The sequence below is a fragment of the Bacteroides salyersiae WAL 10018 = DSM 18765 = JCM 12988 genome, from assembly GCF_000381365.1.
GTDB lineage: Bacteria > Bacteroidota > Bacteroidia > Bacteroidales > Bacteroidaceae > Bacteroides > Bacteroides salyersiae.
Genome location: NZ_KB905467.1, coordinates 930,149 through 985,661 on the forward strand (window position 1 = coordinate 930,149; position 55,513 = coordinate 985,661).

The 55,513-nt window shown below is 41.5% G+C and carries 45 protein-coding genes, 1 pseudogene and 2 CRISPR repeat arrays; of the genes and pseudogenes, 37 read left to right on the plus strand and 9 right to left on the minus strand.

Features of this window, described 5'->3' with window-relative positions; translation table 11 throughout:
- Positions 1-151: 151 nt before the first annotated feature.
- Both HMPREF1532_RS15160 and HMPREF1532_RS15165 read left to right on the plus strand, forming a co-directional pair.
- Complete coding sequence (locus HMPREF1532_RS15160; RefSeq protein WP_005931341.1) at positions 152-1,150, plus strand: MBL fold metallo-hydrolase; 999 nt, start codon at positions 152-154, stop codon at positions 1,148-1,150.
- Positions 1,151-1,274: 124 nt separating this feature from the next.
- On the plus strand, positions 1,275-1,781 hold the full coding sequence (locus tag HMPREF1532_RS15165) for a flavin reductase family protein (protein WP_025819187.1): 507 nt from the start codon (positions 1,275-1,277) through the stop codon (positions 1,779-1,781).
- Positions 1,782-2,330: 549 nt separating this feature from the next.
- Here the strand turns inward: HMPREF1532_RS15165 and dpp5 are convergent.
- From dpp5 to HMPREF1532_RS15185, 4 genes are all read right to left on the minus strand, one after another.
- Complete coding sequence (gene dpp5, locus HMPREF1532_RS15170) at positions 2,331-4,418, minus strand: dipeptidyl-peptidase Dpp5 (protein ID WP_005931346.1); 2,088 nt, start codon at positions 4,416-4,418, stop codon at positions 2,331-2,333.
- Between the two features lie 1,013 nt (positions 4,419-5,431).
- On the minus strand, positions 5,432-6,763 hold the full coding sequence (locus HMPREF1532_RS15175; protein WP_005931349.1) for an MATE family efflux transporter: 1,332 nt from the start codon (positions 6,761-6,763) through the stop codon (positions 5,432-5,434).
- A 119-nt stretch (positions 6,764-6,882) separates the two neighbouring features.
- Entirely contained in the window at positions 6,883-8,739 is a 1,857-nt protein-coding gene (yidC, locus tag HMPREF1532_RS15180) for a membrane protein insertase YidC (RefSeq protein WP_005931352.1), read from the minus strand.
- A 24-nt stretch (positions 8,740-8,763) separates the two neighbouring features.
- Positions 8,764-10,368, minus strand: coding sequence for a CTP synthase (locus tag HMPREF1532_RS15185; protein ID WP_005931355.1), 1,605 nt, complete (start codon positions 10,366-10,368; stop codon positions 8,764-8,766).
- Positions 10,369-10,494: 126 nt separating this feature from the next.
- Here HMPREF1532_RS15185 and HMPREF1532_RS15190 point away from each other — a divergent pair, with 126 nt between their 5' ends.
- From HMPREF1532_RS15190 to HMPREF1532_RS15235, 10 genes and pseudogenes are all read left to right on the plus strand, one after another.
- Positions 10,495-12,192 carry a DUF3078 domain-containing protein gene (locus HMPREF1532_RS15190; RefSeq protein WP_005931358.1) on the plus strand — a complete coding sequence of 566 codons (1,698 nt, stop codon included), beginning with the start codon at positions 10,495-10,497 and terminating at the stop codon, positions 12,190-12,192.
- A 181-nt stretch (positions 12,193-12,373) separates the two neighbouring features.
- Positions 12,374-12,793 carry a SoxR reducing system RseC family protein gene (locus HMPREF1532_RS15195; protein ID WP_005931360.1) on the plus strand — a complete coding sequence of 140 codons (420 nt, stop codon included), beginning with the start codon at positions 12,374-12,376 and terminating at the stop codon, positions 12,791-12,793.
- Between the two features lie 7 nt (positions 12,794-12,800).
- On the plus strand, positions 12,801-13,700 hold the full coding sequence (locus tag HMPREF1532_RS15200) for a Fe-S cluster domain-containing protein (protein WP_005931362.1): 900 nt from the start codon (positions 12,801-12,803) through the stop codon (positions 13,698-13,700).
- 37 nt (positions 13,701-13,737) lie between these two features.
- On the plus strand, positions 13,738-15,075 hold the full coding sequence (gene rsxC, locus HMPREF1532_RS15205) for an electron transport complex subunit RsxC (RefSeq protein WP_005931365.1): 1,338 nt from the start codon (positions 13,738-13,740) through the stop codon (positions 15,073-15,075).
- Between the two features lie 6 nt (positions 15,076-15,081).
- The gene (locus tag HMPREF1532_RS15210) at positions 15,082-16,077 is read left to right on the plus strand and encodes an RnfABCDGE type electron transport complex subunit D (RefSeq protein ID WP_005931368.1); all 996 of its coding nucleotides are present in this window, start codon (positions 15,082-15,084) and stop codon (positions 16,075-16,077) included.
- Entirely contained in the window at positions 16,074-16,712 is a 639-nt protein-coding gene (locus HMPREF1532_RS15215; protein WP_025819185.1) for an RnfABCDGE type electron transport complex subunit G, read from the plus strand. Before HMPREF1532_RS15210 ends, HMPREF1532_RS15215 begins: the two co-directional genes overlap by 4 nt.
- A gap of 17 nt (positions 16,713-16,729) precedes the next feature.
- Positions 16,730-17,314: an RnfABCDGE type electron transport complex subunit E gene (locus HMPREF1532_RS15220; protein ID WP_025819184.1), complete on the plus strand. Its 585-nt coding sequence runs from the start codon at positions 16,730-16,732 to the stop codon at positions 17,312-17,314.
- A 65-nt stretch (positions 17,315-17,379) separates the two neighbouring features.
- Positions 17,380-17,952: an electron transport complex subunit RsxA gene (rsxA, locus tag HMPREF1532_RS15225; RefSeq protein WP_005931377.1), complete on the plus strand. Its 573-nt coding sequence runs from the start codon at positions 17,380-17,382 to the stop codon at positions 17,950-17,952.
- A 224-nt stretch (positions 17,953-18,176) separates the two neighbouring features.
- On the plus strand, positions 18,177-19,211 hold the full coding sequence (gene galE / locus HMPREF1532_RS15230; RefSeq protein ID WP_005931380.1) for a UDP-glucose 4-epimerase GalE: 1,035 nt from the start codon (positions 18,177-18,179) through the stop codon (positions 19,209-19,211).
- Positions 19,212-19,634: 423 nt separating this feature from the next.
- Positions 19,635-20,158 (plus strand): annotated as a pseudogene (locus tag HMPREF1532_RS15235) (chromate transporter).
- A gap of 444 nt (positions 20,159-20,602) precedes the next feature.
- Here the strand turns inward: HMPREF1532_RS15235 and ispE are convergent.
- Entirely contained in the window at positions 20,603-21,454 is an 852-nt protein-coding gene (gene ispE, locus HMPREF1532_RS15240; protein WP_005931389.1) for a 4-(cytidine 5'-diphospho)-2-C-methyl-D-erythritol kinase, read from the minus strand.
- A gap of 250 nt (positions 21,455-21,704) precedes the next feature.
- On the opposite strand from ispE, the gene dnaB reads away from it, so the two are divergent.
- From dnaB to HMPREF1532_RS15260, 4 genes are all read left to right on the plus strand, one after another.
- A complete protein-coding gene (gene dnaB, locus HMPREF1532_RS15245; RefSeq protein WP_005931392.1) occupies positions 21,705-23,264 on the plus strand; it encodes a replicative DNA helicase in 1,560 nt (519 codons plus the stop codon).
- A 404-nt stretch (positions 23,265-23,668) separates the two neighbouring features.
- Entirely contained in the window at positions 23,669-26,131 is a 2,463-nt protein-coding gene (pheT, locus tag HMPREF1532_RS15250; protein ID WP_005931395.1) for a phenylalanine--tRNA ligase subunit beta, read from the plus strand.
- A gap of 33 nt (positions 26,132-26,164) precedes the next feature.
- On the plus strand, positions 26,165-26,899 hold the full coding sequence (locus HMPREF1532_RS15255) for a YebC/PmpR family DNA-binding transcriptional regulator (RefSeq protein ID WP_005931398.1): 735 nt from the start codon (positions 26,165-26,167) through the stop codon (positions 26,897-26,899).
- On the plus strand, positions 26,896-27,141 hold the full coding sequence (locus HMPREF1532_RS15260) for a TIGR03905 family TSCPD domain-containing protein (protein WP_005931400.1): 246 nt from the start codon (positions 26,896-26,898) through the stop codon (positions 27,139-27,141). The genes HMPREF1532_RS15255 and HMPREF1532_RS15260 overlap by 4 nt, the downstream gene beginning before the upstream one ends.
- Before the next feature lie 91 nt (positions 27,142-27,232).
- On the opposite strand, the gene HMPREF1532_RS15265 is transcribed toward HMPREF1532_RS15260, so the two are convergent.
- Positions 27,233-27,625: a hypothetical protein gene (locus HMPREF1532_RS15265; protein ID WP_005931403.1), complete on the minus strand. Its 393-nt coding sequence runs from the start codon at positions 27,623-27,625 to the stop codon at positions 27,233-27,235.
- A 195-nt stretch (positions 27,626-27,820) separates the two neighbouring features.
- On the opposite strand from HMPREF1532_RS15265, the gene HMPREF1532_RS15270 reads away from it, so the two are divergent.
- From HMPREF1532_RS15270 to HMPREF1532_RS15280, 3 genes are all read left to right on the plus strand, one after another.
- Positions 27,821-29,074 carry an Nramp family divalent metal transporter gene (locus HMPREF1532_RS15270; protein ID WP_005931407.1) on the plus strand — a complete coding sequence of 418 codons (1,254 nt, stop codon included), beginning with the start codon at positions 27,821-27,823 and terminating at the stop codon, positions 29,072-29,074.
- Between the two features lie 72 nt (positions 29,075-29,146).
- A complete protein-coding gene (locus HMPREF1532_RS15275; RefSeq protein ID WP_005931409.1) occupies positions 29,147-29,992 on the plus strand; it encodes a methylated-DNA--[protein]-cysteine S-methyltransferase in 846 nt (281 codons plus the stop codon).
- Positions 29,993-30,025: 33 nt separating this feature from the next.
- Positions 30,026-30,790: an exodeoxyribonuclease III gene (locus HMPREF1532_RS15280; protein ID WP_005931411.1), complete on the plus strand. Its 765-nt coding sequence runs from the start codon at positions 30,026-30,028 to the stop codon at positions 30,788-30,790.
- Positions 30,791-30,795: 5 nt separating this feature from the next.
- Here the strand turns inward: HMPREF1532_RS15280 and HMPREF1532_RS15285 are convergent, their stop codons facing one another.
- Entirely contained in the window at positions 30,796-31,203 is a 408-nt protein-coding gene (locus HMPREF1532_RS15285; RefSeq protein WP_005931414.1) for a secondary thiamine-phosphate synthase enzyme YjbQ, read from the minus strand.
- Between the two features lie 76 nt (positions 31,204-31,279).
- Between HMPREF1532_RS15285 and HMPREF1532_RS15290 the strand changes: the two genes are divergently transcribed.
- From HMPREF1532_RS15290 to HMPREF1532_RS15335, 10 genes are all read left to right on the plus strand, one after another.
- Positions 31,280-31,744: a C-GCAxxG-C-C family protein gene (locus HMPREF1532_RS15290; protein ID WP_005931419.1), complete on the plus strand. Its 465-nt coding sequence runs from the start codon at positions 31,280-31,282 to the stop codon at positions 31,742-31,744.
- Between the two features lie 150 nt (positions 31,745-31,894).
- Positions 31,895-32,095 (plus strand): winged helix-turn-helix domain-containing protein, encoded by a 201-nt coding sequence (locus HMPREF1532_RS15295; protein WP_005931421.1) that lies wholly within the window; start codon positions 31,895-31,897, stop codon positions 32,093-32,095.
- Positions 32,096-32,387: 292 nt separating this feature from the next.
- Complete coding sequence (lepA, locus tag HMPREF1532_RS15300; RefSeq protein ID WP_005931422.1) at positions 32,388-34,169, plus strand: translation elongation factor 4; 1,782 nt, start codon at positions 32,388-32,390, stop codon at positions 34,167-34,169.
- Positions 34,170-34,302: 133 nt separating this feature from the next.
- Positions 34,303-35,484: a cation:proton antiporter gene (locus HMPREF1532_RS15305; protein ID WP_005931424.1), complete on the plus strand. Its 1,182-nt coding sequence runs from the start codon at positions 34,303-34,305 to the stop codon at positions 35,482-35,484.
- A 47-nt stretch (positions 35,485-35,531) separates the two neighbouring features.
- On the plus strand, positions 35,532-36,845 hold the full coding sequence (nhaA, locus tag HMPREF1532_RS15310; RefSeq protein ID WP_005931426.1) for a Na+/H+ antiporter NhaA: 1,314 nt from the start codon (positions 35,532-35,534) through the stop codon (positions 36,843-36,845).
- An 87-nt stretch (positions 36,846-36,932) separates the two neighbouring features.
- On the plus strand, positions 36,933-38,975 hold the full coding sequence (locus tag HMPREF1532_RS15315) for a DUF3352 domain-containing protein (RefSeq protein WP_005931428.1): 2,043 nt from the start codon (positions 36,933-36,935) through the stop codon (positions 38,973-38,975).
- Positions 38,976-39,268: 293 nt separating this feature from the next.
- Positions 39,269-40,489: an IS256 family transposase gene (locus tag HMPREF1532_RS15320; protein ID WP_240043655.1), complete on the plus strand. Its 1,221-nt coding sequence runs from the start codon at positions 39,269-39,271 to the stop codon at positions 40,487-40,489.
- A gap of 206 nt (positions 40,490-40,695) precedes the next feature.
- A CRISPR array of direct repeats spans positions 40,696-40,980; the repeat unit is 27 nt; unit sequence TTAATTGTACCGTTATGGAATTGAAAC.
- 251 nt (positions 40,981-41,231) lie between these two features.
- Positions 41,232-42,383 (plus strand): COG1470 family protein, encoded by a 1,152-nt coding sequence (locus tag HMPREF1532_RS15325; protein ID WP_005931430.1) that lies wholly within the window; start codon positions 41,232-41,234, stop codon positions 42,381-42,383.
- Positions 42,384-42,386: 3 nt separating this feature from the next.
- On the plus strand, positions 42,387-43,121 hold the full coding sequence (locus HMPREF1532_RS15330; RefSeq protein ID WP_005931432.1) for an ABC transporter ATP-binding protein: 735 nt from the start codon (positions 42,387-42,389) through the stop codon (positions 43,119-43,121).
- Position 43,122: 1 nt separating this feature from the next.
- A complete protein-coding gene (locus tag HMPREF1532_RS15335; RefSeq protein WP_005931433.1) occupies positions 43,123-44,079 on the plus strand; it encodes an ABC transporter permease in 957 nt (318 codons plus the stop codon).
- Between the two features lie 98 nt (positions 44,080-44,177).
- On the opposite strand, the gene HMPREF1532_RS15340 is transcribed toward HMPREF1532_RS15335, so the two are convergent.
- Both HMPREF1532_RS15340 and map read right to left on the minus strand, forming a co-directional pair.
- Positions 44,178-45,404 (minus strand): DNA recombination protein RmuC, encoded by a 1,227-nt coding sequence (locus tag HMPREF1532_RS15340; RefSeq protein ID WP_005931435.1) that lies wholly within the window; start codon positions 45,402-45,404, stop codon positions 44,178-44,180.
- Positions 45,405-45,407: 3 nt separating this feature from the next.
- Positions 45,408-46,262 carry a type I methionyl aminopeptidase gene (gene map, locus HMPREF1532_RS15345; protein WP_005931437.1) on the minus strand — a complete coding sequence of 285 codons (855 nt, stop codon included), beginning with the start codon at positions 46,260-46,262 and terminating at the stop codon, positions 45,408-45,410.
- A 618-nt stretch (positions 46,263-46,880) separates the two neighbouring features.
- Between map and cas6 the strand changes: the two genes are divergently transcribed.
- From cas6 to cas2, 8 genes are all read left to right on the plus strand, one after another.
- On the plus strand, positions 46,881-47,558 hold the full coding sequence (gene cas6, locus HMPREF1532_RS15350) for a CRISPR-associated endoribonuclease Cas6 (RefSeq protein ID WP_005931441.1): 678 nt from the start codon (positions 46,881-46,883) through the stop codon (positions 47,556-47,558).
- 21 nt (positions 47,559-47,579) lie between these two features.
- Complete coding sequence (locus tag HMPREF1532_RS15355) at positions 47,580-48,137, plus strand: hypothetical protein (protein WP_005931442.1); 558 nt, start codon at positions 47,580-47,582, stop codon at positions 48,135-48,137.
- Positions 48,130-50,292, plus strand: a complete 2,163-nt coding sequence (locus tag HMPREF1532_RS15360; RefSeq protein WP_005931444.1) for a CRISPR-associated helicase/endonuclease Cas3 — start codon at positions 48,130-48,132, stop codon at positions 50,290-50,292. The genes HMPREF1532_RS15355 and HMPREF1532_RS15360 overlap by 8 nt, the downstream gene beginning before the upstream one ends.
- 3 nt (positions 50,293-50,295) lie before the next feature.
- Positions 50,296-51,621: a hypothetical protein gene (locus tag HMPREF1532_RS15365; protein ID WP_005931446.1), complete on the plus strand. Its 1,326-nt coding sequence runs from the start codon at positions 50,296-50,298 to the stop codon at positions 51,619-51,621.
- 10 nt (positions 51,622-51,631) lie between these two features.
- A complete protein-coding gene (locus tag HMPREF1532_RS15370) occupies positions 51,632-52,693 on the plus strand; it encodes a hypothetical protein (RefSeq protein ID WP_005931449.1) in 1,062 nt (353 codons plus the stop codon).
- A 61-nt stretch (positions 52,694-52,754) separates the two neighbouring features.
- A complete protein-coding gene (gene cas4 / locus HMPREF1532_RS15375; RefSeq protein WP_005931452.1) occupies positions 52,755-53,267 on the plus strand; it encodes a CRISPR-associated protein Cas4 in 513 nt (170 codons plus the stop codon).
- A complete protein-coding gene (gene cas1b / locus HMPREF1532_RS15380; protein ID WP_005931454.1) occupies positions 53,264-54,283 on the plus strand; it encodes a type I-B CRISPR-associated endonuclease Cas1b in 1,020 nt (339 codons plus the stop codon). Before cas4 ends, cas1b begins: the two co-directional genes overlap by 4 nt.
- 4 nt (positions 54,284-54,287) lie before the next feature.
- A complete protein-coding gene (gene cas2 / locus HMPREF1532_RS15385) occupies positions 54,288-54,551 on the plus strand; it encodes a CRISPR-associated endonuclease Cas2 (RefSeq protein WP_005931456.1) in 264 nt (87 codons plus the stop codon).
- 213 nt (positions 54,552-54,764) lie between these two features.
- Positions 54,765-55,508: direct repeats of the CRISPR family, unit length 30 nt; unit sequence GTATTAATTGTACCGTTGTGGAATTGAAAC.
- Positions 55,509-55,513 lie beyond the last annotated feature (5 nt).

The following is a 55,513-nucleotide window of genomic DNA, read 5'->3' on the forward strand; positions in this document are numbered from 1 at the left end:
CTACTTAACTACTTGCTACTTAACTACTTGCTACTTAACTACTTACTACTTAACTACTTGGCTACTTACTACTTAACTACTTTTATCACTTCCCTTCTGCATAAATCGATATTTTTATTTATGTTTGTAATATATTATTTGGTTTAGAAAGATGGGTGAACATATATGTTTCAGGCGAAATGAGCGCTTGGCGACTATAAACCCCTATTGGAGGGGAAATCCAATGGTAAAAGGACGATTTTTCAACCGTCAGCATCGTTTCCGGCCTGGAATGGGTAGTGTGTTGAAGTGGCGTTTGTCTCCTAATCCGCAACGAAAAGAAAAACGTACTGTAAAGTGGGAACCGAAGGTCAATTATCTTCGTTCGTTGGATGCGGTGAACGGCAATTCATTGATATGGTTGGGACATAATTCATTTTTTATGCAGTTGTCGGGTAAAAGGATTATGTTCGATCCGGTATTTGGCAATATTCCATTTGTGCGTCGGAGAAGTCAGTTTCCTGCCAATCCAAATATTTTTACGGGAATCGATTATTTGCTGATTAGTCACGATCACTTCGATCATTTGGATAAACAGAGTGTCGGGCGGTTGTTGGAGAACAATCCGCACATGAAGTTGTTCTGTGGCTTAGGTACCGGTGAATTGGTAAAGAGTTGGTTTCCGGAGATAGAGATGCTGGAAGCCGGATGGTATCAGCAGGTAGAAGACGGGCACTTGAAAATAACCTTCCTACCTGCACAGCATTGGAGTAAACGTTCGGTGCGCGATGGGGGACAACGCTTGTGGGGGGCGTTTATGCTTCAAGGTGATGGTATTTCTATTTATTATAGTGGTGATACGGGCTATTCCAATCATTTTGCGGAGATACCCGAATTGTTCAGTTCTCCTGATTATGCGTTGGTAGGTATCGGTGCCTATAAGCCCCGGTGGTTCATGCGTCCCAATCATATTTCTCCTCATGAAGCGTTGACGGCTTCGCAGGAGATGCATGCCGGGTTGACTATTCCGATGCATTATGGTACATTTGATCTATCGGATGAACCGCTCCACGATCCTCCTCAAGTTTTTGCTGCTGAGGCAAGGAAAAGGAATATTAAAGTAGCTATTCCTACGCTGGGAGATATCGTGAAACTGAAAAAGCAAAAGTAGGAAGTTCAGTTTGTTACCGTTGTGTATGCGAAGGATGTATTTTTCTTTGTATAGTGATAAAGATGTGTATCAGAAAAAATGGTGTACCAAAGAAGATAGTGTATAAACATAGAAAGAGATGATCATGAAAAAAGTAGAAGTTAAAGAACTCTCAGAGAATTTTTTTGAAGCAATAGGAAAAGAATGGATGTTAGTTACGGCCGGAAACAAGGAAGCATTCAATACAATGACTGCCAGTTGGGGTGGTATCGGCTGGCTTTGGAATAAGCCTGTGGCTTTTGTTTTTGTTCGTCCCGAACGGTATACTTATGAATTTATTGAAAAGGGCGATTTCCTTACGCTTTCTTTTTTGGGAGAAGAGAATAAGAAGATTCATGCTGTTTGTGGTTCCAAGTCCGGCAGGGAGGTGGATAAAGTGAAGGAAACCGGATTGAAACCGTTGTTTACAGCACAAGGGAATGTACTTTTTGAACAAGCCCGTTTGAGTTTGGAGTGCAGGAAGCTTTATGCCGGGGAGATTGGTCCTGAAAACTTTTTAGATAAGAATTTGATTGAGAAATGGTATGGAGGTTCGCACGGTGGATTTCATAAAATGTATGTAGTTGAAATAGAAAATGTGTGGATGCGCTGATTTGCTGCCATATGGATTTGTTGATTCGTTGATAATGATTGCATATCTTAAGACAGTGTCTATACGATTGTGCAAATAGATGAGGCTGACGACTCGATCAGCCCCATCAACTCAGAAGAAAGAAAAACCTCAATCACCTAAAACCTATTTTATTTTTCTGTTTTTCCTTTCCATTTCTGTAGTCCATTGTCCAATACGTAGACTTGAATTTTTTTTCTGCATATTCGGCAAAAGTACGTACATCGAAGAATTTCACTCCTTTTTTTTGAATTTTCTGGGCGAATTTTTTATTGGGTAAAGCCGTGTGTTTTTGTCATCATAATTACTCCATATTTTTGAAGCTCCCTCTCTACAGAGGTGTCTCATTGTTTGATTATATTAACTTTTTTCTAATAAAACAATTTTCTAATGGAAAATATTGACGCGATAATATTTATTTGCTAAGAAATAAAAGATTCTGTATGAATTTAAGAAAAATGTACAAATATATAGCAAAAAGCTCCTTTGGCGATCCAAAGGAGCTTTTTCATTTTCAATCGGCTTACCGGTTTATTTCAGCCATTTATCCAACCATTCGAAGAAGGTACGTTGCCACAGAATACCATTCTGCGGTTTCAGTACCCAATGGTTTTCGTCCGGATAGATTAACAGTTCCGCAGGAACTCCGCGCATTACCGCAGCATCGAAAGCAGCCATTGCCTGATTGGCAAGGATGCGATAGTCTTTCTCTCCATGGATACACAGAATGGGAGTGTCCCATTTGTCTACGAACAGATGTGGAGAGTTGGCGAAGGTGCGTTGCGCTGTTGCGTTCTGCTTTTCCCAATAAGCGCCGCCCATGTCCCAATTGGCAAACCATTTCTCTTCTGTTTCGAGGTATTGCATTTCCATGTTGAAGATACCGTCGTGAGCAATGAATGCTTTGAAGCGTTTGTCGTGATGTCCCGCAAGCCAGTAGACGGAGAATCCTCCGAAGCTGGCACCTACGCAGCCCAGACGTTCCTTATCCACGAAAGGCTCTTTAGCCATTTCATCGATTGCAGTGAAGTAGTCTTTCATGCACTGGCCGCCATAGTCGCCACTGATGGCTTCGTTCCATTCGTTACCGAATCCCGGAAGGCCGCGACGGTTCGGGGCTACAATGATATAATCGTTGGCAGCCATGATTTGGAAGTTCCAGCGGTAACTCCAGAATTGGCTGACGGGGCTTTGTGGGCCACCTTCGCAGAAAAGTAGCGTGGGATATTTCTTGTTCGGGTCGAATTTGGGAGGATAAATTACCCAAGTCAGCATCTGTTTGCCGTCGGTGGTTTTCATCCAGCGCCCTTCCACTTTTCCCATTTCGAGTTGGTCGTATATCTGCTTGTTCTCCTGTGTCAGCTGAGTAGTCTTTCCATCCAGACTGATGGCATAAATTTCATCACCCATACTGATAGAATGGCGTTTGGCGATCAGCTTGTCTCCGAAAAGGGCAGGAACACCATAGTCGTACATGCCTTCGGTAATGGCTCTGACAGAATTGTCGGTAAGGTTGAGGGCATATATTTGTACCTCTCCGTGCCATACACCTGTGAAATAGATCGTTTTCGCATCGGCACTCCAGATAAAAGCATCCACATTCGATTCGAATCCTTTGCTGGCAAATCTTTTTTCGCCCGTTTCGAGATTCATTACCATGAGCCGGTTCTGGTCGGCTTCGTATCCGTCGCGTTCCATACTTTGCCAAGCGATGTATTTACCATCCGGTGAGTATTGCGGGTTGGTGTCGTATCCTTTATTTTCTTCGGTTATGTTTACGGTTTGCTTGGTGTTCAAATCATAAACATAGATATCGGAATTGGTAGAGATGGCGTATGCCAGTCCGGTTTTCTTGCGGCAAGTATATGCCACTTTATCCGAAGTAGTGTTCCAAGCCAGTTGTTCGATGCCACCCCAAGGTTTCATCGGGCTTTCGTAGGGTTCACCATCCAGTATGTCGACAATATTCGAGATTGCATTGCCATCGAAATCGGCCACAAACGGATGCGGGGCGGTGGTTACCCATTCGTCCCAATGTTTGTACATCAGATCGGTGACGATGATGCCTGTTGCCTTGGGTAGATCGGGATATTTGTCGGCTGTGCTTTTCACTGTTTTTACTTGCGAAATGAAAAGGATCTTCTTTCCGTCCGGTGAGATGGAGAATCCCTCGATATCTCCGTCGTAGTTGGTGAGTTGTCTGCGTCCGCTACCGTCCGGATTCATTTCATAAATCTGGCTGCTTCCGTTGTCGTTGCTTAAGAAAGCTATTTTAGTTCCGTTTTTGATCCAGACAGCAGCATTCTCTTGATAGGGAGTATGGGTGATCTGCTTGGTGTCACTTCCATCCGCATTCATCACGAAGAGTTCTCGGTTACTTTTGTTCTGGGATACGCTGTAATAAGCTACGCTGTACACTATCTGTTTGTTATCGGGTGATACGGATAGCTCGCCGATACGCCCCATTGCCCATAATGCTTCGGGCGTCATGCGCATCCCTTCGATTTTAATATCCGATTTACAGATGAGTGCTTCTGCGCTCTGTCCTGCGTCTTTGGTGCCGCCGCAGGCTGCTAACATCATTGTTGTTGACATAACTAACAGTTTGGCTTGTCTCATATTTTTTCTTGTTAATTTTAGTTGTGCGAAGATAACGATTAAATTTTATTTCTCTGTAGGGTGATGTGAAATAGTTTAAGTTCTTATGGCAAGGGCTAAAAGATGCTACGTCTTTTCTAAAAAGATATATGTCCTTTGAGAGAAACACGTTATGTCTTTTTTCTAAACTTGCTACGTCTTTTTCTAAAGTCTGCTACGTCTTTTTGACTTATACTGATTTATACTAAAAACCGGTTGTTACTTTCAACGGTTAGTTGCTAATTGAGTTGTCAGATTCTGTTATTCTTTCCTGAAAAAGTTGTTGGCTTATCTGTATTGTTCCTGAAATAGTTGTCACGAAGGAAAACAGTGGAAAACTTATAACTGAACCGGTTTACATCTATTTCGTCTAAGCCCTGAATAAGTTGGTAGATGCGGAACATTACAGGTATCGTGAGAGATATGTTCTGTTTTTTGATTGATTTGTATGAACTTGATTTCTAAAGATGAAAATGGTGTATTTGTGTTACGTTTTTCAGACGCAGTTTTGAGACTTAGGGTTCACAAGGTTCATCGTTCATCTATGGCCCCTTCTGTGGAACTTATTTTGTCTTAAAAGTTTGTTGTTCAAATATATATGTATATTCTGTGTTTCTGCTTTTTGAGCGAATTTAGCGAATAAATATCTTTATTACTATTGTTTGTTTATGGAAAGTTTTTAACAATCATGTGCTTTTTGTATTTTTTTGTATTTTTGATTTTTTATATACATTATAGTAAATGATTCTGATCTTTTTCAGCCAAATAGGGTCTAAAAGGAACGTTGAACCTTTGTGAACCCTAATATTTATTTATCTTATTGAATATTAGAATTTTATACTGAATCTTGTTTTCTTTATAATAGCATAATTTAATAGGTATGGAAAAAGTATATATGTGATATATTTATACATTTATATTCTATGCGATATTTTGATTTTCATTCTATTTTGTTGCAATTAATTAAACCTTAAATTCTTTTGCTCATCTACTGGTTATATCTTTTTCTGTTGCCAATTTCCTTTTTGGATATACCATCGGCAGAGTATCAGTGTAAGGATCGCATACACGTGTTCCGAAGTCCAGCAGAGGGCTACGTCCACTCTCAAATACAGAATCAGATAGGTGATGTAGGCAACATAAACCACCAGCACGGACATCTCCATGATCAGTGCTGTACGTGTATTACCCGTACCCGATACGGACTGGAAGTATACATTGGCCGGGACCATGATAAGATAACCCGTACACAGTACCCACAACGATGGGACAGAAGCTTCCCGCAGTGAGGGGATATCCGTGTAGATACTTAATATCAGGTTGGGAAACAGGGCAAAAAATATCAGTAGCGGGATAACGAAAGCATAGGCTATCCGTATATGCTGGCGGATCGTTCCTTGTACGCATTGCGTCTCTCCGGCTCCGATCAGGTTACTCACCAGTGAACCGCAGGTGGCAGCAAATGCCATAGTCATCATGAACGGTATGCCGGAAACATTGCGGATGATATTCGTAACAGCCAATGCACGTTCTCCCAGATGTTCCACGAACAGGAAGAATGTAAGCCAGGTAGACATGGATAGGAGGTTCTGTATCATTGTCCAGAGAGAGACCCCCAATATGCGTTTTAATATTTCCGGTTGGAAGGCGGGTAGCTTGTTGAGCGCATACTTCCGGCAGTCAATCCGCCTCCAGGTATAGATGATGAAGAATAGTACAGAGACCAATTCTGCCAATGACGAACCGATGGCTGCTCCGGCAATTCCCAGTTTGGGGAAGCCGAATTTTCCGAAAATCAGGATGTAGTTGAATACCACATTCGACAGTACCATGACAATGGAATTCAATGTCAGCGTTTTGGTTTGAGTGGTGCCCACGAAGAATGCCCGGAACATCACCATGATAAATGAGAAGAAGAAACCGAAGATGCGCCAATTGATGTAGCTGAGGGCTGCTTCATAAATGTTGGGTGAAGAGATGATATTCTTCAATAGATGTGGTGAGAAATGCAGCGACATGGCAAATACGATTACCGCCAGCACCAATAAGAAATAAATCCCCTGATAGAAGATAGGGCCTATTTCATTGTATTGCCGTTCTCCGTTGCGCCGTGCCATCATGATCTGTGCCCCGATGCTGAAACCGAATGCCATCATAAAGATGACCATGTAATAGATACCTGCAATGGCTGATGCACCCAGTTCTATTTCTCCTACACGCCCCAGAAAGGCTGTGTCTGTCATTCCGATCATCTGCTCCATGACGAGACTGATCAAAATTGGATAGGAGATAATCCATATTTCCTTATAAGTATATTTAGTTTTCATTCTATTCTTTACTGTTTTGTCGTTGTCTGACTTGACATGCATGCCTGTATAAAAATCACAAAAGCCGGACTAACTCTTTCTTAAGTTTACCCGGCTTTTGCATTATAATGGAATAGCTTTTATCGCTTATTCTGCTGCTGTTTTGCTTTTGCCATCTCTTCCTGCTGCTTTTGCATAGCTTCAAGACGGGCGGCAAAGCCGGTTTTTTTCATTTGTTTCGGGTCTTTTTTCTTCGCTTCGAGAATGGCAAGCAACTTGTCTTCGTCGGTTGTTTTGCGAAGTACGATCATCGTACCCACGCTGATCAGCGTTGAAATAAAGTAGTAATAATTCAATCCCGAAGGATAGTCATTCAAGACGAAAAGGAACATTACGGGCATCAGATACATCATCCATTTCATTGCTGCCATCTGGGGCTGTGCACCGGTATCCTGCTGTTGCATGGTGAACTTAGTGTTCAGGATGTTGGTCACTGTCATCAACAGACAGAACAAACTGAGGTGATTGCCTAAGAATGGGATATGGAACGGGAATGTAATGAATGCATCGTAAGTAGACAAGTCGTCCGCCCAAAGGAAGCTTTGCTGGCGAAGCTCGATAGCGCTCGGCACAAACATAAACAATGCCATGAGGATAGGGAACTGTAACAGCATTGGCAAACAACCTCCCATCGGGCTTACTCCATACTGGCTATACAGGCTCATTACTTCCTGTTGTTTTTTCATCGCATCTTCCTGTTTCGGATATTTCTTGTTTATTTCATCTATTTTCGGTTTCAGTACGCGCATTTTGGCCGATGACATGTAAGTCTTCCAAGTGGCCGGATATACGGCGATTTTCACTATGATGGTCAGAATCAGCAGAACGATACCCATGCTCAGTCCCCAACCGGAAAGCCAGTCGAACACGTTGATGGTGATAAATTTGTTGATCCAGCGAATCAACGGCCATCCTAAATAAACCAGATTGTCGAGTTCCCATTTATCATCGCGTCCTTTATCAAGTGCTTTTAGCGTTTTGTAATGGTTCGGACCGAAATAGAAATACATGTCGGTAGCTTGTTTTCCGGTCGGATCGAAGAAAGTATTCATTTCTGCGGAATAATCTTTGATATAGCCGCTTCCCTGTTTCTCCATTCTCGACTTGACGTTTACCTTATCAAAGTCCTGATTGGCGATGAATACGGAAGAGAAGAACTGATTCTTGAAGGCAATCCAGTCTACACGTCCTTCAATCTGCTTTTCATCGTCTTTGGCAGCCGAAAGATTGTCTGTATCGTCATTGGCTATTTTGTACATCAACTCGGCCAGACGGTTTTCATAAGTGAACCCTTTTTCAAGTTGACGTGCACGTTGCGACCAAGAGATATCTACATAATCCGTTGAAGCGAGTTTTCCTGCCATACCTGTTGCCTGAATGGTGAATCTCAACAGATAACTGTCCGGCTTCAGCGTATAGGTAAAGTCGATATAGCTGTCGCTGTCGGCAGTCAGACGCATGGTCAGGCTGCTGTCGGTTTTGTTGACAACCTCAAAATAATAATCCTTTGTCTGGATGGTCTCTTTTTTATTATAGAAGTTGAAGTTCATTTCGGCATCACTGCCATTGAACAGCACAACCGGTTTACCATCCTGTCCGTTATAGTCTTTTAGCATCGCGGAATAAACACGTCCTCCTTTATTGTCGAAAGTGATTTCCACTAAGTTATTCTGAATAGTGGTGAAAGATTCTTTGCCTTGCATGGCATTGAAGAAAAGCGAAGTCGAATCTACCGTACCGGTGGCTTCTCCTTTCTCATTGGCCAACGCTGCTGCCGCTTTGGCTTTGAGGGCTTCCTCCTGTTTCTGCACCACTGCAATGGAGTCGTAGTATTTCTTTTGTGCAGCGATCTGTTCCTCGCTCGGACGGCTCAGAAAGCTGAAACCTACTAATAAGATAGCTATTAAAACGAGACCTGTTATGGTGTTTTTATCCATTTTTAATTCTTGATTATTTAATTATTATTTGCTGATTGCTGCCTTGATGAATGATACGAATAGCGGATGCGGATTCAATACCGTACTGCTATATTCCGGATGGAACTGAGTTCCTACGAACCATTTCAATGCGGGGATTTCCACAATTTCCACTAAACCCGATTCCGGATTGATACCCGTACACTTCATACCTGCGGCTTCGTATTCGGCTTTAAATTCGTTGTTGAATTCATAGCGGTGGCGGTGGCGTTCTTGGATATATTCGGTCTTGTAGGCTTCATAAGCCTTGCTGCCTTTTTCCAACGTACATTCGTAGGCGCCCAGACGCATCGTTCCACCCATATTGGTGATTGCTTTCTGTTCCTCCATGATGTCAATGACGTTGTGCGGTGTTTTTTCGTCCATTTCGCGTGAATTGGCATCCTTATATCCTAATACGTTGCGGGCAAACTCGATAGCGATACATTGCATACCTAAGCAGATACCGAATGTCGGTATGTTATGGGTACGGGTATGTTTGATAGCAACGAATTTACCTTCGATACCGCGTTGGCCGAAGCCGGGACCTATCATCACGCCTGCCATGCCTTTCAATGCTTCTGCTACATTGTCCTCTGTCAGCGTTTCACTGTTTACAAAATCCACCTGAACTTTACAGTCGTTGTAAGTTCCTGCCTGTGAAAGAGCTTCGCGGATCGATTTGTAGGCATCCTGCAAATCATATTTACCTACCAGGGCAATGTGTACCGGTTCTGTGTTTTCCGCTTTATGACGGCGTTCGAGGAATGTGCGCCATGGGCCGAGTCCCGGAGTTTCGCCTACGGGAAGCCCCATCTTTCTCAGAATCGTTTCATCCAATCCTTGTGCCTGCATCAGTATAGGCACTTCATAGATAGTAGGAGCATCGATGCTCTGTACGACGGCGTTCTCGTCTACATTGCAGAATAGGGCTACTTTCTTGCGAAGGCTGGCGCTCAGTTCGTGTTCGGCGCGCAGTACAAGGATATCCGGTTGGATACCGGCGCTTTGCAACTCTTTTACGGAGTGTTGGGTCGGTTTTGTCTTTAACTCGCCGGCTGCAGCCAAATAAGGAACATAAGTAAGATGTACGCACAATGCATCTTTTCCTAACTCCCATTTCAACTGACGGATGCTTTCTACGTAAGGGAGTGATTCGATATCGCCTACGGTTCCGCCTATTTCGGTGATTACAAAGTCGAATTTATATTTATTGCCCAGCAACTTCACGTTGCGCTTAATCTCATCGGTGATATGTGGAATTACCTGAATCGTTCTACCCAGATAGTCACCGCGACGTTCTTTGTCAATAACGCTTTTATAAATACGTCCGGTGGTGATGTTGTTGGCTTTTGTTGTCTGGATACCTAAGAAGCGTTCGTAGTGTCCCAAATCAAGGTCGGCTTCATGTCCGTCTACGGTTACGTAGCATTCTCCGTGTTCATAAGGATTCAGTGTTCCCGGGTCGATGTTGATATACGGGTCAAACTTCTGAATGGTTACTTTATAACCTCTTGCTTGCAGCAATTTACCGATGGATGATGAAATAATACCTTTTCCTAACGAGGAAGCTACACCACCGGTGACGAAAATATACTTTGTTTCTCCCACAGCTATAACTGTTTTAATTATTTGTTTACTATGATGTAATTCTTATGAGTCTAACGCATTAAAAACTGCAAAATTACAAAAAAATGGGCAAGTAATGAGTAATCGTTGAAACAAATTTATTAAAAAATGCAATTCGTTCTTTTTAAGAGGGAAGAAAGGGTGGCAAAAACAACTTTCCTTTTCTTTCCTTTTTTAAAGATTTTAATGTATTTTTGCGCTCAAATTACAAACGACATGAAGAACTGTTACATTTCATTATTCACATTAGCGATTATTTTATCTTCATCGGTGATGGCGCAAGATGCGGTTAAACCTGTGTTGGATAGTTTAAATAATGTAGTAAAGGCGGATACGTTGTTGCCGGTAAAAGTTGATTCGTTGCCGGCGGCGAAGCCCGATGTGCAATTGTCGGAAAAAAACGATACACTGCGGGCTGTAAAATCCGATAGGCCGTTGGTGGTGAAGACAGGTACGAAGCCGTCGTTAAAAGCTGTAACGCCCGTACCGGAGAAACCGGATACGCTTGCTGCGGGACTTCAGCCATATCTTATATTAAAACTGGATCCTAAAACAAATAAATTGGATACGGTTTCGATTTTGTATGAGAAATATATCGGGGCATTGAACTATTTGAATGACCCTGCTGTGCCGGAACGCTATATTCCGGTAAATCCCCAATATTATCGGTTGTTTACACCGTTGGCTTATTATTATTCTCCGATAGCGGAGTATTCTAAAATTGACTGGGAACTTCCTAAGATTGATACGGTATCTGTTGATTATTCCAAATGGCTGCCTTACAATGAAGATCAGTTCACCTCTTTGAAGCGTTCAAATAAAATTGTAGACCGCACATTGATGGGGGTTTACCTGAATGCACCCCAGCTTGTACGTACTACGGAAAAGCAGATCAGAAGCCGGAAAGTGTTCCGGGAAGATGTGAAGCCGAAAGCGAAAACAGAAGTGTTGCGTTTGTTTGATAAAGAGCCGATGGATGTGGGGGTAGGAGAAGCCGAATTGAAGATCAGCAAGCCAAACTGGTGGGTAACAGGTGGTAACGGTTCGTTGCAGATTACCCAGAACTATATTTCCGACAACTGGTATAAAGGAGGGGAAAGTAACAATGCGCTGTTGGCCAATCTGCAATTGTTTGCCAACTATAATGACCGTGAGAAGGTGCAATTTGAAAATATGCTGGAAGCGAAACTCGGATTCAATTCGACACCGTCGGACGAATATCATAAATATCTGGTGAACACCGACCAGCTCCGTTTGTATAGCAAATTGGGTATACAGGCAGCCCATAACTGGTATTATACCATTTCTGCTGAATTCAAAACGCAGTTCTGCAACGGTTATAAGGCCAATAGTGAAGAACTGGTTTCTGCATTCTTTGCTCCTGCCGATTTAGCGATCAGTGTCGGTATGGACTATAAACTGAAGAAGAAGAAATTCAACTTCTCTTTGTTCCTTGCGCCGTTGACATACAACCTGCGGTATGTGGGCAACAGCGAAGTGAACGAAACGAAATTCGGTCTGGATGAAGGCAAGTCTTCCAAGAATGATTTCGGTTCACAGTTTCAGCCTACTTTAACCTGGAATATTATTCCTTCCATCTCGTTTGATTCGCGTTTGAATTATCTGACCAGTTACAAATGGGTACGTATCGAGTGGGAAAATACAGTGAATTTTGTGCTGAACCGTTATCTGTCTACCAAGCTTTATGTACATGCACGCTATGATGACAGTTCGAAACCTGCCGAGGGGAAAAGTTATTTTCAGGTAAAAGAATTGTTGAGTTTTGGTATCAATTATCAATGGTAAACTGACTTTTAGTAAGCATAATAACACGGGCGACCCTATCAGGGTCGCCCGTGTTGTTTATCGTGTGCGGTAACAAAAAAAGTAAAAATAGCACTTTAACACATAGAAAAAACAGTTGAAAGCTTCGTAGTTCACAAATAATGCTTAAATTTGCCGCAATTTGTAATGTTCAGTTTGCAAAATGGCTAATACAATAAAGCATCAAGGTATTGTGGAAAACATAAACGGTTCCCATCTTTCAGTGAGAATTATCCAGACATCGGCATGTGCGGCATGCAGTGTCAAGGGACATTGTTCTTCTGCTGACAGTAAAGAGAAAGTGATTGATGTCACAGACCCTTCGGCACAGACTTTTCGGGTAGGTGAGCAGGTGATGGTTATCGGTGAAACCTCTATGGGGATGATGGCCGTGACACTGGCTTTTGTATTTCCTTTTATACTTTTAATACTTTCCCTTTTTATATTTATGGTAGTAATAGGCGATGAACTCTATGCGTCGCTTCTTTCGCTGGCTGTCCTTGTTCCATATTATTGTCTGTTGTGGCTGAATAAGACACGATTGAAACAAACATTTTCATTTACTATAAAACCAATAAAATAACTAATTTATGAATTTGATTCTGATTGCAGTAATTTCATTGGGAGCCATTGCGCTGGTTTCAGCCGCTATTCTGTATGCCGCTTCCAAGAAATTTGCCGTGTATGAAGACCCGCGTATTGCCCAGGTATCCGAAGTGCTGCCCCAAGCTAATTGCGGTGGATGTGGTTATCCGGGGTGCAGTGGGTTTGCCGATGCTTGTGTAAAGGCTGGTTCATTGGATGGAAAATTTTGCCCGGTAGGCGGACAGCCTGTCATGACGCAGATAGCTTCTATCCTCGGACTTGATGCAGGCGAAGCCGAACCGATGGTTGCGGTTGTGAGATGTAACGGAACCTGTGCCAACCGTCCTCGTACCAATGTGTACGACGGGGCGAAGAGTTGTGCGATTGCCGCTTCTCTTTACGGTGGTGAGACAGGTTGTAGTTTTGGTTGTCTGGGCTGTGGCGACTGTGTGGCCGCTTGTCAGTTCGATGCCATTCATATGAATGCCGAAACCGGACTTCCGGAAGTGGATGAGGCCAAATGTACGGCTTGCGGTGCTTGTGTCAAGGCCTGTCCGAAGGCGATTATCGAAATTCGTCCGCAAGGTAAGAAGTCGCGCCGTGTGTATGTGTCTTGTGTCAACAAAGACAAGGGTGCTGTGGCACGTAAGGCTTGTACGGTGAGCTGTATCGGTTGTGGTAAATGCGTCAAAACTTGTCCGTTTGAGGCAATTGCGCTTGAAAACAATTTAGCTTATATCGATCCGAACAAATGTAAGTCATGCCGTAAGTGTGTGGAAGTTTGTCCGCAGGGAACCATTATTGAATTGAATTTCCCGCCGCGTAAACCGAAAGCGGAAGAGGCTCCTGCCGTAAAGGCTCCGAAAGGGGAAACTTCCGAAGCAAAGCCGGTTGCTGAAGCGTAAATAAAAGAGTAATAAACAGATAAAATACAGAAATTGTATGTTGAAGACATTTTCAATTGGTGGTGTTCATCCACACGAAAATAAACTGTCGGCACATCAGCCCATTATCATGGCGGAGATTCCGTCAAAGGCGGTTATCCTGTTGGGGCAGCATATCGGTGCTCCTGCCAAACCGGTGGTAGCTAAAGGGGATGTGGTGAAAGTGGGCACTAAGATTGCCGAGCCCGCCGGTTTTGTTTCGGCAGCCATTCACTCTTCTGTCAGCGGAAAGGTCGCAAAAATAGACTCCATTATCGATGCCAGTGGTTATGCTAAGCCTGCTATCTTTATCGATGTGGAAGGTGACGAGTGGGAAGAAACCATTGACCGTAGCGAAACACTGGTGAGAGAGTGTGAACTGACAGCCGAGGAGATTGTGAAGAAAATTGCCGATGCCGGTATTGTTGGTTTGGGTGGTGCTTGTTTTCCCACTCAAGTGAAACTGTGTCCTCCTCCTTCGTTCAAGGCGGAATGTGTAATCATTAATGCCGTTGAGTGTGAACCGTATTTGACTGCCGACCATCAGCTGATGTTGGAACATGCCGAAGAAATCATGGTAGGGGTTTCTATTTTGATGAAAGCGGTGAAAGTAAATAAGGCCTTTATCGGTATTGAGAATAATAAGCCCGATGCCATTGGGTTGATGACTAAGGTCGCTTCCAGTTATGCCGGTATCGAAGTTGTTCCTTTGAAAGTGAAATATCCTCAGGGAGGTGAGAAGCAGTTGATCGATGCTGTGACAAAACGGCAGGTGGCAAGTGGGGCGCTTCCTATTTCTACTGGTGCCGTAGTACAGAATGTAGGTACGGCTTTTGCTGTTTATCAGGCTGTGCAGAAAAATAAGCCGTTGTTTGAGCGGGTGATTACCGTTACCGGAAAGTCGCTGGCTAAACCTTCCAATTTCATGGCACGTGTGGGTACGCCGATGCGTCAGTTGATCGAAGCTTGCGGTGGTTTGCCCGAAGATACGGGTAAGGTGATCGGTGGTGGTCCGATGATGGGTAAAGCGCTGGTGAATATCGATGTTCCCACGGCAAAAGGTAGTTCCGGTGTTCTGATTATGGATCGGAAAGAGGCCAAGCGTGGCGAGATACAGAATTGTATCCGTTGTGCGAAGTGTGTGGGGGCTTGTCCGATGGGGCTTGAGCCTTATTTGCTTTCTGCATTGGCTGAGAATACAGAATTTGAAAGAATGGAAACAGAAAGAATCATGGATTGCATCGAGTGCGGTTCTTGCCAGTTCACTTGCCCTGCCAACCGTCCGTTGCTCGACTATTGTCGTTTGGGTAAAGGGAAAGTAGGCGCTATGATTCGTGCACGTCAAGCTAAAAAATAACGAAGTATGGAAAATAAATTTATAGTATCATTATCCCCTCACGTTCATAGCGGAGACAGCGTACAGAAGAATATGTACGGTGTGCTGATTGCCCTGTTTCCGGCTTTTATCGTGTCGTTTGTCTTTTTCGGATTGGGAGCCCTTATCGTTACGGCTACTTCCGTGGCAGCCTGTGTTTTTTTTGAATGGGCTATCGGCAAGTACCTGCTGAAAAAAGAAACTACTACTATTTGTGACGGTTCGGCCATCATCACCGGTGTATTGCTGGCTTTCAATCTGCCCTCCAATCTTCCTGTATGGATTATTATTCTGGGGGCGCTGTTTGCTATCGGTGTGGGCAAAATGTCGTTCGGAGGTTTGGGAAATAATCCTTTTAACCCTGCATTGGCAGGACGTGTGTTCTTATTGCTTTCTTTCCCGGTACAGATGACTACGTGGCCGGTGGTTGGCCAGTTGACGGCTTATGCCGATGCTACTACAGGAGCTACTCCGTTGGCAATCATGAAAGGGGTGATCAATGGAGCGCCGGGTGTGTCGCTCGACCAGCTTCCCGATTCTTTGAGTTTGCTTATCGGTCAGAACGGCGGATGTTTGGGTGAAGTGAGTGCGGCTGCGCTATTGCTCGGTCTTATCTATATGCTGTGGAAAAAGATTATTTCCTGGCATATCCCGGTGTCTATTCTGGTCACTGTGTTTGTCTTTTCGGGCATCATGCATTTGGTTAATCCCGAGTTATACGTGTCTCCGGTGATACAATTGCTTTCCGGAGGTTTGATGTTGGGAGCTGTCTTTATGGCGACAGATTACGTAACTTCTCCGATGAGTAAGAAAGGTATGTTGATTTATGGTGTTTGTATCGGTTTGCTGACGGTTATTATCCGTTTGTTCGGTGCTTACCCCGAAGGTATGTCGTTCGCTATTCTGATTATGAATGCATTTACTCCGCTGATTAATACATATTGTAAACCTAAACGCTTTGGGGAGGTGGCGAAGAAGAAATGAAAAAGTTAGAATCATCATTAAAAAATATGTTGCTGGTACTTACCGGTGTTACTGCCATTTCGGTAGCGTTACTGGCATATGTGAATGAGCTTACAAAAGGTCCGATTGCTGAAGCGAATGCCAAGACGCTCAGCGATGCGATCAGCATTGTAGTACCGGCATTTGATAACAATCCGACGGCAGAAGCTACGAAGGAGACGGTAAACGGAGTGGAGTATACTATCTATCCGGCTAAGAAAGACGGACAATGGGTAGGCGCTGCTGTAGAATCTTCGGCTATGGGTTTTGGCGGTGAACTGAAAGTGCTGGTGGGCTTCGATGCCGACGGCAAGATCTATGACTATTCACTGTTGTCTCATGCCGAAACCCCGGGATTGGGTTCTAAGGCTGCCGATTGGTTTAAAGAGGGCAACAAAGGGAGCATCAAAGGCATGAATCCGGGTGAAGCTCCGCTTACGGTAAGTAAAGATGGAGGGCAGATAGATGCCATTACGGCTTCTACGATTACTTCGCGTGCTTTTCTTAATGCCGTAAATGCTGCTTATGCTGCTTATAAAGGCGATGGTGATACGAACGGGACTACCGGTGCCACGCAAAAAGTTGTTGAACCTGCTGATTCCGTCAGTGTTAATTAAGAAAGGAGTATATAGATATGAATAACTTTAAAGTCATGATGAACGGGATTGTCAAAGAGAATCCTACGTTTGTGCTCCTGTTAGGTATGTGTCCTACATTGGGAACTACCTCTTCTGCTATCAACGGTATGGGTATGGGATTGGCTACCATGTTTGTGCTTATTTGCTCGAATGTGGTAATCTCACTGATTAAGAATCTGATACCCGATATGGTGCGTATTCCGTCTTTTATTGTGGTTATCGCTTCATTCGTAACGCTGTTGCAAATGGTAATGCAGGCTTATGTACCGGGATTGTATGCTACTCTGGGGCTTTTTATTCCGTTGATCGTTGTAAACTGTATTGTGTTGGGCCGTGCCGAAGCCTTTGCTGCCAAAAATAATGCAGTGGCTTCTATGTTCGATGGTATCGGTATGGGACTCGGTTTCACCATTGCCTTGACATTACTGGGCGCCGTACGTGAATTTTTAGGAACGGGTAAGGTGTTCGACTTTGCCATTCTTCCGGAAGAATACGGTATGTTGGTATTCGTATTGGCACCGGGCGCTTTCATCGCATTGGGGTATCTTATTGCGCTAATTAACAGTTTGAAGAAGAATTGAGAAGAAATAGTGGTGTTTACCACCGCTTTTTTCATTATTCATTTTTTCATTATTAATTTAGAATTATGGAATATATATTGATATTTATATCGGCAATTTTTGTAAATAACATTGTATTGTCACAGTTCCTTGGGATTTGTCCTTTTTTAGGTGTTTCCAAGAAGGTAGATACTGCGTTGGGTATGAGTGCTGCCGTAGCATTTGTGCTTACGATTGCTACGATTGTAACTTTCCTTATCCAAAAGTTCGTGCTCGATGCTTTCGATTTAGGTTATTTGCAGACGATTACTTTCATTCTGGTGATTGCCGCTCTGGTGCAGATGGTGGAAATTATATTAAAGAAGGTATCTCCCTCACTGTATCAGGCATTGGGTGTATTTCTGCCGTTGATCACTACCAACTGCTGTATTTTGGGTGTAGCTATTCTGGTAATCCAGAAAGACTATGATTTGCTGACAGGGGTTGTATATGCTTTCTCTACAGCAATCGGTTTCGGCCTTGCTCTTGTGTTGTTTGCCGGTTTACGCGAACAGATGAGTCTGGTGAAGATTCCCGAAGGTATGAAAGGTACACCGATTGCCTTGATTACAGCCGGGCTGCTGGCTATGGCATTTATGGGCTTCTCAGGAGTAGTATAAGTAGGATTTAAACTACGGGTTAAGTAGCTACGGGTTATCAATTACGGTTTATAAGTCTTTTGTGTTTCATGACACAGTCACTTATCAGCCATAATTGATAGCCCGTAGCTTTTTTTGTATTCAAGGGATGTTTTTTTTACTCTGAAACGGATATTACAAATTAATTTTTTAAATTTGCAGACTGAACAAAGGAAAAACCGAAAAAACTAACCATATATAATTTTATGAAAGAAAGAATTTTAGTTACCGGTGGAACTGGTTATATCGGTTCTCACACAGTGGTAGAACTCCAAAACAGCGGATACGAAGTCATCATCATTGATAACCTCTCAAACTCGAGCGCTGATGTCGTTGACAATATTGAAAAGGTATCCGGTATACGTCCTGTTTTTGAAAAACTCGATTGTCTTGATTTTGCCGGCCTTGATGCCATGTTTGCTAAATATCCGGGTATTAAAGCAATTATTCATTTCGCAGCCAGCAAGGCGGTGGGTGAGTCTGTTCAGAAGCCTTTGCTTTATTATCGTAATAACCTCGTATCTTTGATCAATTTGCTCGAATTGATGCCTAAACATAATGTAGGCGGAATCGTATTCTCGTCTTCCTGTACGGTTTACGGACAGCCTGACGAACTTCCTGTAACAGAACAGGCTCCTATCAAAAAGGCAGAATCTCCTTATGGAAATACCAAGCAGATTAACGAAGAGATCGTTCGTGATACAGTAGCTTCCGGAGCACCGATCAATGCAATATTGTTGCGTTACTTCAACCCGATAGGAGCGCATCCTACCGCATTGTTAGGTGAACTTCCTAATGGAGTGCCTCAGAACCTGATTCCTTACCTTACTCAGACCGCTATCGGAATTCGTGAGCAGTTGAGTGTATTCGGTGACGATTATGATACTCCTGACGGTTCTTGTATCCGTGACTTTATCAACGTGGTTGACCTTGCTAAAGCTCACGTGATTGCCATCAAGCGCATTCTTGAACAAAAACAGAAAGAGAAAGTGGAAGTATTCAATATCGGTACGGGTCGTGGACTGTCTGTGTTGGAACTGATTAACGCTTTTGAAAAGGCTACCGGTGTGAAACTGAACTACAAGATTGTAGGACGTCGTGCCGGTGATATTGAAAAAGTATGGGCGAATCCCGATTATGCAAATAAGGAATTAGGATGGAAAGCTGTAGAGAGTATTGAAGATACTTTACGTTCTGCATGGAACTGGCAGTTGAAACTCCGTGAAAGAGGCATACAATAAAGAGTGTATTATACTCTATTAACATTGAAGAAATAAACAAATGCATAGATCGTTTGTTTATCAAGTGCAAATCGGCCTGAAACTTTTTTTATGTGTATGCGAATATCCATGGAAAGTACATATGCCTCTCGGCATAGACAGGTAAGATTGCATAGTAGTTTTGTCGTGTTTTATTTTGTGTTTGTGTTGTGACGGTACTACGACGGGAGTCGTGGTACCGTTTTGGCATTTATAATATCAGGTTTGCTTCTGTTGCATGCATTGAGCCGTTTTTGTCTGATGATACGTTTTTATTTACGATTAGGCGGTTTGTAATTTACGATTGGAATTACTTCCTGCTTGGTTTAAAAGCTCCATGGGCTTTTGGATTGCTCCGTTTTTTCTTAACTTTGTATCCATTATCTTTTATGTATTCAGCAATATATGTATCTGACTCTTTTTCTCAACTTCGTAAAAATAGGAATGTTTACCATAGGTGGAGGATATGCTATGCTTTCGTTGATTCAGTTCGAGATTGTAGATCGGCATCATTGGTTGACGTTACAGCAATTTACGGATATTGTCGCTATTTCACAGATGACTCCCGGACCTATCGGGATAAATAGTGCCACCTATATTGGTTATTCGGTGACAGGGAGTGTTTTTGGGGGGCTGTTGTTGCGACGGTTGCTGTTTGTCTGCCTTCATTTCTTATGGTATTGTTTATCTCTTACTTCTTTGTGAAATTCAAGGATAATAAATACGTTAATGCGGCAATGTCAGGTCTGCTGCCTACGTCCGTAGCCTTGATCGGAGCTGCCGCTTTGCTGCTGATGAACGGAGAAAACTTTATAGATTATAAGAGCGTTTTAATATTTATTGCTGCTTTTTTTCTTACTTGGAGATATAAAGTTCATCCGATTCTGATGATCTGTCTGGCCGGAGTGATGGGATTTATTTTGTATTAAGCAATCGTAAAAAATAGATTGTCGCATACCATACAGTGAGAAAATCGCACGTCTGATTTTAACATTGTTAATTCCGTTTTCTTGCATATCATTCCTTTTTTCGCAAAACATTAATATCTTGTTGGTAGAGAAGCGTATTCCTGCCGACAAGAATACGTGTTTAACACAGCATTAAAAGCGTACTCTTGCAGGTTGAGAGTATCGGCTCATTTGTTTATTGAATGAATGATTAATGATTTGATATACAATGGATAATCTCGTTCACTGTTATCTCCCTGTATTGGACGCCCCTCATCGGTTCGGAAAATAGTGCCTGCCTGTACTTGTCAAAATAGTAACTATTAGAGCCTGTTTAAATTTTCTTCTCAGAATAATACCGGGCAAAATTTAAACAGACTCTAATTATATGTTTTTTCTGAAACTGTCTGTTTGCGTGGAAAAATGTTATATCATTTTTCCTTTAAACACAAAGCTTTCTTTTTCAAAATCGGCTTCCGGCAGGGGAGTACCCGGGGTGAATAAGCCGAAGACGGAGGAGCCCGAACCACTCATCGCAGCATATATGGCTCCTTTTTGGTATAGCTTGTCTTTTATCTCCCCGATGGCAGGGTATTGTGGAAATACACTCGTCTCGAAGTCGTTTACTAATCTTTCTTTCCACTCGCTGACAGGCAGGGCGATGGTTTCTTTTAACGAGTATTCCGGCTTATGAGGCTTAATCAGCGAAAAAGCTTCTTGCGTAGATACAAAAATATCGGGTTTTACCAATAGGATCTGATAATCTTTTAAAGAAAGCGTGATAGGAGAGAATAGGTTTCCGATTCCTTCGGCATAGGTTGGCATATTGTTGATAAAGAAAGCACAGTCGGCTCCTAACGCCGCAGCATATTCTTCCAGTTTTTCGGCGGTTAGTCCCAGTTCGAACCTTTTGTTTAAAAGTTTTAGCATGAAAGCGGCATCGGACGATCCGCCGCCCAATCCCGCACCCGATGGGATATGCTTATACAAATGAATATCTACCGGAGGAAGGTCGAACACTTTGTCCAACATCAGATAGGCTTTCACAACCAGATTGTCTGCTGCATTTCCTGTTATTTCCAAGCCTGCCTGATGAAGAGAAAACTTTTGTACTTGCCCGTTGGCAGCAGGTAATTGGCAGTTGTTTTGCACATGTATCTCTAAAGCGTCTTCGATGGGAACGGGATAAAAAACGGTTTCCAGATTATGATATCCGTCCGGGCGTTTCTCTGTGATATTCAACCCCAAGTTTATTTTTGCATTCGGAAATGTGATCATTTTTTTATTTACGATTAGGAAAACTACAATTTACAATTGAAATCTCAGAAACCTGAAAAGAAATTCTATAAAAAACAAAATAGATTCTCATGGTTTATAAGTATCGATGCAAAGTTAGTAAAATCTTCATTTTTCTTTATTTATTCTTCATTATTATATTCTATCTTTGCCATCCCTTTACGAACCGACCGGTCGGTTTGTTTTGGTTTTTAATAATAAATTAGGCAGATATTAAATTGTAAATAGAAAGATGGCTGAACAACAAAAAAGAACTTCCCGTAATACGAAATCCAAAACTCCGCAACCTATAACCGACTATGGACGTATCCAGCCACAGGCCCCGGAATTGGAAGAAGCCGTGTTGGGGGCTTTGATGATTGAAAAAGATGCATATTCCCTGGTAAGTGAAATTCTTCGCCCGGAATCGTTTTATGAGCATCGCCATCAACTGATTTATGCAGCTATTACAGACTTGGCTGTTAATCAGCAACCGGTGGATATCCTTACTGTGAAAGAGCAATTGGCTAAACGCGGTGATTTGAAAGAGGTTGGTGGTCCGTTTTATATAACACAGTTGAGTAGTAAGGTTGCTTCTTCTGCTCATATCGAGTATCATGCGCGTATCATTGCACAGAAATATCTGGCGCGTGAACTGATTACTTTTACCAGTGGGATTCAAAGCAAGGCATTTGATGAGACGCTCGATGTGGACGATCTGATGCAGGAGGCAGAAGGAAAGTTATTTGAGATTTCGCAACGGAACATGAAGAAAGACTATACGCAGATCAATCCGGTGATTAGTGAGGCGTATCAGTTGATTCAGAAAGCTGCTGCCCGTACCGATGGTTTGAGTGGCTTGGAGAGTGGTTATACCAAGTTGGACAAGATGACTTCCGGTTGGCAAAACTCTGACCTTATTGTTATCGCTGCCCGTCCTGCTATGGGTAAAACGGCATTTGTGCTTTCTATGGCAAAGAATATAGCGGTAAATTTCAGGAATCCTGTTGCGCTGTTCTCGCTTGAAATGAGTAATGTACAGTTGGTAAATCGTCTGATTTCCAATGTCTGTGAAATTCCGAGTGAGAAAATCAAGAGCGGCCAGCTCGCTGCATATGAGTGGCAGCAACTGGATTATAAGTTGAAAGATCTGATCGACGCACCTTTGTATGTCGACGATACCCCTTCGTTGTCTGTTTTTGAACTTCGTACCAAAGCGCGTCGTCTGGTGCGTGAGCATGGGGTCCGGATTATCATTATCGACTACCTTCAGTTGATGAATGCGAGCGGCATGGCATTTGGTAGCCGTCAGGAAGAGGTAAGTACTATCTCGCGTTCGCTCAAAGGACTTGCTAAGGAGTTGAATATACCTATTATTGCCTTGTCGCAGTTGAATCGTGGTGTCGAGAGTCGTGAGGGTATCGAAGGAAAACGACCTCAGTTGAGCGACCTTCGTGAATCCGGGGCCATTGAACAGGATGCCGATATGGTGTGCTTTATTCATCGTCCGGAATACTATAAGATCTTTCAAGACGATCATGGAAACGACTTGCGTGGTATGGCGGAAATTATTATTGCCAAGCATCGTAACGGTGCTGTAGGAGATGTGCTCTTACGTTTCAAAGGTGAATACACTCGATTCCAAAATCCGGATGATGATATGGTGATTCCTGCACCCGATGCAGGGGCGATGCCTATAGTGGGTTCACGAATGAATAGTGCCGGTAACGTTCCGCCTCCTACACCTGATTTTGCTCCGCAAGCTGATAATCCGTTTGGCGGAATAGGCGGTGACGGGCCATTGCCTTTCTAAATATTTTTAGCTTGAATTGTTTATATATAGTAGCTAAGTAGTCAAGTAGTCAAGTAGTAAGTAGAAATGTATTGTCTGATGCTTTTCGCTTATCCACTTGTTACTTAGTTGTTTATTATTTATTTAATTAATGCTTAGTTGCTTACTATTTAACTACTCACTACTCACTACTTACTACTTACTACTTACTACTCACTACTTACTACTCACTACTCACTACTTAACAGCTCACTACTTGACTACTCTGCAAGTGAAGTAAACTAATTGGGATTGTTTCCGGATTTTAAGAAATGATACCGGCTATTTTTGTACTTCATTAATTTTCTATGTATTAAATTTCCTGCCAACCGAAAAAACTTATTAACTTTGCGAATCTTTTTGAGAAATAATAAAAACTTAATGATATGAATATCTCTTATAATTGGCTGAAAGAGTATGTCGACTTCGATTTGACACCGGAAGAAGTGGCTGCTGCGCTTACTTCCATCGGATTGGAAACAGGAAGTGTGGAAGAAGTTCAAACCATTAAAGGCGGTCTGGAAGGTCTCGTTATTGGCGAGGTGTTGACATGTGTGGAGCATCCGAATTCAGACCACTTACACATCACTACGGTTAATTTGGGAAATGGCGAGCCCACCCAGATTGTATGCGGAGCGCCCAATGTAGCTACCGGACAAAAGGTTGTTGTTGCTACCTTAGGCACGAAACTCTACGATGGTGATGAATGTTTTACGATTAAAAAATCAAAAATTCGTGGTGTAGAGTCTATCGGTATGATTTGTGCAGAGGATGAAATCGGTATCGGGACTTCTCATGATGGTATTATCGTCTTGCCCGAACAGGCTGTTCCGGGCACATTGGCCAAAGATTATTATAATGTAAAGAGTGATTATGTGCTCGAAGTGGATATCACGCCCAATCGTGCGGATGCCTGTTCGCATTATGGTGTGGCACGCGACTTGTATGCTTATCTGATTCAGAATGGTAAGCAAGCTACGTTAAAATGTCCGTCGGTCGATGCTTTTGCGGTAGAAAATCACGATCTCGATATTAAAGTAACGGTAGAGAACAGTGAAGCATGTCCCCGATATGCCGGTATTACTGTAAAAGACGTTACTGTAAAAGAGAGTCCTGAGTGGTTGCAGAATAAGCTTCGGTTGATTGGGGTGCGTCCTATCAATAATGTGGTGGACGTTACGAACTATATCGTTCATGCTTTCGGACAGCCGCTACACTGTTTTGATGCAGATAAAATAAAGGGCGGGGAAGTCATTGTAAAGACTTTGTCCGAAGGTACTCCTTTTGTTACATTAGACGGTGTAGAGCGTAAATTGAATGAGCGTGATTTGATGATCTGTAACAAGGAAGAGGCGATGTGCATTGCCGGTGTGTTCGGCGGATTGGATTCCGGTTCTACGGAGGCAACCACAAACGTTTTTATCGAGAGTGCTTATTTTCATCCTACTTGGGTGCGTAAAACGGCTCGTCGTCATGGATTGAATACGGATGCTTCTTTCCGTTTCGAAAGAGGTATCGATCCGAATATAACTATTTATTGCCTGAAGTTGGCGGCCATCATGGTAAAAGAGTTGGCCGGCGGTACCATCTCCAGTGAGATTAAGGACGTGTGTGTGGCTCCTGCGCAAGATTTTATCGTAGAGTTAGCATATGAAAAAGTAAATTCTCTGGTTGGCAAAGTGATTCCGGTGGAAACAATCAAGAGTATTGTGAAAAGTCTGGAAATGAAGGTCACGAATGAAACGGCTGAAGGCTTGACGTTGGCAGTTCCTCCTTATCGTGTGGATGTACAACGTGATTGTGATGTGATTGAAGATATTCTTCGTATTTACGGATATAATAACGTAGAGATACCATCTACCTTGAAATCGAGTCTGACTACCAAAGGAGAGGAAGATAAATCAAATAAACTGCAGAATTTGATAGCTGAGCAGTTGGTTGGTTGCGGATTTAATGAAATACTGAACAACTCTCTGACACGTGCTGCTTATTACGACGGGTTAGAGTCTTATCCTTCCAATCACTTGGTGATGCTGATGAATCCGTTGAGTGCTGATTTGAACAGTATGCGCCAGACATTGTTATTTGGAGGGCTCGAAAGTATCGCTCATAATGCGAACCGTAAGAATGCTGATTTGAAATTCTTCGAGTTCGGTAATTGCTATTATTTCGATGCCGATAAGAAGAATCCGGAAAAAACATTGGCAACTTATGCCGAAGATTACCATCTTGGATTGTGGGTGACGGGCAAGAAGGTTTCCAATTCTTGGATACATGCGGATGAGAATAGTTCAGTATATGAGTTGAAAGCTTATGTAGAGAATATCTTGAAACGTCTGGGATTGGATTTACGCAATCTGGTGGTGGGTAATCTTACGGATGATATTTTTGCTGCGGCTCTTACCGTTCATACCAGAGGTGGCAAACGTTTGGCTACATTCGGTGTTGTGACAAAGAAATTGTTGAAAGCATTTGATATTGACAATGAGGTATATTATGCCGATCTGGATTGGAAAGAACTGATGAGAGCGATCCGTTCAGTGAAAGTCAGCTTCAAGGAAATATCTAAATTTCCGGCTGTGAAACGTGACCTTGCGCTGTTGCTCGACAAGAATATCCAGTTTGCTGAAATTGAAAAGATTGCTTACGAAACAGAGAAGAAACTCCTGAAAGAAGTAGAGCTCTTCGATGTATACGAAGGTAAGAATCTGGAAGCGGGTAAAAAGTCATATGCTGTAAGTTTCTTGTTGCAAGATGAAATACAGACACTGAATGATAAGATGATTGATAAAATCATGTCGAAACTCGTGAAGAACCTGGAAGACAAACTGGGTGCGAAATTAAGATAAGAATTTAAAATCAATATATAAAAATATAAACCAATGGGAAGAGCATTCGAATATAGAAAAGCTACCAAGCTGAAAAGATGGGGCAATATGGCCCGTACATTTACGAGAATAGGTAAACAAATCGCAATTGCAGTGAAAGCCGGTGGTCCGGATCCTGAAAATAACCCGCATCTGCGTGCAGTTGTTGCCACAGCAAAGCGTGAGAATATGCCGAAAGATAACGTGGAACGCGCTATCAAGAATGCAATGGGTAAAGACCAGAAGGACTATAAAGAGATGAACTATGAAGGATACGGACCTTTTGGTATTGCTGTGTTTGTAGAGACCGCTACAGATAATACGACTCGTACGGTTGCCAATGTCCGTAGTGTTTTCAATAAGTTCGGCGGCACTCTGGGAACTTCCGGTAGCCTTGACTTTATGTTCAGTTGGAAATCGATGTTTACCATCGCTAAGAAAGAAGGTTTGGAGATGGATGAACTGATTCTTGAATTGATCGATTATGGAGTAGAAGATGAATATGACGAAGATGAAGAGGAAATCACCATTTATGGCGACCCTAAATCGTTTGCTCAGATTCAGAAATATCTTGAGGATAATGGCTTCGAAGTAAAAGGAGCCGAATTTACCCGTATTCCTAATGACGAGAAAGAACTGACTGCCGAACAACGTGCTACTATTGATAAAATGGTGGAACGTCTGGAAGAGGATGAGGATGTTCAGAATGTCTATACCAACATGAAACCGGCAGAGGAAGGCGAGGAATGAAATATGTTTATAGAACCCAGGGGACTTGCAGCACGAATATCGAACTCGATGTAGAAGAGGGTGTGCTGAAAGAAGTGGCTTACTGGGGTGGATGTAACGGTAGTTTGCAAGGTATTTCCCGTCTGGTGACAGGTATGAAAGTAGAAGATGTCATTGAAAAGCTGGAAGGTGTCAGATGTGGACGCCGTTCTACTTCCTGTCCGGATCAGTTGTATAAAGCGTTGCATGAAATGGGATATTAACCTTGATAGGGCACATAAAAAACGGCGATACTTGAAAAAGCATCGCCGTTTTTTATGAGGAGAATTCTCATTTTGATGTTATTATCAGATTCTATTTGTACATATCCGGTGTGACCTTTACACGGAAGAGTTCTTGCTGAGTCTTATCCGATAGATAGACATATGCCATAGTTACATCCATATCTCTGTACATCTTGAGATCATCTGTGTTTTTGATGATTCCCGGTAGATTTTCCTCCAAATGTTTTTGAGTGGTTTCCGCTATGTTCGGATCGTCTGCTGCTCCTGTCAGGGTATAATAATAAGTAAATGTATTATCTCCTCCCGTATAGCTTGTGCTATCCATTCGTGTCATTTCGTCTATGGTCATGGGACACTGCTTATTGACTTCCTGAGAGGCTATTTCGAATACTTTTTGTTTTGCTTGCTGGCATGAGGTCAGTACGAGAACGGTAAGGCAAACTGCTGTGATGATCTTTTTCATAATGATATCTTGTTTTTAATAAATAATATTTCAAAGGTAATTGTTTTTGATGAACTGAACAAATGGGCGGATTGTTTTGTTTAATATCATTAAGGTTGGCGGTTCTCATCCAACAAAACCGTGTTAAAAATTGCGTTTAATTTCATTTAATCGTAATTTTGTGCAAACATTAAAAGAAAAGAACAGAACTTTATTATGCAGAATATATTTAAGGATTTAAAACGTAAAGACCATAAACGTTATTTGGGAGGATTGGATGTGTTCAGATACATCGGTCCCGGATTATTGGTCACTGTCGGTTTTATAGATCCGGGTAATTGGGCTTCAAATTTTGCCGCCGGCTCCGAATTCGGATATTCATTGCTGTGGGTGGTTACTCTGTCTACTATCATGCTAATCGTACTTCAGCACAATGTGGCGCATTTGGGAATTGTAACCGGGCTTTGCTTGTCTGAAGCGGCTACCCAATATACTCCTAAATGGGTGTCACGTCCTATCTTGGGAACAGCCGTGCTGGCCTCCATATCCACTTCGCTGGCAGAAATCCTGGGTGGAGCCATTGCTTTGGAAATGTTACTCGATGTTCCTATAATTTGGGGAGCTGTATTGACTACTGTTTTCGTTTCCGTCATGTTGTTTACAAACTCTTATAAAAAAATCGAACGGTCTATCATTGCTTTTGTGTCTGTGATCGGCCTCTCGTTTATTTATGAACTTTTTCTTGTAGATATAGATTGGCCATTGGCTGTGCAAGGATGGGTTACACCGGCCATTCCTAAGGGAAGCATGCTTATTATTATGAGCGTGCTTGGCGCAGTAGTGATGCCTCACAATCTGTTTCTTCATTCGGAAGTGATACAGAGCCATGAATATAACAAACAGGATGACGCTTCTATTCGGAAAGTTTTGAAGTATGAATTGTTCGATACGCTTTTTTCAATGATTGTGGGATGGGCCATCAACAGTGCAATGATCTTGCTTGCTGCCGCTACTTTTTTTAAAAGTGGGATACAAGTAGAGGAGCTGCAGCAGGCAAAATCACTGCTGGAACCTTTGTTGGGCAGTAATGCCGCCATTGTTTTTGCTTTGGCTTTGCTGATGGCAGGTATTTCTTCTACGATAACGAGTGGAATGGCCGCCGGTTCTATCTTTGCCGGAATATTTGGTGAATCATATCATATAAAGGACAGCCATTCGCAGGTGGGAGTCATTCTCTCGTTAGGCATTGCTTTGTTATTGATATTTTTTATAGGCGATCCTTTTAAAGGACTGATCATTTCACAAATGATTCTGAGTATTCAGTTGCCGTTTACCGTATTTTTGCAAGTGGGGTTGACTTCTTCTAAGAAAGTAATGGGCAATTACGTCAATAGTCGTTGGAGTACGTTTATACTTTATACAATTGCGATAGTAGTTTCTATATTGAATATCATGTTGCTGTTTTCTTGAATGAAGAAAGCAAGAAACAGGTTGTCGTTGTTGGATGGCGACATTAACTTTACCCGGTAAAATTGGATGATTATGAGTAATAAACAAGACGAAATTAATTTTGCCCGTGTGGCAGACGCCATTGAATATATTACCCGAAATTACCGGGAACAACCTTCTCTGTTCGATGTAGCGGAGGAAGTGAATGTAAGTATCCATCATTTTCAGCGGCTATTTACAGAATGGGCCGGAGTAAGCCCAAAGAAGTTTTTGCAGTATATCAGTGTCAATCATGCCAAGAAGATTTTAAGAGAAGGACAGGGAAGCCTTTTCGATGCTGCTTTTGAGACGGGACTTTCCGGTACGGGGCGTTTGCACGAACTTTTTATCCATATCGAAGGGATGACCCCGGGAGAATATAAAATCGGTGGTCGTGGATTGACCATTAACTATCGTTTCGCAGAAACTCACTTTGGGGAAATGCTGGTGGCATCTACCTCTAAAGGGGTATGTTATATGGCTTTCTGTGATGACCGGGAGCAGGTGTTGGACGAGTTAGGACATCATTTTCCGTATGCTACGTTCGAAAAGCGTCCGGATGAATTTCAAGAACGTGCCCTTGCTGTCTTTTCTATGGATTGGACGAATATAGATGAGGTGAAACTTCACCTACGGGGTACTGAATTCCAACTGAAAGTATGGGAAACATTGCTTAAAATACCGATGGGGGCATTAACCACCTATGGAGATATTGCCTGTTATCTGGATAATCCGAAATCCTCTCGTGCTGTGGGGACGGCAGTAGGAGATAATCCGGTTGCTTTTCTTATTCCTTGCCACCGTGTGATTCGCTCTACCGGTGCATTGGGGGGCTATCGTTGGGGGGTGACTCGAAAAACTGCTATGATAGGATGGGAAGCAGCAAAGATTGAGAAATAAAAAATAATGGAATAGCATATAATAGATGTTTTTATGAAAATAATAACTTATAATGTGAATGGCCTGCGGGCCGCAGTAACCAAAGGTTTGCCCGAATGGCTGTCACAGGAGCAGCCGGATGTTCTCTGTCTGCAAGAAACTAAATTGCAACCGGAGCAGTATCCGGCAGAAGCGTTTGAAGCATTGGGTTATAAGGCCTATCTGTACTCTGCACAGAAAAAAGGATATAGTGGGGTGGCTATCCTTACCCGCCGTGAGCCCGATCATGTGGAATATGGTATGGGAATTGAAGAATATGATAATGAAGGCCGTTTTATCCGTGCGGATTATGGAGACTTGTCTGTTGTGAGTGTATATCATCCCTCAGGAACAAGTGGCGATGAACGTCAGGCATTCAAGATGGTATGGCTGGAAGCCTTTCAGCAGTATGTGACAGAATTGCAAAAGTCCCGCCCTAAGCTGATTCTTTGCGGAGACTATAACATTTGTCATGAACCGATCGATATTCATGATCCTATCCGAAATGCGACAAATAGCGGTTTCCTACCCGAAGAACGAGAATGGATGACTCGTTTCCTGTCTGCCGGTTTTGTCGATTCTTTCCGTACGCTTTATCCTGAAAAGCAGGAGTATACCTGGTGGAGCTATCGTTTCAATTCGAGAGCGAAAAATAAGGGATGGCGCATAGATTACTGTATGGTCAGTGAACCTGTACGACCGATGTTAAAGGCTGCACGTATATTGAATGAGGCGGTACATTCCGATCATTGCCCGATGATGTTGGAATTGGAAGATTAGAGGATTCAGAGTATGGTGATACTCAGTTTGCGGCTATCTCCTCCATCACGAAACTCACATAAATAAATTCCCTGCCAAGTGCCCAGGTTCAACTTGTGGTTCTTGATAGGGATAGTTACTGAACTACCTATCAGAGACGCCTTTATATGCGCGCTCATATCGTCCGGGCCTTCCAGTGTATGCACAAAGTAAGGTGCGCCGTCCGGAACAAGTTTGTTGAAGAACGTCTGGAAATCGTACCGTACATCCGGATCTGCATTTTCATTGATTGTAATTCCTGCCGAAGTATGCTTGATAAACACCACAAGCAATCCACTTTCAGGTAATTCAGGCAGATGGGATATGATGTCACGCGTCACCAGATGGAAACCGCGTGGATAGTGTGGTAACTGTATATCGAGAGTGATAGCCATAATATTACTTCATTTAAATTACTTCTGCAAAGATACTTTTTTATACTTTTGCACAACTAAATGATAGAAATAAAAAATGGAAGATAGAATACAACGAGCTACTCAGCTTTTCAAAAGCGGTTATAATTGTTCGCAGTCCGTAGTAGCTGCTTTTGCCGATATATATGGATTTACGGAAGAACAGGCGTTACGTATGGCAGCCTCTTTCGGTGGCGGTATCGGGAGAATGAGAGAAACTTGTGGCGCCGCTTGCGGTATGTTTCTACTGGCAGGACTGGAAAAAGGTGCGGTTGACGGTGCTGATAAGGAAGGGAAGGCTGCTAATTATGCTTTGGTACAAGAACTTGCGGCTGAATTTAAGAAAAGAAACGGTTCATTGAATTGCGGTGAACTGTTGGGGTTGAAGAAAAGGGCGGAGATTTCGTCTGTTCCGGAAGAACGGACCGAGCAATATTATGCTAAACGTCCGTGTTCCAAGATGGTAGAGGAAGCTGCAAGAATTTGGGCGGAATACCTTGAAAAAAATCGGAAACAAGGCTAAAAAAGCTGTTTTTATTACAGATTTTGCAAAAAAACGACCAATAAAGTGTTATATAACATAAATATAACTATCTTTGCAGTTGAAATAAAATCTGAAAGTTGATATAACTTTCGATTTTTACATCATGTCGAACTTAAATTTCTAAAGCAAATGTTGAAAGAAAAAGCAGGTGAAATTGCAGGTAAAATCTGGAATGCACTGAACGGTACAGAAGGTCTGACCGCTAAGCAAATCAAAAAAGCAACCAAGTTAGTAGACAAAGACTTGTTTTTAGGTCTTGGTTGGTTGTTGAGAGAGGATAAGATCTCTACTCAGGAAATTGAAGGTGAACTTTTCATTCAATTGATCTAAGAAGGTAAATCACTTACTTATAAAAAAATGCGTTGATACATTCTGAATGTGATCAACGCATTTTTTTGTATTCTAATAAATAGAATGTGTTCTGAATGTTATTTATGGTAAGTCGATGGTATTATCTTGTTGCCGACCTTTGCTCTATATAATTAATAACTTGTTTTACATTCCCATTTTTTTCTCTAAATTTGCAAACGAATTGAAGGAATAAGAAAGGAGACATGTAAATGTCCGGCAAGAATTCTTGTTGACGAATCATTAAAAAAATAAGAAATATAATAAGAAAAGAATGAAGAATATACGTAATTTCTGCATCATTGCTCACATTGACCATGGTAAATCAACGCTGGCGGATCGTCTGTTGGAATTCACTAATACGATACAGGTAACTAACGGTCAGATGTTGGATGATATGGATTTGGAAAAGGAGAGAGGCATTACCATCAAGAGCCATGCTATACAGATGGAATATACCTATAAAGGTGAAAAGTATATTCTGAATCTGATCGATACTCCGGGACATGTCGATTTTTCTTATGAAGTTTCACGTTCGATTGCTGCTTGTGAAGGGGCATTGTTGATTGTAGATGCTTCGCAGGGTGTGCAAGCTCAGACGATCTCGAATCTTTATATGGCTATTGAGCATGATTTGGAAATTATTCCTGTTATCAATAAGTGCGATATGGCAAGTGCCATGCCCGAGGAAGTGGAGGATGAAATCGTAGAGCTGCTTGGTTGCAAGCGTGATGAAATTATTCGTGCATCTGGTAAAACTGGTATGGGAGTTGAAGAAATACTATCTGCTGTTATCGAACGTATTCCACATCCGAAAGGAGATGAAGAAGCACCGTTGCAGGCGCTGATTTTTGATTCTGTATTCAATTCTTTCCGCGGAATTATTGCTTATTTTAAAATTTTGAACGGGGTGATCCGTACAGGCGATAAAGTGAAGTTTTTTAATACCGGAAAAGAGTATGATGCCGATGAGATAGGAGTTCTTAAAATGGATATGGTTCCACGTAAAGAGCTGCGTACGGGGGATGTAGGTTATATTATTTCAGGTATTAAAACTTCTAAGGAAGTGAAGGTTGGGGATACTATCACGCATATCGCCCGTCCTTGCGATAAGGCCATCGAAGGTTTTGAGGAAGTGAAACCGATGGTGTTTGCCGGTGTATATCCTATTGAAGCAGAGGAGTTTGAGGATCTGCGTGCTTCTCTTGAGAAATTGCAGTTGAATGATGCTTCGCTTACTTTTCAACCGGAATCTTCATTGGCATTGGGATTTGGTTTCCGTTGTGGATTTCTTGGACTATTGCATATGGAGATTGTTCAGGAGCGTCTCGATCGTGAGTTTGACATGAATGTGATTACCACTGTGCCGAACGTTTCTTATAATATTTATGATAAGCAGGGACACGTGACTGAGGTACACAACCCCGGTGGTATGCCCGATCCTACGATGATAGATCATATCGAAGAACCCTATATCAAGTCTTCTATCATTACTACTACCGATTATATCGGTCCTATTATGACACTTTGCCTCGGTAAACGTGGTGAGTTGATTAAGCAGGAATACATATCCGGCAATCGGGTGGAGTTATACTATAATATGCCTTTGGGGGAGATTGTAATCGATTTCTATGACAGATTGAAGAGTATTTCCAAAGGATATGCCTCTTTTGATTATCATCCGGCCGGTTTCCGTCCGTCCAAACTTGTGAAGTTGGATATTCTGTTGAACGGTGAGTCCGTCGATGCGCTTTCTACATTGACCCATTTTGACAATGCTTATGACATGGGACGCCGCATGTGCGAGAAGCTGAAAGAGCTGATTCCGAGACAACAGTTTGAAATTGCTATCCAGGCAGCTATCGGTGCTAAGATTATTGCCCGTGAAACCATTAAGGCTGTTCGTAAGGATGTAACGGCTAAGTGTTACGGGGGAGATATCAGCCGTAAACGAAAGTTGCTTGAGAAACAGAAAAAAGGAAAGAAGCGTATGAAGCAGATCGGTAATGTGGAAGTGCCTCAAAAAGCGTTCCTTGCCGTACTGAAACTTGATTAAGCCTTTTTTATGATAGCTAAAAAGGGGGTGTATCTTGAACAAATACCGTTGTAAATAGTTTTAGATACACCAGGTAATTGCCATCTGTCTACAGAGCTTTCCCTGGCAATTATTTTAACATATACGATACAAAATGAGAAAAGTTCTGTCGTTTTCGGTTTTCTTGGTAGCCGGTCTTGTCTTGTCTCAGTCTCTGCCAGTGTTGGTAGGAACAGAAGGAATTGGTGCAGTAAGAACCGTTGCTAATATATTGCTTTATGTCTGTCTGAGCTTCATTATGATTAATGTGGGCAGGGAGTTTGAAGTAGATAAATCTCGTTGGAAAAGTTATACGCAAGATTATTTTATTGCGATGGCCACGGCTGCCATGCCTTGGTTTCTGATTGCACTCTATTATGTGTTTGTATTGCTTCCACCTGAGTTTTGGAATAGTTGGGAAGCTTGGAAAGAGAATTTGTTACTGAGCCGTTTTGCCGCACCGACTTCTGCCGGTATTCTTTTCACTATGTTGGTAGCTATCGGTCTTAAGTCCAGTTGGATGTATAAGAAAATTCAGGTACTTGCCATTTTCGATGATCTCGATACCATTCTTTTGATGATCCCTCTCCAGATCATGATGATCGGTTTGCGCTGGCAGCTTATTATTGTTGTCCTGATTGTGTTTTTGTTGTTGTCATTTGGCTGGAAGCAGTTGGGCAAATATAATTGGCGGCAAGATTGGAAAGCCATTTTGTTTTATTCTTTCCTTGTCTTTATCGCTACTCAGTCTCTCTATCTGATTAGTAAAAGTTTGTATGGCGAAGCGGGAAGCATCCATATTGAAGTGCTGCTGCCTGCATTTATGGTAGGTATGATTATGAAACATAAAGAGATAGATACACCGGTTGAACATAAAGTGGCTACCGGAATCTCTTTTCTATTCATGTTTCTGGTAGGGATGAGTATGCCTCATTTTATTGGAGTTGATTTTGCGGAGACTCAAGCCGGAGAATATTCGGTTACCGGTTCGCAGGAGATGATGCCTTGGGGCGTGATTATCTTTCATGTACTTATTGTTTCTCTGCTATCTAATATAGGAAAGTTATTTCCTGTCTTTTTCTATCGTGATCGTAAATTCAGTGAACGATTGGCTTTATCCATCGGTATGTTTACCCGTGGTGAAGTGGGGGCGGGAGTTATTTTTATTGCTCTCGGTTATAATTTGGGAGGGCCTGCTCTGCTCATTTCAGTTCTTACAATAGTATTGAATCTGATATTGACCGGTATTTTTGTTCTTTGGGTGAAGAAGCTTGCCCTGAGAAGTTATGTGGAATAGCGCAAACTGAGTAATACTTTAAATCTTATTATTAAAACACATATACCATGACTATCTTGCGAACAATGAGACACTTCTCGTCCATGAATATTGCGGCGAGTATTTTGCTATTTCTGACAGCGATTGCTGCTGCTATTATTGCCAACTCTCCAGTGGCTCCTGTCTATCAGGAATTCCTGTTGCATGAACTTCATTTCCGGATTGGCAATTTTAATCTGCTTTCTCATGGAGGTCAGAATCTGACAATGATCGAGTTTATTAATGACGGATTGATGACTGTCTTTTTTCTGTTGGTAGGATTGGAGATAAAACGTGAATTGTTGGTTGGAGAGCTGTCTTCTTTCCGGAAAGCGGCATTGCCGTTTATCGCTGCCTGTGGTGGTATGCTGTTTCCTGTTTTAGTCTATTCATTTGTTTGTGCGCCGGGTGCTCCGGGCGGGCAAGGGCTTGCTATACCGATGGCTACGGATATTGCTTTCTCGCTGGGAGTACTGAGCCTGTTGGGAAAGCGCGTGCCGTTGAGTCTGAAAATTTTTCTGACGGCTTTTGCCGTAGTCGATGATATTGGAGGTATTCTTGTTATTGCTGTTTTTTATAGCTCTCATGTGGCTTATGGATATTTGTTGGTAGCTATTTTACTTTTAATCTTACTTTATTTCGTCGGTAAACGGGCGGTTGCCAATAAATTGTTTTTTCTGGTTATCGGTGTTGTTATCTGGTATCTGTTTTTACAATCGGGCATTCATAGTACGATTGCCGGGGTACTGTTGGCTTTTGTAATACCTGCCAAACCTCAACTGCGTGCAGGCAGATATATCGAACGTATCCGGCGTATCATCAATACTTTTCCGGTTATGGGTGAGAATGATATTGTATTGACCAATGAGCAGATAGCACAGTTGAAAAGAGTGGAGTCGGCTTCCGATCGCGTGATCAGTCCTTTGCAGTCTCTGGAAGATAATCTTCATGGAGTGGTTAATTATATCATTCTTCCTCTGTTCGCTTTTGTGAATGCAGGAGTGGTGTTCAGTGGTGGAGGAGAAGTGATAGGGGAAGTGAGCATTGCCGTAGCTTTAGGATTATTGTGTGGTAAATTTCTGGGTATTTACTTCTTTACGTGGTTGGCTGTTAAAAGTAAGCTTACGCCTATGCCGCAAGGTATGGACTGGAAAAACATTGCCGGTGTTGCTTTGCTGGGTGGTATCGGTTTTACGGTATCTTTGTTTATTGCAAATCTGTCATTCGGTGTAACCCATCCGGTATTGCTGAATCAAGCTAAATTTGGTGTACTTTCCGGTACGGCTTTGGCAGGTATTTTGGGGTATATTGTGTTATATCTCGTATTACCGAAGAAAAGATAACCAAAGAATCTGTTTCTTTTCTGAAGAAAAGAGTAAGGCATCATCTTTTTCTGTAGTTTTGTCCACTTAAGCTAACAACTGATTATGATGGATGAATTTAATGATGTTCAGCAAGAACAATGTTTCGATTTCGGAGAGAAAAAGAATACTGCACGGAAAACTATAAAGAGAACTTTGCTTGTAATAGGGGTGACATTGGCAGTTTATATGGTATACTCTATAGTTCATTTATTTCTTTCCCCTGATCGTAATATTCAGCAGGTCTATTTAGTCCCGGAAGACGCTGCATTTATCATTCAATCGTCCGCTCCGGTCAAGGATTGGGAAAAGTTCAGTGGAAGTGAAACATGGCAATGCCTGAAGAAAGCGAAATCTTTTGAGGAAATAACGAAAAGTGTGGAGACATTGGATTCGATTGTTAAGGGCAACAAAGTATTGTTGTCACTTGTCGGTAAGCGGGATATGCTTATTTCAATTCATAAGACTCGTACTTCCGATTGGGATTTTCTGATTATTCTGGATATGCAGAAAGCATCCAAGATCGATTTGTTGAAAGATCAGATTGAGACAGTGCTGACGATGGCTGGCAATTCGGTCACTAACCGAAATTATAATGGCATTAATATTCTTGAAATGCGCGATCCGGATACGCGTGCTATTTTTTATACGGCTTTTGTCGACAATCATTTTGTGGCTTCTTATACATCCAAACTGGTAGAAGCTGCCATCGATTCGCGTGATAAACCCAAAATAGGGCTCGATCGTGCCTTTATCGAAGCCGAGAGGTTGGTTTCCGGCAAAGGTCTTGTCCGGGTGTTTATTAATTATGCACGTTTACCTCAGTTTATGGCTATCTATTTGGGGGCTAAAAACGAGTACATCGATATGTTCAGTAATTCCATGGATTTTGCCGGTCTTTATTTCAATACGGATAAAAAAAGGATGGAAGTAAAAGGTTATACATTACAAAAAGATACGGCCGATCCTTACGTCATTGCTTTGCTGAATTCGGGAAGGCATAAAATGAAAGCACATGAGATTTTGTCCGGGCGGACAGCTTTTTATACTAATATCGGTTTTAATAATCCGATAACTTTTGTGAAAGAGTTGGAGAGTGCTCTTTCTGTTCATGACAAACCGTTGTATGATTCTTATAATAGTTCCCGGAAAAAGATCGAAGGATTGTTTGGCATCTCTCTGGAAGAGAACTTTCTGAGTTGGATGTCGGGAGAATTTGCCATTACGCAGTCCGAGCCGGGCTTGTTGGGACATGAGCCCGAACTTATTTTAGCTATCGGTGTAAAAAGTATCAAGGATGCCCGTAAGAATATGGAATTCATTGAAAAGAAAGTAAAACGGCGTACTCCGGTTAAAGTCAAAACGGTTCATTATAAAGATTTCGAGATCAACTATATTGAAATGAAAGGTTTCTTTCGTTTATTTTTCGGAGGATTGTTTGATAAGTTCGAGAAACCATATTATACATATGTAGATGATTATGTGGTTTTCAGTAATAAGGCTTCGTCTTTGCTTTCATTTGTAGAAGATTATGAACAGAAGAACTTATTGAAAAACACCTTAGGATTTAAAAATTCATTTTCATATTTGAACTCGAGTTCGACTCTCTTTTTGTATACGGATGTGCATAAGTTCTATTCTCAGCTGAAACCAATGATGAATGCTGCCACATGGAATGAAATACGGGCCAATAAGGAGGTTTTGTATTCATTTCCTTATTGGACAATGCAGATTGTGGGTAATAAGGAGTCGGCTTCTTTGCAGTATGTGATGGATTATAGTCCTTATGTTCCCGAAACTATTGCTGCGATTGATACGGATGAAGAAGATGAGGAAATGGATGAGGATGCTGCTACGGAGAAAGAGCAAATGAGTGAACTGAAGCGTTTTTATGTCGAGAAGTTTGAAGGAAATGTTTTGCGGGAGTTTTATCCGGAAGGTGCACTGAAAAGTGAAGCAGAAGTAAAAGAAGGGAAACGTCATGGACGTTATCGCGAATATTATGAAAATGGAAAACTGAAACTTCGCGGGAAGTATGCCAATAACTTACCTAAAGGTACATGGAAGTATTATACGGACGGGGGGGAGTTTGAACGTAAAGAGAAATATTAATTGTTATATTGGGCTTTGATATAGTTTTATTAAATAGCAAACCTCTGATTGATCAGATGAAAATGCATGCTTAATTATGTATTACTTATTTTTTTCTTAAGAAATAAAATTATGTCGGAATTTTATTTGTAATTTAGTTGTCGATAATCGTTTGTATAGTCTGATTAATCAGGATTGATATATAAATTGTTCTTTGAAATGGCACTATAAAATATTTTGTGTAAATGTAAAATACGGGCTTCAGTATGGGTTCCGTATTTTTTATTTAATAGCTTTGCAAAATGAAGAAAATTATGAAAGAGAAGAATCATGTAGTGCCTGATGAGGTATTAAGTAAGGAGTTCCTTAGCCAGTTCAAAACAGAAGCTGATGTCAGCAAGTTTCTGAAGCAGTTACACGCGCAGGTATTGGAGAAAATGCTTGAAGGTGAGATGGATGCCCATCTGGGTTATGAGAAGAATTCGGTTTCCGGTCATAACAGCGGCAATTCCCGTAACGGCAGCTACCCCAAGAAAATCCAAACCGAACACGGTGAAGCGGTCATACCTATTCCCCGTGACCGTAACGGTGAATTCGAGCCCATAGTTGTTCCCAAACACGAGAGTCGTGGGCTTTCCATAGAAAAACTTGTTATCTCCCTATATGCCAAAGGAATGAGCGTGTCCGACATAGAAGAGGAGATGCGTGAAATCTATGAGATAGAACTGTCCACATCAGCCATTTCCATCATCACGAACAAAGTCAATCAAGCTGCTCAGGAATGGCAGAACCGCCCTTTGGACCCGGTCTATCTTATCGTTTGGATGGACGGTATTGTCTTCAAGGTTCGTGACAACGGTAAAATCATCAACAAGACTGTCTATCTCTGTATCGGTCTGAAACAGAACGGCTTGAAGGAAGTCCTTGGCATGTGGGTGGGAAAATCAGAAAGTTCTTCATTCTGGATGGGTGTCCTGACAGATTTGAAGGCCCGCGGAGTGCAGGACATACTGATTACCTGCACTGACAACCTGAACGGATTTACCGACACCATACGTGCCGTATTTCCTCAATCTTCCACGCAAATATGTGTCGTACATCAGATTAGGAACTCCTGCAAATATGTCGTTTACAAGGACAAGAAAGAGTTTACAGCCGATATGAAGAACATCTATAACGCGCCCAACAAGGAGGCTGCTGCCGTGGAACTGGATAATTTGGAAAAGAAATGGGGAGGGAAGTACCCTTATGCCATCCTCTCATGGAGGAATAACTGGGATGACCTGACTGTTTTCTTCCAGTTCCCATTGGAAATCAGGAAAATAATCTACACAACAAACCTCATAGAAAATCTGAATGGAAAAATCAGAAAGTACACTAAATCAAAACTTTCATTCCCTTCGGATGATGCTGTGAAGAAAATGGTATACCTTTCTCTGATGGAGATTGAGAAGAAATGGACAATGCCGATTACTAACTGGGGATTGATTATGAATCAATTTATGCTTATTTTTGAAAACAGAATTCAGATATAAGAGAACTTATAACTGAATCCCGTTTCTATTTACACAAAATTATGGATACTGCCTTTGAAATGTTGATATACAGTGAAATAGCTATTGTGTCGATGTCCCATGCTTTTTATACGATTAACCATCGACATAATTGATGTTATAAAATGGTGTTGTTTATTGGATAACTTGCTTATTATTAGATGTCTTTTTTGAATATTTAATGGGTCTTAATTGTACCGTTATGGAATTGAAACTGAAGCTGCAACACTGGGAGCGTCAAAACCGCTAAAGTCTTAATTGTACCGTTATGGAATTGAAACAGGGAATGATAGCGATCAGATAGCTGTGTTGTGTGTCTTAATTGTACCGTTATGGAATTGAAACAACTGTATTACCAGGCAACGGCATACCTGTATAAGGTTTAATTGTACCGTTATGGAATTGAAACCGCATCCCACAGCTCTACAATAGCATCATCTATAGTCTTAATTGTACCGTTATGGAATTGAAACCGGATTGTAAGCCCCCAACGGGTTACAGCTTTTGTTTGTCTTAATTGTACCGTTATGGAATAACTTGAGATTACTCTTATGTGTAATCTTTTGCTATCTATGTTACTACTCTTTTATTTGTTAAAAAATACAAGAAGAAAACGCGCAATTATATTCTTTTATATCATTTAACATCAGATAATTAACCTAATTTCTATTTTTGAGACCCCAATTCGACAATTCATATTTAATTATTAACCTATATATTTTATATGACTATGCGAACTAATTATTTATTATTTTTAGTAATCATGTTGGGAATATTTCCCTTGAGTCACACACAAGCATCCGATTCTATTTCAAACAATGTAGTACTTTATTCTCCTTACACGAAAATCTCAGTATCGCCCGGAGAAAGTATTAACTACAGTATCGATTTAATAAATAATGGTAGTGAGATTTATAATGAGAATATCTCATTGAGTGGATTGCCGTCCAGTTGGAAATACGATATAAAATCCGGTAGTTGGAATATCAAACAATTAGCTGTACTGCCCAATGAAAAAAAGAATTTCAGTTTAACGGTGAATGTACCGCTAAAGATAAATCGAGGTAATTACAACTTTTTAGTATCAGCCGGCGAGGCGAAACTTCCACTTTCCATTATTGTAGCACAGCAAGGTACCTATCAGAGCGAATTTACAACAGATCAACCCAATATGCAAGGTAATTCCAAGGCAAATTTTACTTTTAGCACTACACTGAAAAATCAAACTGCAGATCAGCAACTTTATGCCTTGATGGCCGATGCTCCCAGAGGCTGGAATGTCATTTTTAAACCAAACTACAAGCAGGCTACTTCTGCACAGATTGAAGCTAATGCAAGTCAGAATATTACTATCGAAATTACTCCTGCTGCTAATACAGAAACCGGTACATATAAAATTCCTGTGCGGGCTGTAACTAAAAGTACTTCTGCCGAGTTGGCATTGGAAGTTGCCATTACAGGTACGTTTCAGATGGAATTGACTACACCGCAAGGATTATTGAGTTCGGACATTACGGCCGGAGATACCAAACGTATTGACTTGGAAATTGTAAATTCCGGTTCGTCTATGCTGAAAGATATTCAGTTGACATCGCGTAAGCCTTCTGATTGGGAGGTGTCTTTTGAGCCTTCTAAAGTTGAATCATTGAAAGCGGGGGCTATTGCCAACGTGACCGCTATTCTTAAAGCTTCATCGAAAGCTCTTCCCGGTGATTATGTGGTGACAATAGATGCCAAAACTCCTGAAGTAAATGCCAATGCACAATTTCGGATAGCGGTCAAAACTCCCTTGATATGGGGATGGATGGGGGCACTTGTCATCGTTGTTACTATTGGAGGCGTTTATTTTCTGTTCCGTAAATATGGGAGGAGGTAGATTATGGGTGAAGAAGTAATCGTACTCACTGATTTGACAAAAAAATATGGGAGCTTTACAGCAGTAGATCATATTTGCTTGTCGGTCGGGAAAGGAGAGATTTTCGGTTTGCTTGGCCCTAATGGAGCCGGAAAGTCGACTACGATTCTTATGATGCTCGGACTAACGGAACCTACTTCGGGCAGCGTCTCTATTTGTGGTATTGATGCAACGAAACGTCCCATAGAGGTAAAAAGAAAAATCGGATATTTGCCCGAAGATGTTGGTTTCTATGATGATATGACGGGTGTTGAAAATCTGGTCTATACGGCTGCCCTGAATGGAATGATGCCGGAGAGAGCTCAGGCGAAAGCTAAAGAACTAATGGCTCGTGTAGGATTGGGTGAACAAACGCAGAAGAAAACCGGGAAATACTCGCGTGGGATGAGGCAAAGATTGGGATTGGCTGATGTCTTAATTAAAGATCCGGAAATAATAATATTGGATGAGCCGACGTCGGGGATAGATCCTGCAGGGGTTCAGGAATTTATCTCTCTTATTAAACAATTAAGTCGTGAGGAAAAGTTGACTGTATTGTTTTCGTCTCATAATTTGGATCAGGTACAAAAGGTATGTGACAATGTCGGTTTATTTAATCGAGGGAAGCTTGTTGCACTCATCAACCTATCCGAATTGGAAAAGGAACATCGCGAATTAACAGATATTTATAATCAATACTTTATGGAAGGAGGATTGTAAAATGAATAAAGTAAAACATCCGTTTTGGGTTATTGTCCATAAAGAGATTGCCGATCATGTACACAGTTTGCGTTTTATCATTTTGATAAGCATCATTGTATTGACTTGCATGGGAGCTTTGTATACGGCCCTTACCAATATCGGTGCAGCAATAAAGCCCGATGATCCGGATGGCTCGTTTCTTTTTTTGAAACTTTTTACGGTATCGGATGGAACGCTGCCTTCATTTGTTCTTTTCATTAATTTTTTAGGTCCCTTACTGGGGATAGCACTTGGTTTTGATGCTGTCAATTCCGAGCAGAATAAAGGAACACTCAGCCGTATGCTTGCACAGCCTATCCATCGTGATTGTATTATCAATGCAAAGTTTGTGGCAGCATTGATAATTATAGGTGCTTTATTGTTTGCACTTGGATTACTGGTGATGGGGTGTGGATTGATCGCTATTGGCATTCCTCCTACGCCGGAAGAGTTCTGGAGGATCATCCTTTTTATTATCACTGGTATTTTTTATGTGGCATTCTGGTTGAATATATCTATTTTGTTTTCTCTTTGCTTTCGTCAAGCTGCAACTTCTGCGTTGGCTTCGGTTGCAGTTTGGTTGTTTTTCAGCGTGTTTTATGCAATGATAGTCAATGTGGTGGCCAAGGCGTTGAGTCCATCTGGTATGGTGTCTGTATATCATCAGATCAGTTATCAGAAATTCATTTTGGGACTGATGCGGTTGGCACCAAGTGAGTTATTTAATGAAGCGACCACAACATTGCTGATGCCTTCTATCCGAAGTCTGGGACCGTTGACAATGGAGCAATTGCAGGGAGCCATTCCCAGTCCGTTACCTTTGGGAGAAAGTATAATGATTGTTTGGTCGCAATTGACGGGGTTGATAGCTGCCACTGTTGTTTGTTTTGCTATATCTTATATTGTATTTATGAGGAGAGAAGTCCGTTCCAGATAGTATCTTAATATGGATACCCAGAATAAACAGAACTCCGAAAGTTGAATATGAAAACTTTCGGAGTTCTGTTTGTATTATAGTGTGGGTATTTGCTTTATTTATTCGTCCTCTCCGTCGTCAATCGGTAGAATTTTTTGGCTTTCTTCATGAGGTAGTTGTTCCACTTGGCGGAGTTTTCTCTCAATGGCACGGGTGCGTTTTCCCATTACTTCTTCCAGTTGGTCTCCTGCGCTTTGGAGGTTCTTCTGCACTTTTTCGAGCAAACCGCCAAATTTACTGAATTCGGTTTTTACCGCTCCCAAAACAGTCCATACTTCTCCCGTCCGTTTTTGGATGGCGAGTGTGCGGAAGCCCATTTGCAGGCTGTTGAGGATGGCACCCAAAGTGGTAGGACCGGTAATTACTATTTTATACTCTTTTTGCAGCATTTCTACCAGCGCTGTCCGGCGTATTACCTCCGCATAGATACTTTCGAACGGTAAAAACAGAATGGCAAAATCGGTGGTAAAAGGAGGATCGACATATTTGTCATGAATATCTTTTGCCATTTTCTTGATGGTATTCTCCAATTGTTTTCCGGACGATTCGATCAATGCGGTGTCTCCGGCTTCGAAAGCGTCGTAGTATTGCTCGTACACGTCTTTGGGGAATTTGGCGTCAATGGGCAGATATACAGTGCTGTTAGCATCGTCCTTACCCGGAAGTTTGATAGCAAATTCCACAAACTCTGTTCCGCTTTTCTTTGTTTTCACATTGGCATCATACTGTTCCGGGCTCATCATCTGTTCCAGCAATGCCCCTAACTGCACTTCGCCGAAAGTGCCCCGCATCTTCACATTGCTCAGTACTTTCTTTAATCCGCCTACATCCTGTGCCAGAGACTTCATTTCCCCCAGTCCCTTTTGTACATTTTCGAGTTGAGAACGAACTATCTCGAAAGATTGTCCAATGCGCTCGTTCAGCGTTTTTTGCAGCTTTTCTTCTACCATAAGCCGCATGTCGTCCAAACGCTTTTCGGTAGATTTCAGTAGCATTTCCTGTTGACGTGCCATTGCATCGAACTTCTGCCGTTGCAATTCGCCGTTAGTTATCATGTTTTTGTGCAATGCATCCTGTAATTGCTGCATACTTTGATTGATGGTTTGCGTCATTTCCATGCGGAGCTCGCGGATGCTGCGGTTCAGTTCTTCGCGATTCTCCTGCATTTGCAGCCGCAAGGCGGTTTGTAATTGTTCGTTTTGTGCCTGCCCATTATTTCTGGTCAGTATCAGAATGATAAGACCGGCCAATAATAAGATGACAACTATGAGTAAAATCAACTCCATAAATCAATAGGTCAGAATTTCGTTTCCGGTTTCTGTTATCAAGATCATATTTTCCCATTGTGCCGATGGCAGTCCGTCATCGGTGCATATGGTCCAGCCGTCTTCATCGTCTACGAACACCTCGTATGTTCCCATATTTATCATAGGTTCTATGGTAAATGTCATTCCCGGAACAATCAGCATGCCTGTACCCCGACGGCCGAAATGTTCCACATCGGGTTCTTCATGAAACTGCATCCCGACTCCGTGTCCGCAAAGGTCGCGTACCACGCTATATCCGTTTTTTTCGGCATGTTCCTGGATGGCGGCACCTACGTCTCCCAACCGTGCCCAAGGTTGTGCAGTGGCGATACCTATTTCCATACATTCTTTGGTGACTTGTACCAGCCGACGCATTTCCGGACTGACTTCTCCAATCATAAACATGCGCGAAGCATCCGAAAAATATCCTTTGTATATGGTAGAAACATCTACATTTATGATGTCTCCACTTCGTAGAATTTCGTCTTTGCTCGGTATTCCGTGACACACTACATCGTTGATGCTTGTGCAAACACTCTTGGGAAAACCCTCATAATTGAGTGGAGCCGGAATGGCCCCGTGACTGGTAGTAAAATCATAAACCATGCGATCGATCTCTTCGGTGGACATCCCTTCGCGGATATTTTCGGATATGTAATCCAGCAAGGCGGTGTTGATTTTGGCGCTTTCGCGTATACCTTCCAACTGTTCCGGTGTACGGAGTACTTTTCTGGGAGGAAGTTTTAAGCCCTGTTTTCTATATTTCTGTATTTTATCTTCTATCTCGTCCGGGTAATTGGAAGGGGTGAACCGGAAGCCCTTGATAAACTTTTTCATTGTTTCTATAAATTTTGTCTTTCAATCTATAGCACAAAGGTAGAGAATAAATGTTAGTAATTGAAATGCAGACGTACCATTTATTTTTCACCGGATTGATTCTACCTAAAGCGTATTATTGTGGAATTCGAGTAGATAGGAATTTTCCCGAAGTTGTCAATTTGATAAGTATAGGTAAAGTGTCCTTAGAACCGGAACAATCTGCATAGTTTGAAGAAATATGTAATATGTAAGCTAAAGTATTGTATGTCAGTTATATATTAGATGTGTCGTATCGGTGGAAAAGTCGTTTTTTCTTCGTATAAAGAATTAATATTAATGTACTGTTAAAAGCGTATTCTTGTGGATAAAGAATGCATTCTTTAGTTTTAAAAAATATATTCTTTGTCTGACGGAAAATGGTATATGGAAAAAGCCGTTAACAATGTTAAAATAGAAATAGAGATCAATCAGGACCAAGCAAAGATAATAATGAGAAAACGGTGATAGACATCAAGGGATAAAATAGAAATACGCTTTTTTATGTTTAGCAACATTGTTGCTATATTATTTCATGAAATGTATCTTTATTTTGAAATAAAATCTTTCCTTTGCGTGGAAAATAAATGAAACAGAATTATGCGTATATATTTAAGAACCACTCCGAATGATGTTATTGTTCCTTTCGATTATCAGCAGAAGATAGTCGGTACGATACATAAATGGCTTGGTAATAATGAGATACATGATAAAATCTCTTTGTATTCTTTTTCTTGGCTTTTAGGTGGAAATATGATTGTGGATAAAGGTTATAACTTTTCAAAAGGTGCCACTCTTTTTATCAGCTTTTATGAGAACAAATATCTCAAGGTGTTGATAGATACAATTTTGTCGGACCCTAAGATGTTCTGTGGGCTTTCGGTGAAAGAGGTTACGTTCGAACGGGAACCGGCGTTTACGGAAGAACCTGCTTTTTTCAGACTCGCTACCCCGATTTTTATTAAACGGTTGATAGAAGAAAATGGAAAGAAGGAGCAGAAATTCTATTTTTATGATGATCGGGAGAGCAATGACCTGATGACAGAAACACTGAAACATAAAATGCGGGAAGCCGGATTACCCGATGATGATACTTTAAAAGTGGAATTTGACTTAAGCTATATGAATAAGAAAAAGAAATTGGTGACGATACACGGTATAAAGAATAAAGCCAGTATGTGTCCGGTGATTATTCATGGCCGTCCGGAAAGTAAACTGTTTGCATGGACAGTAGGATTGGGTAATGGAACAGGCATATCTTTGGGAGCATTGTTATAAAATTTAATATTCTGTCGTACTATGAAATACTATATTCTGAGATATTCCGGTCCTTTTGGTTTTATCAAACCTTGGACTGCCGTTCGTGATGCAAGCGGCGGAGAGACTTATTCGCAGCAATTTTTAACCCCTTCCATTATAGAGGGTTTGAGACAAAAGTTAGAAGTGACCGCTATTTTGCGTCATAAATTGGTTTATGGCGGAATCGATATCCAGCAAGAAATGGTTCAGGCAAAAGCGTGGAGTAAAAAGGCAAAGAAATATATCAGAGAACGTTCTATTCTTAAACGTGGAGTGATGCTTAATCCTGTTCTCATACTGGCTTTTGGCAGTATGGAAGACGCGGAAAAGGCAGCGATGCAACATATTTGCCTGTGCCGTAATGAAGATGTGCTTTTGCCTGGCGAAATAGAGGAAATAACTGTCGATGAGTTTGAGCTGCTCGACGGTTATGAGCTTCGTTTCGGTAGGGGCGATCACTCTTTTCTTGTGGGATACAACCGTTTTTGTAATAATGAAGAGATGTATGGATCTATAGAGATCACCGGAAATCCAATCCAAAGAGAAAAGAATGAGTAAATATGATTCCATATTAGCAAAAAGTACGAAAAACGGCGGAACAACTCTGAGGGTTCATCTTGAATCGGTAGCTCAGTTAGCTATGCTGGCTGCCCGATGTATGGGGATGGATCCGGAAATAGCACGGTTGGGAGCTTTGCTGCACGATATTGGAAAAGCAAATCCTTTGTTCCAGCAGAGTTTAGAGCAGGAACGGACATCCTTTTTTTGCAGTGAATTCCCTTTTCGCCATGAGATCGCATCTTTGTTCTTTCTGAATCTGGTTGATCGGGCTTTATGGGATCCCGTCATCGATATGATTATTGCGCATCATAAGTCTGTTTCCAATGATGATCGGAAAAAAGGAATTCTTGATTTGGAGGATGAATATGGTGATGAGATTCTGGAGTATCATTTGTCGGACTTCTCAGCGTGGAGTATGGATGCATTAGGCATCTTGGGCGAATTGAGTTTTCCCGGAGTTACTTCGGAAACCGTCATAACCGAGCAGGATGCCCGTTGCGCCTACGATTATGCTCTGACGCATTGTGGGAAGAAGACTAAGGGCTGGGCTGTCTGGAAAGGGTTATTAATGGGAGCGGATCATCTGGCATCGGCTACGGAGGAACAGAAAGACCGGCTTCCCGATTTGTTTACTATTCCTGATCTGCATTTCTATAATAGGCAAAGCGAACTTTATCCTTTGTCTCTGATCGAGTCTGATGTGACTAAAAGGCATTCGTTTGTGAAAGCACCGACGGGAGCCGGTAAAACGGACTTTCTGATGAAGCGTTGTCGGGGGCGGATTTTCTATACCTTGCCTTTTCAGGCATCTATCAATGCGATGTACGAACGTATTGCCCATGATTTGGGCGATTGTGTGGAAGATGTACGGCTGCTGCATTCCATATCCCAATTGGTTATTGAGGATAACAGGATAGTGGAGAAGGCGATACAAAACAAGTTTGGTGCGGCTATTAAGGTATTGACTCCCCATCAGTTGGCTGCCATTGCTTTGGGTACGAAAGGTTATGAAGCAATGCTGTTTGATTTGCAGGGATGTGATATCATTCTGGACGAGATCCATACGTATTCGGATATGGTTCAGTCCATTGTTCTGAAAATGGTGGAAGTAATGAATCATATAGGTTGCCGGATACACGTTGGTACTGCCACCATGCCATCGGTGCTCGAACAAGCTATTCTTCAGATATTGGGCGGCCGGGAAAATGTGCAGTATGTGGAATTGCCGGAGGATGTATCAGACTCATTCAATCGCCATATTGTTCATAAAGCCGACTCCTTCATTGAGCTACTTCCGGTGATTCGGCAAGCGGTAGACGAGGAACAGAAAATACTGATTGTATGCAACCGGGTTGCTCATGCACAGGAGATTTTCAAGCAGATCGATGAACTCTATCCGGATACAGACAAAATGTTGATTCACAGCCGGTTTAAAAGGAAAGACCGGAATCGGTTGGAGAAAGAACTGAAAGAGGTTTATAATGCCAGTCCGCATGCTTGTGTGGTTGTATCTACACAGGTGGTTGAAGTCAGTCTGGATATCAGCTTTGATGTAATGATTACCGAGGCGGCGCCTATCGATGCGCTCATTCAGCGTTTCGGGAGAATCAACAGAAAGCGGAATGCGGATACGATCGGGAAGTACAAGCCTGTTTATGTGATTGCTCCTCCCGAAGAGGATAGTGAATGTCTGCCGTATTCGCGGGAGGTGCTGCAACGCAGTTATGACGTTCTTCCTCAGAATGCATTGTTGCGGGAAGCTGAGCTGCAATCTCTGATAGACCGGGTGCATCCTCAGATTAAGAGAATTAATATCGGGCTCGATGCTGTATTTGTAGATGGGAAATGGCGGTTGAAGGAATTGCGGCATTTGCCGAAATCGGCCTTGATAGAAATGCTGGACATCGATTCCGTCTCTTGCATCACCCAGCAGGATGATGAAAGCGGAAAGTACGAACAGGCAATGGAGAAAGAAAGACTGTTAATGGAGATTCCTGTACGATATAACTCTCTGCGCTGGAAGAAGTTAAAGCAGTTGCCGATCGGCTCTCGCCCTTTTGTTGTTCCGGATGCGGCTTATTCTTCTGACAAGGGGTTAGACTTCTCTAAAATAGGAACCGAATATTATGATACAAATTATCAAATGTTATAGCTTATGTATGCAACAACCATAGGATACACCTTCTTGAAAGCTTATAATAATAAGTTTCAAACGAATTATACGGGACGTACTTTCTTTGAAGAAGTTTTTGTACCGTTATTTTTTGATCATCCCAAGTATATGATGACTGCCGGTAATTCTCCGTTAGAGAATCCTAAATTGAGTTGGGAGGATATGATAAAAGGCAAAAAGCCTTTTGAAACAGCCGAACGCAGAAAAGAGAGAATCGATAAGATGATCAATAAAATCGAATCGGAAAAGGCGGATGCCAGTATAGCGATTGGGTATGGGGTAGTGGATGCTGCTGCGGCCACTACGGGACAGATCACTAATATTGATTTTCCAGATAACAAGGAAGATATTTACTGCTCCTGGATTGGTGCAGGGCTGGGAGTGGGGATTACCGGAGGATTGACCATCTTGTTTAATAACGAAGCACTCTTATTGGATATCTATGAGGGATGGAAATGCTATCGGCAATATTTGGAAGAATATCCTTTGATGAAAGGAAATCAGATAAACACGTGGAACGGGCGATGGCTGGTTCATCGGTATCAACCGGATTTTGACGAAACAGATCCTACGGCCGGATTTAATCCGTTGGAGCCGATCAATGGCGGATTGCTCGGTTTACAGACCATATCTTGGGTAGAGGTTCTCTTGAAAATAGCCCGGCGTTTTCCTGCGGACAATTTGGTGGGATATTTATATAGTATCGGGCAGACGAACACTACCATTGGTTTTATTCCTTTCAAACTCCAGGATATTATTCGCCCCGACCAGTTGTATGAAAAAATATTTGGTAAGCTTGATTACCAAAAAGATGCTCCAAAGGTTTCCAAGCTATATGGAACAGCTATCGGATTACGGGCAGCTTGTCAGGCAGGTGCCATCGGAATACCGGCTATGGAGCCTAAAGGATTAAAGGCTTTCTTTCCTACTACCAAAGGAATCAGAAAGATTTCATATAAGGAGGGAGACGAAGAACAAAGAATAATATATTGTACTTACTTAATTTGGATATTAGCTATGTTGAACAATGAGAAATTATGGGAACTGTCCCGCGAATTCGCGGAATTGTTGCTGAAGTATGAAGCAGGCGCAGGAAAAGCAAGAACAGATCGGAAGAACAATGTGAACCGGTTGTTGGAATCTGTTTCTGTAAAGCAGTTTCTTCAAAATTTGATTCCTGTCATTCAAGACGAGAAGGAAGTAGAAGGGTATGAAAATATGGGAAAAACAGTGCATTCGATGCCTAAAGATAATTTCCCTTATTTCAATACATTGATTAGATTTCAATACGCATTATTAAACAAATAATATAATCACAATGAAACCGTACATTTATTTAAGAGGATTGCGTCATGTAGACCTGTCTGTGTTTTGTGTGGAGAGTGGACAAAAGGTATATTGGGACCCTGTGTTCAGCACTTCGGTTCCATATTCAAGTGGACAACAAGTAAAGAGAAGCATTCTGGATTCTATAAACTGTGAGTTGCAGGCTGATCCGTCTTCCGTTACTTTTGTTTTCGATGTAAATAGTAAGAATCTTTTAGGAGAAGGGGAGGTGCTTTCTCTTTGTGATCCTCAATATTACGATCAGCTATTAGGAGGCTGGATGAGGGCTTCAAAAGGGGGTAAAGAACGTACACTAAAAAGAAGAAGTCCATTCTCTATTTCTGCTATGCGTCCATTGCATCCGTTGTTGGGAGGACGCATTACAGAGAATGCGACTTTTGACCGAAGTGACAGGCCGGAATTGCATAAAGTAATAGTGCGCGATGCTTCCGGTAAACAGATGAGCGAAGAACGGGTAGAAGCCCTGTTGACCGGAACGGACAGAAGCCTGTACCGTAAATGGATCCCTGAGAACACCCGTGCTACCGGTTTATTTGTGTATGATATCGCTATTGACTTGCGTACCTTATTTGCGGTTTCGGTAAATCAGATGGAACCGGAATTGACCAAAGAGAAGATCGAGGAATTGAAAGAAAAAGGTTGGGTAGCTTCACGCAATGTTTTTGGAGAGTGCCTGGTGATGCCCAAAGCTGACAGGGAAAGAGTGATACCGGCCATTGCCAAAGCGCTTATTAATTGGAAGATAACAAGTAATCAATCCAGAACATTCAGTTTGATGGAAACGCTTGCCATTGCAGTGAGTGATAATGCCAATGCGTTGGCAGGCGCCATTCGTGCCAAGTTAGTAGAAGAAACAGAAAGGCCTAAAGCTAAACCTCTGATAGATGAAACAGCCGGGGCGGATTTATACGTAACCTTGCCTTGTTCGGGATATATGACCACTGAAACAGAGTCCGCTGACGCCTTGCAGAAAGCGGAGGATAAATTGAAGGAGTGGATGCTTGCTTTTGATTATGAAAATCAAAAAGGATAATGATAGGATGTGTAAGGCAGAGCTGTATGGTTCTGCCTTATTCTCTTAATTTCAAATGGAAATGAATATTACAGGCACTCACTTTAATTATTATCAGATTTGTAAGCGCAAATTATGGCTGTTTGCTAATGGCATAAGTATGGAACATACCTCTGACTTGGTCTATGAGGGAAAGTTGATACATGAAGAATCTTATCCGCAGCGTTCTGCTAAATACGAAGAGGTAGAGATGGACGGGATAAAAGTGGATTATTATGATACTTTGCACAAGGTAATTCATGAAATAAAAAAGTCCGATAAGGTTGAAGTGGCTCATGAATGGCAATTAAAATATTATATGTATGTATTCGAACAGAATGGCATAGAGGGTATCTCTGGAATATTGGAATATCCGGTTTTGCGGAAAAGGGATACGGTGCTGCTGAGTGATATAGATCGTGAAACGATTGTTGAAATGATAAATGAAATAAAGCAGGTTATCGAATCTGATTTTTGTCCACCTTTGGAGAGGAAACGAATATGCAGAAATTGTAGTTATTGGGATTTTTGTTATAGTGGGGAGGAGGAAGAATGAAAAAGACTTATTATTTATTTAATCCGGGACAATTGGAACGTAAAGACAATACTTTGAAGTTTACTCCTGTTACGGAGGAAGACGGTAATGGAGAGCCTTGTACGGGACAGCCCCGCTATCTACCTGTTGAAGATGTAAATGAGTTTTATGTTTTTGGTTCATTACGGGCTAATAGTTCCTTGTTTAATTTCTTGGGACAGAAAGATATAGCAGTACACTTCTTTGATTACTATGAGAATTATACCGGATCGTTTATGCCGAAAGATTCTCTTTTGTCCGGGCGAATGCTATTAGCTCAAACTTCTGCATATCAGAACAAAAAGAAGCGACTTTTGATAGCACAAAAATTTATAGAAGCGGCTGCTTATAATATGGTTAAAAATTTGCAGTACTATAATCGCCGGGGGAAAGACATGGAGGAAGTCATGGAACTAATCAAAGGATATGCTTCTAAACTTTCTGAAACTGCTTCCATACAAGAATTGATGGGAACGGAAGGAATGATCCGGCAAACTTATTATGATGCATTCAACCTTATTTTGAATGATTTTGAAATGGGAAATCGCACCAAACAACCTCCTTTGAATGAAGTAAATGCGCTTATCTCTTTTGGAAATATGATGTGTTATACGTTGTGTTTGAGAGCTATCCATCAGACGCAATTAAATCCGACTATTAGTTTCTTACATACTCCTGGAGAACGGCGTTACTCTTTGGCATTAGACATTGCAGAAATTTTCAAGCCTGTTATTATTGACCGGGTAATTTTTAGAGTCTTAAATAGGAAAGAGATTCGAGAGAAGCATTTTGATCGAAAGCTGAATCGTTGTTTGTTGAATCAAACAGGAAAAAAGATTTTTGTGAAAGCCATTGAAGATAAGCTTATTGAAACGATCAAGCATCGGACATTGAACAGAAATGTAAGTTATCGGCATTTAATGAAACTGGAATGCTATAAATTAGCGAAACATTTATTGGATATAGAAGAATACAAACCTTTTAAAATGTATTGGTAAGAATATGTATGTCATTTTGGTTTATGATTTTGGCGAAAGACGAGTTGCAAAGATGCTGAAGCTATGTCGTAAGTATTTGAATTGGATACAAAATTCCGTATTTGAGGGGGAAATATCAGAAGTACGATTAAAGGAAATGTTATCTGTTGCAAAGGCTTTCATGAAAGAAGATGAAGATAGTATTATTGTTTTTAAAGGTTCCTCACAATGTTCTTTGGAGAAGAAAATTATCGGGAAAGAACGGTGTAGTATCGACAATTTTTTATAATTTAGTTGTCGATAATTGTTTTTATTGTCTTTCCAATAAGTCTCTACGTTGTAGATCGTTCTTTGATATGTTGATATACAGTGAAATAGATGTTATGTCGATGTCTGGTATTTTTTATATTATTATACATCGACATAATTAATTATATAAAAAGCGTATTTTTTATTTGCTAACTCATTCATTTTTAATTGTTTTTTTGAGTGTTTGTTAGAGGTATTAATTGTACCGTTGTGGAATTGAAACAAAATATTTGCAATAGAAGCCAGAAAAGGAAAAATGGTATTAATTGTACCGTTGTGGAATTGAAACTACATATCCCTTATCTATTTTTTGAATAAACAATTGTATTAATTGTACCGTTGTGGAATTGAAACTTATTTTGTACATTTCGTTTGCTACGTGGTCGGCTGCGTATTAATTGTACCGTTGTGGAATTGAAACAAGAAATGGCAGGCATCAATCAACAACACAACAAGGTATTAATTGTACCGTTGTGGAATTGAAACATTCTATTGGTTTTGCTGGTCGTACTATTCGTGTGTATTAATTGTACCGTTGTGGAATTGAAACCAGTACTTTAGAAGTATCTTCTATCCTTGTGTATGTATTAATTGTACCGTTGTGGAATTGAAACACATTGCTCAACAAACTTTAGTTTAGCATGAATAGGTATTAATTGTACCGTTGTGGAATTGAAACATTATGTCGGTGGCTATGGTGATGAAATTTCTTCGTATTAATTGTACCGTTGTGGAATTGAAACATTCTGCTATGCCGCCTCAAAATAATCTGCTTGGTAGTATTAATTGTACCGTTGTGGAATTGAAACTTACTCAGACGGTCGATCAAGATACAGATGGTTCGTATTAATTGTACCGTTGTGGAATTGAAACCAACGGGTATGTAATAAAGATAGACGAAGAGACGGTATTAATTGTACCGTTGTGGAATTGAAACATTAA

What these genes read in the sequence shown, in the direction of transcription:
- HMPREF1532_RS15160 (WP_005931341.1), top strand. Translation starts at nt 152, where the DNA reads ATGGGTGAACATATATGTTTCAGGCGAAATGAGCGCTTGGCGACTATA.
- HMPREF1532_RS15165 (WP_025819187.1), top strand. Translation starts at nt 1,275, where the DNA reads ATGAAAAAAGTAGAAGTTAAAGAACTCTCAGAGAATTTTTTTGAAGCA.
- dpp5 (WP_005931346.1), bottom strand. Translation starts at nt 4,418, where the DNA reads ATGAGACAAGCCAAACTGTTAGTTATGTCAACAACAATGATGTTAGCA.
- HMPREF1532_RS15175 (WP_005931349.1), bottom strand. Translation starts at nt 6,763, where the DNA reads ATGAAAACTAAATATACTTATAAGGAAATATGGATTATCTCCTATCCA.
- yidC (WP_005931352.1), bottom strand. Translation starts at nt 8,739, where the DNA reads ATGGATAAAAACACCATAACAGGTCTCGTTTTAATAGCTATCTTATTA.
- HMPREF1532_RS15190 (WP_005931358.1), top strand. Translation starts at nt 10,495, where the DNA reads ATGCAATTCGTTCTTTTTAAGAGGGAAGAAAGGGTGGCAAAAACAACT.
- HMPREF1532_RS15195 (WP_005931360.1), top strand. Translation starts at nt 12,374, where the DNA reads ATGGCTAATACAATAAAGCATCAAGGTATTGTGGAAAACATAAACGGT.
- HMPREF1532_RS15200 (WP_005931362.1), top strand. Translation starts at nt 12,801, where the DNA reads ATGAATTTGATTCTGATTGCAGTAATTTCATTGGGAGCCATTGCGCTG.
- rsxC (WP_005931365.1), top strand. Translation starts at nt 13,738, where the DNA reads ATGTTGAAGACATTTTCAATTGGTGGTGTTCATCCACACGAAAATAAA.
- HMPREF1532_RS15210 (WP_005931368.1), top strand. Translation starts at nt 15,082, where the DNA reads ATGGAAAATAAATTTATAGTATCATTATCCCCTCACGTTCATAGCGGA.
- HMPREF1532_RS15215 (WP_025819185.1), top strand. Translation starts at nt 16,074, where the DNA reads ATGAAAAAGTTAGAATCATCATTAAAAAATATGTTGCTGGTACTTACC.
- HMPREF1532_RS15220 (WP_025819184.1), top strand. Translation starts at nt 16,730, where the DNA reads ATGAATAACTTTAAAGTCATGATGAACGGGATTGTCAAAGAGAATCCT.
- rsxA (WP_005931377.1), top strand. Translation starts at nt 17,380, where the DNA reads ATGGAATATATATTGATATTTATATCGGCAATTTTTGTAAATAACATT.
- galE (WP_005931380.1), top strand. Translation starts at nt 18,177, where the DNA reads ATGAAAGAAAGAATTTTAGTTACCGGTGGAACTGGTTATATCGGTTCT.
- ispE (WP_005931389.1), bottom strand. Translation starts at nt 21,454, where the DNA reads ATGATCACATTTCCGAATGCAAAAATAAACTTGGGGTTGAATATCACA.
- dnaB (WP_005931392.1), top strand. Translation starts at nt 21,705, where the DNA reads ATGGCTGAACAACAAAAAAGAACTTCCCGTAATACGAAATCCAAAACT.
- pheT (WP_005931395.1), top strand. Translation starts at nt 23,669, where the DNA reads ATGAATATCTCTTATAATTGGCTGAAAGAGTATGTCGACTTCGATTTG.
- HMPREF1532_RS15255 (WP_005931398.1), top strand. Translation starts at nt 26,165, where the DNA reads ATGGGAAGAGCATTCGAATATAGAAAAGCTACCAAGCTGAAAAGATGG.
- HMPREF1532_RS15260 (WP_005931400.1), top strand. Translation starts at nt 26,896, where the DNA reads ATGAAATATGTTTATAGAACCCAGGGGACTTGCAGCACGAATATCGAA.
- HMPREF1532_RS15265 (WP_005931403.1), bottom strand. Translation starts at nt 27,625, where the DNA reads ATGAAAAAGATCATCACAGCAGTTTGCCTTACCGTTCTCGTACTGACC.
- HMPREF1532_RS15270 (WP_005931407.1), top strand. Translation starts at nt 27,821, where the DNA reads ATGCAGAATATATTTAAGGATTTAAAACGTAAAGACCATAAACGTTAT.
- HMPREF1532_RS15275 (WP_005931409.1), top strand. Translation starts at nt 29,147, where the DNA reads ATGAGTAATAAACAAGACGAAATTAATTTTGCCCGTGTGGCAGACGCC.
- HMPREF1532_RS15280 (WP_005931411.1), top strand. Translation starts at nt 30,026, where the DNA reads ATGAAAATAATAACTTATAATGTGAATGGCCTGCGGGCCGCAGTAACC.
- HMPREF1532_RS15285 (WP_005931414.1), bottom strand. Translation starts at nt 31,203, where the DNA reads ATGGCTATCACTCTCGATATACAGTTACCACACTATCCACGCGGTTTC.
- HMPREF1532_RS15290 (WP_005931419.1), top strand. Translation starts at nt 31,280, where the DNA reads ATGGAAGATAGAATACAACGAGCTACTCAGCTTTTCAAAAGCGGTTAT.
- HMPREF1532_RS15295 (WP_005931421.1), top strand. Translation starts at nt 31,895, where the DNA reads ATGTTGAAAGAAAAAGCAGGTGAAATTGCAGGTAAAATCTGGAATGCA.
- lepA (WP_005931422.1), top strand. Translation starts at nt 32,388, where the DNA reads ATGAAGAATATACGTAATTTCTGCATCATTGCTCACATTGACCATGGT.
- HMPREF1532_RS15305 (WP_005931424.1), top strand. Translation starts at nt 34,303, where the DNA reads ATGAGAAAAGTTCTGTCGTTTTCGGTTTTCTTGGTAGCCGGTCTTGTC.
- nhaA (WP_005931426.1), top strand. Translation starts at nt 35,532, where the DNA reads ATGACTATCTTGCGAACAATGAGACACTTCTCGTCCATGAATATTGCG.
- HMPREF1532_RS15315 (WP_005931428.1), top strand. Translation starts at nt 36,933, where the DNA reads ATGGATGAATTTAATGATGTTCAGCAAGAACAATGTTTCGATTTCGGA.
- HMPREF1532_RS15320 (WP_240043655.1), top strand. Translation starts at nt 39,269, where the DNA reads ATGAAAGAGAAGAATCATGTAGTGCCTGATGAGGTATTAAGTAAGGAG.
- HMPREF1532_RS15325 (WP_005931430.1), top strand. Translation starts at nt 41,232, where the DNA reads ATGACTATGCGAACTAATTATTTATTATTTTTAGTAATCATGTTGGGA.
- HMPREF1532_RS15330 (WP_005931432.1), top strand. Translation starts at nt 42,387, where the DNA reads ATGGGTGAAGAAGTAATCGTACTCACTGATTTGACAAAAAAATATGGG.
- HMPREF1532_RS15335 (WP_005931433.1), top strand. Translation starts at nt 43,123, where the DNA reads ATGAATAAAGTAAAACATCCGTTTTGGGTTATTGTCCATAAAGAGATT.
- HMPREF1532_RS15340 (WP_005931435.1), bottom strand. Translation starts at nt 45,404, where the DNA reads ATGGAGTTGATTTTACTCATAGTTGTCATCTTATTATTGGCCGGTCTT.
- map (WP_005931437.1), bottom strand. Translation starts at nt 46,262, where the DNA reads ATGAAAAAGTTTATCAAGGGCTTCCGGTTCACCCCTTCCAATTACCCG.
- cas6 (WP_005931441.1), top strand. Translation starts at nt 46,881, where the DNA reads ATGCGTATATATTTAAGAACCACTCCGAATGATGTTATTGTTCCTTTC.
- HMPREF1532_RS15355 (WP_005931442.1), top strand. Translation starts at nt 47,580, where the DNA reads ATGAAATACTATATTCTGAGATATTCCGGTCCTTTTGGTTTTATCAAA.
- HMPREF1532_RS15360 (WP_005931444.1), top strand. Translation starts at nt 48,130, where the DNA reads ATGAGTAAATATGATTCCATATTAGCAAAAAGTACGAAAAACGGCGGA.
- HMPREF1532_RS15365 (WP_005931446.1), top strand. Translation starts at nt 50,296, where the DNA reads ATGTATGCAACAACCATAGGATACACCTTCTTGAAAGCTTATAATAAT.
- HMPREF1532_RS15370 (WP_005931449.1), top strand. Translation starts at nt 51,632, where the DNA reads ATGAAACCGTACATTTATTTAAGAGGATTGCGTCATGTAGACCTGTCT.
- cas4 (WP_005931452.1), top strand. Translation starts at nt 52,755, where the DNA reads ATGAATATTACAGGCACTCACTTTAATTATTATCAGATTTGTAAGCGC.
- cas1b (WP_005931454.1), top strand. Translation starts at nt 53,264, where the DNA reads ATGAAAAAGACTTATTATTTATTTAATCCGGGACAATTGGAACGTAAA.
- cas2 (WP_005931456.1), top strand. Translation starts at nt 54,288, where the DNA reads ATGTATGTCATTTTGGTTTATGATTTTGGCGAAAGACGAGTTGCAAAG.